Source organism: Campylobacter sp. RM16189 (genome assembly GCF_012978815.1).
Taxonomy (GTDB): Bacteria; Campylobacterota; Campylobacteria; order Campylobacterales; family Campylobacteraceae; genus Campylobacter_A.
This window is the reverse complement of the sequence record NZ_LIWR01000009.1, coordinates 1-41,046: the sequence shown is the minus strand read 5'-3', so window position 1 is coordinate 41,046 and position 41,046 is coordinate 1. Positions and strand designations below refer to the sequence as shown.

Below are 41,046 nucleotides of genomic sequence, written 5' to 3'. Positions count from 1 at the left end.
TAGTAAATTAAAAAACTTGCTTTCTATGAAGCGGAAATTGAAGTATATAGAAATGACGCTTAAACTAAGCTAAAAATTAGTCTAAGCGTATAAAATTTTAATCAAAATACTATTTTTGTCTAATATCCCTTTTTTTTGTAACTTTTTGTAGATACATCCAAATAGAAGCAAATAGAATAAACATTACTATAGGCATGATCCATCCATGAGAGCTAAAGTAAGAAATGGCATTTGTAAAAATTTCTCCCATATAAAAGCTTCCTACACCAAGAATAACAGCCCACACAATAGAGCTTATTACGTTTAAAATACTAAATTTGACAAAAGAATACTTTGTAAGTCCTATGGCGATAGGAACTAAGGTTTTTACACCATATATAAATTTTTGAATAAAAACTATCCTATCTCCATATTTTTTCATAAGTATATGAGAAAATGCTAATTTTCGCTTGTGGTTCTTTAAATAGGGCATTATCATATGTTTATTGTATCTGCTTAAATATATAAGCATAGTATCACCCAAAGCATTTGCTATGGATGCAACAATAATGCTTGTGGTCAAATCCATCTTGCCAGTATAGCTTAAAATTCCCGCAGCTATTATAGCCACCATTCCTCCGCCAAGAGAGTATAAAAATAAAATTGCATATCCATATGTGGATAGCGATGTAAACATTTCTTGCAAATTTTATCCTTAGAATTTAGAGAAAGAATTTAGTAGTGAAGAGTAGCCGTATGAATTTTTATTAAGTTCATTTGTATCGCTTTTTGATATCACGGCACCGCCAAAGCTAGCTCCTGCAAAAAATCCATCATTACTGGCATAAGCATATATACTGCTTGAAAATTTAAAATCACTAATTTTACCGTAGTTTTGACCTATCTCCCCAAATGCAAATGAAGCATCGGCTTTTAAAGTTATCTTGGCATCTTTAATATCAGAAACAATACTCTCTTTTAGTATAAAAATCACAAGCGAGCTATTTTCATATCCTATCTGAAGCCCTATACTTCCGCCACCTATACTAACAGACCAAATTTCACTAGGACTATATGGACTTCCAACAACCATAATACCATTGCCATGCATGCCCCCCAAAATCAATCCGACTTTAGTAACTTTAGGGAAGATAACCACGGCTTTTGCATTTTGCATTAACGCATTAATAGGTGCTCTATGATTTTTACGCATTGTTAGAGTAAATGAATTAGAAGCGTCAAGCACAAGCTCATCATTAGAAAACAATAATGAAATTCCAAAAATCAACATTAAAATTTTTTTCATCATATGACCTACTTCGCGAAATCTACAGCGCGAATCTCTCTAATAACATTTACTTTTATCTCGCCAGGATATTGTACTTTCTCTTCGATCTCTTGAGCTATCTCTTTAGCCACAAGCACCGCTTCATCATCGTTTATCAGCTTAGCATTGGCTATGACGCGTATCTCACGACCCGCATTTATAGCATAAGCTTGCTTTATACCGTTTTTACTCTTTGCTATCTCCTCTATCTCTTCAACGCGTTTTAAAAAGCTCTCAAGCACTTCGCGTCTAGCGCCAGGACGAGCTGCCGACAGAGTATCGGCCGCACACACAGCAGCACTCTCTACACTTGTAGCCTCTTCGTGCCCATGGTGAGCATATATGGCGTTTATTACGACCGGATGCTCTTTATAACGTTTGCAAATTTCAGCGCCAAGATCTACGTGACTTCCCTCATATTCATGTGTTAGTGCTTTGCCGATATCGTGAAGTATTCCAGCTCTTTTTGCGAGTTTCTCATCTCCACCTGTTTCAGCGGCGATAATTCCTGCAAGGTGAGCCACCTCAAGACTGTGAGCTAAAGCGTTTTGTCCGTAGCTTGCTCTAAATTTAAGCTTTCCTATAAGTTTAACAATCTCGGGATGCATCTTGCTAAGTCCTAGATCAATTACGATATTTTCACCTTCTTCTAAGATGCTAGCCTCAAATTCCTCGGTAACTTTTTTATGGATATCCTCTATCCTTGCCGGCTGGATTCTACCATCCTCAACCAAAAGCTCTATAACTCTTGTCGCAATCGCACGGCGATATAAATTAAAACTGCTTAAGATTATCGCATGCGGAGTGTCGTCTATAATGATATCTACGCCCAAAACCATCTCAAGGGTTTTTATATTACGCCCTTCTTTTCCGATGATTCTACCCTTTAGTTCGTCATTTTTAATATTTACGACATTTATTAGACGCTCGGCTGCAAATTCTCCGGCAAACCTCGATGTAGCCTGCGCAAGGATATAATTAACCCTCTTTTTAGCCTCTCTTTTAGCCTCTTCTTCATGTTTTCTAACTATATGAGCGATATCTGCGCGGCTCTTTTCCTCGACTTTCTTTAGCACCTCTTCCCTGGCCTCAGCCTCGGTAAGTCCTGCTGCATGTTCTAGCACCTTTAGCGCCTCTTGTAGTTTTACCTGATAGTTATTCTTTAGGCTTAAGCCCTCTTCGTATAAATTTTTAGCCTCCAGCTTAGATATATCAAGCTCGCTCTTGCTCTCTTTTAAAATTTCTTGTTCATTCAAAAGAGCCTGCTCTCTTTTGGTAAGTTCGTCAAATTTTTGGACATAATCTTTTTGAAGTTTTACCGTCTTATCGTCATACTTCTTTTTAGCTTCAAATTCAGCCTCTTGGACTGAAATTTTAGAATTTTTAAGCGTAAGCTCAGCTTCGTATTCTATCGCTTTTGCTTTTGCTTTTGCCTGCTCTAAAAATATATTGTAGTTAGCATCATTTATCTTTTTTGCTACAAGATACCCTGCGCCAGCGCCTACCGCACCAGCCCCCAATCCTACTAAAATCTCTATCATAGATTCCTCTTTTTATATAAATTTTTCTTGGGGTAATATAAAAATCACATTGAACATCGTGATCTTCAGTGATAATTTCATGTATAAAAGTATCTTTAATCTGAACAAATATCACAATAGGTCGGTAAGGCAAATCTCCAAAAAATCTATCATAAAAACCTTTACCATGCCCTATCCTAGCCATATTTCCGTCAACCCCAACGACAGGAATAATAGCTACGTCTATCCGTTTTTGGAAAAATTTGGTGCCAAGTGGCTCTTTTATGCCAAATTTAGAACACACTAACGGAAGTCTTGATTTTACCATTTTTAAGTTGAGATTTGACATAAATGGAATAAAAATTTCACCTTTCTTAACTAAAGTGCGCTTTAAAATATTCAAATTTGGTTCACTAGGAAGAGGACTAAAGATTAATACTCTTTTTGCATTAAATTTTTCAAGAAGTTTTAAAAGCGGCTTAAACATACCGTAATGCGAGCATCTGGCCCTAAATTTTAGCTCGGTTTTAAGCCTATTTTTAATATGTTTTCTAAAATTTTCTTTTTTCAAAATTTAACACTCATTTTATATACTTAAGATATAATTCAACCCAAATTTAAGACTTTAAGATAGGAATTATATGAAATTTAAACTCTCAATTATAGCACTTTTACTATTTTTTATAAGCGGATGCGAAAACGGTGAGAAAAAAAGCACACCATCATCTACCTCTGCTAAAACTGAAAATAACATAACCATAGTTACCAATACAACAGAAAGCAATAAAAACGATACAAAAGCTAAAGAAGTTAAGCAAGCAGAAGCACAAAAAGATACTATCAATAATGACCATATAGAGCTTACGCTTACAAACGAGCAAAAAATACAGCTTCAAAAATTTGAAAAAGGTTTAAAAGTCGAAAATAACAATCAGGCGATTTTGTTTAACTTTTTTGCCACATGGTGTCCTCCTTGCAAGGCGGAAATCCCTCATCTAAACAACCTTCAGGATAAATTTAGAGGCAAACTAAAAATCATAAGCGTCCTTATGGAGGATAAGACAAAAGAGGAGATAGAGGCCTTTATCAATAGATACAAAATCAAATTTGACGTAACATACGGCGAAAATAATTTTAACTTTGCAAAATCTCTTGGTGGGGTTATTGGCATACCTTATATGATTTTATATAGAGCCGATGGCACATACGCGACTCACTATGTTGGCTTGGTTCCAGAAGAGATGCTAGAAAATGATATATTAAAGGTAATAAACTGATGTTTGGATTTTTAAAAAGAGGTCTTGATAAGACATTAGAGGCTATAAGATCATCTAAGCCAGCCGATAAAAAAATATCAAAAAACGCACTTGAAGAAATTTTGCTAGAAGCGGATGTGGATTATGAGATAGTAGAGGAAATTTTATACTATCTGCCACCTCAAGACGAAGTAAAAAAAGATGATTTAAAAAGAATTTTAAACACATATTTTATATATGAAAATGCGGCTCAAATCAAACAAGATAAGCCATTCGTAGAAATTATTCTTGGCGTAAACGGAGCAGGCAAGACAACCACGATAGCAAAGCTTGCAAATTTATATAAAAATTCAAACAAAAGCGTTATTCTAGGCGCTTGTGATACATTTAGAGCAGGAGCCATAGAGCAGCTTAGACAGTGGTCGATTCGCCTAAATGTGCCTATAGTCGCCACACAGCAAGGGCATGATCCATCAGCAGTAGCTTTTGATACGATAAGCTCCGCAATAGCTAAAAACATAGATAATGTCATCCTAGATACTGCCGGACGCTTGCAGAATCAAACAAATTTAGCAAATGAGCTTAGCAAGATCGTAAGAATAAGCCAAAAAGCCTATGAAAATGCACCACACCGCAAAATTTTGATCTTAGACGGAACTCAAGGCAATGCCGGTCTAGCCCAAGCAAAAGCATTTAACGATATAGTAAAGCTTGATGGGGTTATAATAACCAAGCTTGATGGCACTCCAAAAGGAGGTGCTTTATTTGGTGTGGCAAGAGACTTAGAGCTTCCTATTTTATTTATAGGCGCAGGCGAAAAGATGGATGATCTGATAAAATTTGAACCTAAGGAATTTATAGATACTTTAGTAGATGAAATTTATAGTTAAAATTCGGCGAAAATATCGCCGAATTTACTCTTAATAGCTTCCTTCTCTCTTATGAAACATTAAATATGATATATAACTAAGCGCAAATACTACCAAGCTAGGCACTATCCAACCAAGCATAGAGTCATAAAACGGCATAGTCTTAACAAAAGGAGTCAAAAAAGGTATAGATATATTTATAATATCAAGTCCGTTTACTACTCCGATAATTACACAAGTATATACGCAGGATCTATAAACTATCTTGCTTGAGTCTATTATCGGATTTATTAGAGATAAAATTATTAAAATTATCGATACAGGATATATGGCCACAAGAACCGGAATGCTACCTTTTATAATGGTAGTAAGCCCGAAATTTGCCACCGCAAAACCGATTAAACACCATAAAATTACCCAAGTTTTATATTTTACCTTGCCTTTACTTAGCTCCTCAAAATACTCGCTAGCAGAAGTTATAAGCCCTAAAGTAGTTGTAAGACAAGCTAGCAAAAATGCGCTTCCTAGTATTACGACACCGATTTTACCGAAATAGTGATCACTTATTTTAGAGAGCAAAGCGGCTCCATTGATATCCGGAGTATCCTTAAAAAGCTCTCCTGATGTAGCACCCAAGTAACCAAGCATCAAATATATCACCATCAATATTATTCCCGCCATCATACCGGCTTTTATCGTAGATACAACTAGATGCCTCTCGTTTTTTACGCCTACATCCTTAATGGCATTTATAACTATAATTCCGAAAGCCAAAGACGCAAGAGCATCCATAGTCTGATAGCCCTCGACAAACCCTTTTGATGCCGAGTGATTTACATAATCTCCCATAGGAGCGGTAAATTCGCCTATCGGATATAAAAATCCCGCCCCAAAAAGCAAAAGTATCAGCAATAAAAGAAGCGGAGTGAGATATCTGCCAAGAAGCTTTACAAGAGCCGAAGGATTAAGACAGATATAGTAATTTAAAGCAAAATATACTGCCGAATATACAAACAACCAAATTTGCAAGCTACCATCAGGCACAAAAGGCTTGATAGCGATATCAAATGGCATATTTGCAGCTCTTGGTATCGCAAAAAGCGGTCCTATCGTAAGATATAAAAGCGCAGTAAATACAAAGGCAAATACAGGATCTATTCGCCTAACTAAATTTTGCAAGCCTTTAGCTCTAGCTATGCCTGCTACTCCAAGCACTGGAAGCAATACGGCTGTAGCACAAAAGAACATAATAGCCATATAAAAATTATCTCCGGCCTCTTTGCCTAAATTTGGAGGAAAGATAAAATTTCCCGCTCCAAAAAACATAGCAAAGAGTGTTAAAGATATAGCCATAAACTGTTTTTTACTTAAACCAGGTTTCATAAGACACTCCATTAAAACTTTTAATCATGAATTATATTTTTATTAAGTTTAAAAATTATTTATTATATTGATATTTCTTAAAAAATTTTAATTTATGTTTCATTTTGAAATTCAAATAGCTAATTTATTGATATTTAGATCAAATTTATACGCCATTTAAAGCAATAGTAAATTTTATAAATCTTAAGTATAATTTCAAAAAGGATAAAAATGGCGAAAGCAAAAACTATTTTTGAATGTCAAGCATGTGGGAATCAGCAGAGTAAATGGGTAGGCAAATGCCCAGAATGCGGCTCTTGGGATAGCTTTATGGAGCTTAATCAAACTCAGATAAAAGTGTTAAATGAGATCTCAAAAGCTTCAAGCTCACAAACTCTTGCAAAAGAGATAAAAGATATAAAGATCGAGCAAATTTCACGCATAAGTACACAGGATAAAGAGCTTGATTTGGTGCTTGGCGGAGGGATAGTGGAAGGCTCACTAGTATTAATCGGCGGAAGCCCGGGCATAGGCAAATCGACCTTGCTTCTAAAAATCGCTTCAAATTTAGCCTCGCAAGACAAAAAAACCCTTTATGTAAGCGGTGAAGAGAGCGCAAGCCAGATCAAAATCAGAGCCGATAGGCTAAATGCAGTGCAAGACGGACTTTTTCTACTCACTGAAATTTTACTTGAAAACATCATGGCTGAAGTTAGAAAAAATGATTATAAAGTACTTGTTATCGACTCCATCCAGACGCTTTATTCTGAAAAGATAGCTTCAGCTCCTGGCTCAGTATCGCAAGTGCGCGAGATAACTTTTGAGCTTATGCGCCTAGCCAAAAACGAAAATATCTGCGTTTTTATCATCGGACACATTACCAAAGACGGCTCTATCGCAGGGCCTAGGATACTTGAACACATGGTGGATGTGGTGCTTTACTTCGAAGGTGATGCAAGCCGCGAACTTAGGATGCTAAGAGGGTTTAAAAATCGCTTCGGCTCGACTAGTGAAGTTGGAATTTTTGAGATGACTCCTCAAGGACTCGTAAGCGCAAATGACGTCTCAAGCAAATTTTTTACACGTGGTAAGGCGGTTAGCGGCTCTGCGATCACTATCATAATGGAAGGCTCGCGCGCTTTAAGCGTTGAAATTCAAGCTTTGGTTTGCGAAAGCAGTTATCCGAAACGAAGCAGTACGGGATACGAGAAAAACCGCCTTGATATGCTGCTGGCGCTTCTTGAACGCAAGCTAGAAATTCCGCTTGGACACTATGATGTGTTTATAAACGTTTCAGGCGGAGTAAAAGTTAGCGAAACGGCGGCTGATTTAGCCGTAATGGCAGCTATCATAAGCAGCTTTAAAAATCGTCCAATCAGTAAAGAGAGTGTATTTATAGGTGAGCTTAGCCTAAATGGTGAGATAAGAGAAGTTTTTAACCTCGATCAGCGCCTTAAAGAAGCCAAAACACAGAAATTTAAAAATGCTATCATCCCTTCAAAACCACTTGACAGCCAAGGACTAAAGTGCTTCATCACAAGCGATATCACTCAAGTTTTAGAGTGGATGTAGGGATATAAATACAAGCATATAATATATTGCAAAAAACGGCATGTTTAGTTATAATCTCCAATTTATCTAAACCATTCAAAATATATAAACAAGGTTTATTATGCGAAGAAATTTTAGGCATTAAGAGATGCTATTTAATAGCTATGAATTTATATTTATATTTTTACCAATAACATTTTTTATATACTTCTTTTTGAACTCTAAAAGACTAACCAAAGCTTCAAAGATTTTTTTAATAGTCTCATCTCTGTTTTTCTATAGCTGGTGGAATATCATATATCTACCTCTTATAATCATCTCGGTATTATTTAATTATGCCATAGGCTTACTGCTTACTAAACACTCCAGATATACCAAAAGACAAAGAAAGCTGCTACTTACAACAGGAATAGTAGCAAATATAAGTTTACTAGGCTACTTTAAATACTCTGATTTTTTTATTTCTAACATAAATTTTTTATTTAGCAGCGACATTTCACTCCTAAATTTAACCTTGCCACTAGCGATATCATTCTTCTCTTTTCAGCAAATAGCTTATCTTATCGACTCATACAAAAACGAAACTAAAGAGTATAGCTTTATAAACTACTGCATATTTATTACCTTTTTTCCTCAGCTCATAGCAGGTCCGATAGTCCATCATAGAGAGATGATGCCTTATTTTGAAAGTGCAAAAACCAAAATAATAAACTATAAAAACATATCAAAAGGGATATATGTTTTTTCTATCGGGCTATTTAAAAAAGTGGTCATAGCCGACTCTTTTTCGATATGGGCCACTAATGGCTTTGACGTTGCACAGACACTATCTTTGCTAGAAGCTTGGGCTACTTCACTCTCATATACATTTCAGCTATATTTTGACTTTAGCGGATATTGCGATATGGCTATAGGAGCCGCTCTGCTTTTTAATATCAAACTTCCTGTTAATTTCAACTCACCCTACAAAGCGACGAACATCCAAGACTTCTGGAGACGCTGGCATATCACACTTTCTAAATTTTTAAGAGATTATATCTATATACCGCTTGGCGGGAATAGACAAGGTGAAGCAAAAACCTATGTAAACTTAATGGCTACATTTTTGATAGGAGGTATATGGCATGGCGCAGGTTGGACATTTATATTCTGGGGATTTTTACACGGTTTAGCCCTAGTGGTTTTTAGAATCTGGGGTAAGTATTCTATCAAACTAAATAAAATACTAGCTTGGATATTGACATTTAACTTTATAAATATCACTTGGGTATTTTTTAGAGCCAAAGAGTGGGGAGACGCCATAAAAGTTTTAAAAGGAATGTGTGGCTTTAGCTCCGTGACCCTGCCTAATTTCCTATCGGACCACCTGCACTGTTTATCGGCTTACGGTGTAAAATTCGCAAACACATTTCTAGCGATAGGAGGTGATAAAAATATGATAGCATATATAATCTTTGCTTTTATCTTAACTTTGACACAAAAAAATAGTATAGAAAAAACCAATAGCCTGATACTAAACTATAAGACATACACAGTTGCGGCTTTTATGTTCGTTTGTTCGATTATTCTCTTAAAACAAGAGTCTGAATTTTTGTATTTTAATTTTTAGGCGGATGCGGTGCAACCAAAGAGATGGATAAGAAATTTTACTATAGTTTCGATACTCTTTTTATTGTCATATCAACTATATGACATAGTAGTAAAAAATATGAAGATTCTAAGCGTAAAAAGTACGGATATAGTATATTTTTCAGATAGTGTTATGAGATCTCACGCGGCATGTGAAGCTAACAAAAGCGCTATAGATGACATCATAAGAGATAACGGGATAGACATCATAAATATAGACCACGGAGCATACTCGCCTATAATATATAAAAACTATATAAAAACCCTACCAAGCAATACTCGAGTCATTATACCTATAAATATAAGAAGCTTCTCGGAAGAGTGGTTTGATAGACCATCATATAAATTTTATAAAGAGAGAATCCGTCTAGCTATCCTAAGTCTTGATATAGTAGATATTGTATCTATACTAAAAGAGTATGTATCAAACGCTTTCATTGACTACGAAAAAATTATAGTAACAAGAAAAAATCAAAACTTAGGAAAAATCAAAGATATAGAGAAACTTACCAAGATAGAAAAAGATATATACTGCGATTCTAATAGCAGCTTTCTGCAAGACAATCTATACAAAGATAAATTATCAATCAAATACAAATACCACTATGCTTATAATCTTGCCAATACTCATAAAATGTTTCGCTATCTCGACGAGATAATAAACTATGCCGATAAGAAAAATATAAAAATACTATTTTATATAACACCTATAAATTTTGAACACTTAAATATTTTTTTAGAAAAAGAATTTCTAGAAATCATAGAAAACAATATCAATACTATTATAAACTACTTACAAACCAAAAATGCCACTTTTATAAATTTGTCAAAAGAGATAAACGGAAGCGACTTTATAGATAGGCAGCATGCATGCGAACATCTTAATTTTCGCGGAAGAAAATTTATAGCAGATACCATAAGCGAGCATAAATTTATCAAACCACAGCTGCCAACAAAAACAACACCGTAAAAATCAAAGCAAGACAAAGTCTATGCTTTGATAAAAGCTAAATTTTAGATAGTAAATTTGTAAGCAGGCTATTTTCTAGTTGATCTATCCTTGAGTTATCTCTACTAACAAGGGCATCCTGATAGCTGGCACTAAATTTATCTATCTCTTTAAATGTCTCATCTTTTAAATTTTGTTTAAATTCTCTATATTTAGCTTTAAGTTCAAGCTTTTCCATAGCATTATATCTACCACTGGTAAGATTATTTTTTAACTCTTGATATGCTTCTTTAAGCTTGAAGTTCATCTCATCTATCATAATTTTTTGTTTATAGTTAACTACATGAATCATAGTATGCATACTTGGAACTTCTTGTATATACAGCTCGTATTTTTTGGCTTCGTATACTTTTTGTAGTTCTTTTTGTTCTTTATAAAATTCGTTGGCTAATCTAGTTTGAATTTCTTGATTTGACTCGCTATTTGTTTTTTTTACATAGTTTGAAAAAAGCTCGTCATAACTTTTAGTATATGCTCTACCTAGAGCTGATATTTGTTTTTGTATATTTTGTATCTGCATCTTAATCTCCTTTTGCAGAGAAGAAGAAGCAAAAAATGTTCCATTTTTTATAAATAAATATAAATAAAAGCCCCTCCATTACCGGAGAGGCTTAAATTATCTATACCATTAGGTTTTTATTAACCTATAGCAATATAGTTAGCCGCACCGCCGCCGCCGACAGCCTCTAGTCCTTGTACGCCTGTTAGACCGGCTAGTTCAACTACAGTATCGGTTGTTCCGTCTTGGAATACGAAAGTAGACTGATCTTGAGTAGTTGTTAAATCACCGTCTTTGTCATACGCAAATGCAAGAGTGATACCTTTACCATTAAATTTATCAGCAAGCAATGCCAATACATTAGCAAGATGTGCTTCATCAACAACATTATAAGCTACAGCAGCTTTATTTTCTGTTTTTTCAAATGTAACAAGACCATGAGCATCAACAGTTAGACTTACTATATCTCCATGACCTACAACATCTTGCTTGCCTGCAGCACTCGCAATAGTAACTTCGGCAGCATTAAAAGCAAGAGCAAGGTCAAGAGAGTCTTTACCCGCAACACCGACTTTATTGCCTTCTGTTAAGGTATCACTTGCACCGGCTGAGGCGTCAAAAGCATAAATAACATCATACGCTTTAGCTGTTGACTCACCGTCGGCTATCTTGACTGTATCTTGTTTTCCGTCTAATACAAGTGTGCGGTTATTCATTACAAATACATCTGCACCTTGACCACCTTGGAAGAAGTCTGACTCCATGCCACCCACAGCAGCGTCATTTCCAGCACCACCAGTAAATGTAAGAGCTGCACCGTCGTTAGTAACGATAGCTACATCATTGCCTTTACCGCCATTAATAGTAAGAGAATTTGCAGTTGGAGTTACGCCTTTAATTAACCAGAAGTCATTATTGTCAGTAGGAGTTTGACCCGCTCCTAAGGTATCAATATCACCAATCTCTTTAGCTACTCTACCGTCAAGAACAGTAGCGTTAGATATATCATTAAGACCTTTCCATTGGAATTTGAGAGTAGAACCCTCTCCTACCGCTATCCATTGATCTATGTGGTTAGCTGCTCCCAGCGCTTCATCAATATCTTTTACAAAACTGTTATCAACCATAGGAGTTACAACTCCGCCAACTGCTGCTTGAGCTGCTGTAATAGCTGCGGTTAATAAAGTATCAAGCTCACCACCATCTACAAGATTATCACCATCAGTATCCGCAGCTACAAGAGCAGCCGTAGTAATTTTATTTATCTCATCTACGATTGTTTTTTTGGCGGCAGCAAGAATAGCTTGAACCTCAGTATCACTAATGCCAGCAAATCTAGCATCAGAAGATGTAAGAGCATTTTCAAGATTAGTTAAGGTATAATCTGCAACTTTTTGTTTAATCAAATCTAAAGCAGCAGCAGCAGCATGTGTATCATCAGCCCAACCAGCTTTTATAGCTGTAACAAAAGGACCACCTGCGGCAGTTTGAAAGTCAGAACCTGCAGCATTTGCAATGGCTGTTGCTACCGCTGTATTAACAGCAGTAATTTTACTTGGAAGCAATTGATTTGCTGTAGATAGCGCAAGACCGGCTGTCTCGTCATTTCCGTTAGGGAAAATTGTTATCTGAGCAGCGCCTGATGTCTTAGTAACAGTTGTAGTTGCATTTGGAACAGGTGCTCCGCCTCCATTTTTATTATCTGTAAATTTATCAAAACCTCCGCCTAAATCTACAGAGTCACTACCATCTCTAGTTATAACAATATCACCACCTTCGCCTAGTTTAATAATATTGTCACCTAGATCAGCATTAATGACGTTATTGCCGTCACCAGCTGTTATATAGTCTGATTGAGAAGAGCCAGTAATAGTGTTATTGCCGTTTCCTGCTGTAATATGAATTAATTTACCACCAGAACCCAACGCATCAAATGTATTATTTCCATCAGCCAAGATAACTTGAGCATTGTCTCCAAGGCTGTTTACCGTAGAGTTTAAGTTACCAACTACACCACTAGCATCAAATTTTGTAAGGACAGAGTTGATTCCATCTCCTGTAACGATACCTGTTGTTAAATTTCCTTTAGTAGAAAGTGTGATGGTTGATAAATCTTTGCCTGTAATTCCATCTATAGTTGTTTCTGTAGCGGTTACAGCAGCAGAAACTGGAGTTACAGCTTTCTCGGCTCTATCATTGGATACATTTAAGTTAAATGTTTTAGTTCCGTTAACATAAATTTGACCTACATTATAGTTGTTAGCGGAAATCATTTTAACATCATCAAGAGCTGCGTTGATATTAACATCAAGAGTTTCTGATGCATTCTTCTTCAGCCATACACCGTTAAATGTGTGATCTCTGTCTTCGTTGGCAGCTTTAAAATCTGTATCACTCTTGTATAGGTCACCGGAGAAGTTAAGCTCTGAAATATTAGATTCAGCTATAGTGACAAGATCGCTTGTATCAATCTTTGTAGATGCATCTGATAGGTGTTGCGCTACTTTATTTCCGAGTATCTTGTCGTTATGAGCAGTTGATTGTCCAGATATAAATACCAATTTACCAAAGTCTCCACCTGCTATATCAAGCTCAATACTGCTTGTAGAAGCTAAATGCAGAGTTTCCACTCCGGTTACATTAAGCGTAGTGTCTGCTGACAATACAGCTCTAAGAACATCATCACCTGCACCACCTACTACTTTGTCTTTGCTAGTTAAATAGCCTTCTCCTGTAAATGTTACAACATCGTTACCTTCACCAAGTGTGATAGACTGATCGGCATCTCCTTTGCCTACGCCCTTGCCTACAGCTTGAATTCTAAGGTCGCCTAGATATCCTGCCGCATTTACAGTAGGTGATACTACGTTATCTATAGTATATGTATTGCCACTTTTACCACCAGAAATCTCAAGAAGTTTTTCATTAGTCTCAAGAATAACTGTGTTATCCTCGCTGTCACTATCTACAAGATTTATGGTTTCTACACCTGCAGTTTTTATCTTATAATTAAATTCTGTTGTTCTATTTGGAGCATTTACAACTTCGATATTAAGCTTGTCGTCTTTAGCTGTAGGATCTTTTAGATTAATCTCTAATAGAACGTTATAAGCTTGATTTATTTTTGGTTCTGTAACAGAATGCTCAATAATAAATTTCTTATTATCGGCAAAATCTTTTGTTACGTTATTGAAAGTAAACGTAGATGCATTACCAAGAACTTCAGGTACTACCAAACCCTTGCCATCGATATGCTCAGGAACATATGTATTATTCTCATCGCGCACAATAACCTGATCTAAAGTATTATCAAATGCATCAAAGTCAACTTTTATTGCATCAGTACCTTGTGTTCTTAGTTCCAAAGATTCAATATTCGTAACTTTTGCGATTTTTTTATCGGCATTCTTGCCAATATCGCCTGAAACAACTACGAATTTATCTTTACCTTCACCACCATCTAATGTCAATCTACCGCCTATAGCTTTAGATGTATAGAAAGTATCGTCTTTAGCAGTTCCTATAATAGTTGTATCTTTTTTAGTCGCAGAATCAGCGGTATCTACCCAATCTTTAGCTATGCGAGAAATATCCACTGTCATCTTGCCATTAAGCTTAGATGCATCAAGTTTCTCGAAATAGTTTGTGTTATTGGCTTCAACACCACCATATTTAGAACTGAGAGCATTATATTCTTTTTCTTTATCGGATGTTAGCATTGCTATTTCCAAATTACCATCGCCGGAAATATTTAATACTCTTAAATCTGCAACAGACAGAGTATTGATATCCACACCACTCTTAGCCACTAGATCAAGAGTCTCATATCCTTCTCTCTCAGAATCATTTCCTCTAGAAGTTATAATAATACTATTGGCATTTACATCGGCAAGCTCTAGTAGACCTTTATCGTCTGTAGCATTCAATATGCCTTGTTTAAATTCAAACATAGCACTATCATTAGAGTCATCTAGGTTAGCTACTCTCATACCCTCAAGTTTTGAGCTGATATTATCAACAGTAAACATGGTGTCAGCGCCACCATCAGCATTATTTGTAAAGTGATGAAGATTAACTTTTGTTAAGCTATCGGCATAGCGTAAATCCAAATGATTTACATTACCTGTAAGTTTAGCATTAAGGTATTGAATATTTACAAGATTTGGTGTTCTAGCTGTTCCTGTGCCTTCATCGGCATTTTCTTGACCTAGAGTAGCGTTAAGGGTATTGTCTGATCTACCTACTATACCTATTAGCTTATCTTCGTCTTGAAGAGAAGGGATATAGTCTGTTCCGCCAGGGTTATAAACCATAGGAGCTTCAAAAACGTTAGCTACTTTTTCCTCTTGAAGAGCAGTTAAAGTCTCTACCTTGCCAGGATTAGTAGGAGTAGAAATCCAAGCATCCAAAGCTACACTATCTACGTAAGCTTTAGCAACATCTACACCTTCTTTAGCCGCTTTATCAAGAGCTTCTACATAAACAGAGCGATGTGTTCCCATCACAGCCTCGTCTTTATCAGCCAAATAATCAGATACAGCAACTTTTGCGTTGAATGTAGGCTCATTCTTTTCTGCAGCTTTTATCATCTCAGATACGATAAATCCGCGCGCATTACCTTTTTCCAAAGCAGAAACCCAGAAATTAAACCCTTCTGCTTCTGCCGCTCTACCGAAAACATTCTCATAGATATGATTAACGAATTTAGCATTAGTATCAATGCTGCTTCCGAAAAACGCTTTTGCTGACTCGTCATTTAACATGTTAGTAGCAGCTTCGGTCATATTTGGCTGAGTTTTCTGCCAAAATTTACTTCCTGAACTTTCAGATGCTCTTCCGAAAAGAGTAACGTAAAGTTGAGAAACCTGTGTTTTTGTTAAAGCCATAAGGACTCCTTATAAAATAAAATTTGGTAGTTGCAAAGGCTATCTCTAGTAGAACCAACCGAGATAAGGTAATCGCAGATGAGCCTACTAGATTTGCTCTCTGTGCTACCTACTATCGATAGTACTTTTACAAATACTTAAGAGGCTATTATAACATAAAAACTTACAAAATAGTTTAATTTTTGATTAAAAGTAGCGTAAATTCAATAGAAAGTATCAAAAATTTATTATATTTTTTTAATTAGTCTGGCACTTATTAATATAATTTTAAGAATAAAATATTAAAATTACGGTTTCAAATATATTTTAGAATATAACTCTATAACACAAAGGAAGATAAAAACGGTGGGTAGAAAGACCAGAGAAATAAGCAGTGGAATAGTCTTAATAAAACAAAATGGAGATTTTTGCAAAAATGACTATGAAATAGAAATATATAGAAATAAGCTTTTTGAGATAGCCAAACGTCAAAATGTTGATGTTTATGGATACTATATAGGTAAAAACAATATTATGCTTTATATACATAGTGAAGATATAGCAAAATTTATGCAAATTTTAAATAGCTCTTTTATAAGAGAGAGAAATAAAAAAAGAGAGAATAAAGATGAAAATGGAAAGATAGATAGATATATAGTAACATCTGTAGGCGATAACGAAAAGGATGATATAGCTAAATTTATAGAGCAAAGCGGTGGAGTTATATTCGTCAAAAGCAGTAAAAACATAAGTATAGAAAAAAAACATAATCTAAATAATATAAAAAAAAGGAAAAACATGAATATAGTGGCTTTAAACTCAGAGATACATAAAAACTTAAGATATACAGGAGGAAAAATACCGAATACTGCGATAGCTAAAATAACTGTTTCAGAGATGAAAAAGTGCGCGGAGAATTTTTGTATAGTATTTACAAATGATGTTGTGCCTACAATGGTGGTGCTTCTAGGTCAAACTGAAAATGTAATGATAGATGATGAATTTAGCGGCTACATACCTGCCAGTTTAAAAAACTATCCGTTTTTATTAGGAAATGCGGACGGAAAAAGAGTTCTATGCGTAGATATGGACTCGGATCACTTATCAGAAAACGATAAGGGAGAGAGACTTTTTGGAGATAATGAGAATAAAAGTGAATTTTTAGATAAAGTCATAGTGGCTCTAAAAAACTATGATTCGGATTTTAAGAGAACTCAGCTAATGATGGAAGAGTTAAAAAAATCAGGAATTTTAATAAACAAAGAACTGAATTTAAAAGTAGCCGATGAAAACTATGTGTTGATAAAGGGATTTTCAGTAGTAAGCAGAAGCAAGCTAAACGAGCTTGATGATAAAACTTTGGCTATGTTTGTAAGAAACGGATATATGGATCTTATAAATATTCACTTAAGTAGTCTTTCGAATTTTCAAACCCTAGCCTCAAGGATACTTGAAAAATGAGCATAGAAAAAAAAGAAAACGAATTAAAAAATATACTTAAAAAATCAAAAAAATGCCTGATATACGCAGGTGTTTTTAGTATGTTTATAAACCTCTTGATGCTCACATCTCCTCTTTATATGCTTCAACTATACGGAAGAGTAGTAACATCAAGGAGCCTTGATACTCTCACTATGCTTACTCTCATAGTAGTATTTTTATTTGTAATGATGGGTTTATTTGAGATACTAAGATCTAGAATACTTGTAGTATTTGCAAATCAAATAGACCAAAATTTATCTGGCAGAGTATATGATGCAATATTTAAATTAGCGTCCAAAAACCCATCTAAAACCACATCTCAAGCGATGAGCGATATAAATACGATAAAGCAATATCTAAGTGGCAACGGAGTTTTTGCATTCTTAGATGCACCTTGGATGCCGATATATATCGCAATACTTTTTATGTTTCATCCTATGTATGGATGGTTTAGCGTATTTGCCGCTATTTGTCTTTTTATACTCGCGCTTTTAAATGAAAAAGCCACTAAAGACGGTCTTAAAAACTCAAATGATAGCTATAGAAAAGAGATGAGACTTGTAGATCTTAACTTAAGAAATTCAGAAACCATACAAGCCATGGGAATGAATGGAAATCTAAAAAAAATATGGGAAAGCAAACATAACGAATTTCTAAGCTCTCACTCAGTTGCAAGCTCTATGGCCGGAATTTACTCTAATATAAGCAAGACAGCCCGTATTACGTTTCAATCCTTAATGCTCGGTCTGGGCGCTTATCTGGTTGTTAAAATGGAACTAACTCCCGGAATGATGATAGCGGGTTCAATCATCATGGGTAGAGCCTTGGCTCCACTTGATATACTTATAGCAAGCTGGAGAAACTACAAAGGAGCTAAAGAGAGTTATGAAAGACTTGATAGATTTTTATCAGAATTTCCAGAGGAAGACACTAGAACCAAGCTTCCCGATCCTATCGGAAAAATAGAGTGTCAAAGCATATCTGTATTACCTCCAAATTCTAAAAATTTATCACTAATGGACGTAACTTTCGGATTAAATGCCGGAGATATGTGTGCAATCATAGGTCCAAGCGCAGCCGGCAAAAGCTCTTTAGCAAGGGCTGTTTTAGGAGTATGGCCCTTATTTAAGGGAATAGTTAGGATAGATGGAGCCGACATAAATCACTACGATAGCGATCATCTGGGGCGGTTTGTGGGATACCTGCCACAAGATATAGAGCTTTTTGAAGGAACGGTGGCAGAAAATATATCAAGATTTGGAGAGCTTGACTCAGAAGAGATAGTAAAAGCGGCTAAACTAGCAAATGTTCACGAAATGATACTAAATTTACCTGAGGGATATGACACCAAGCTTGGAGCGGGAGGGTCTAGTTTAAGCGGTGGGCAAAGACAAAGGATCGCACTAGCAAGGGCATTTTACAAATCCCCTAAGATAATAGTTCTCGATGAACCAAACGCGAGTCTTGACGAGGCAGGAGAAAGAGCGTTACAGCAAGCTCTTTTAAATATTAAAGGTCAAGCCACGATAATACTTATAACACACAAGTTAAATATACTTGGTATAGTTGATAAGATAGCCGTTTTAGCCAATGGAAGACTAGCGTATTTTGGCGCAAGAGATGCCGTCTTAGCCGAACTTACTAAAACTCAAGCCAAGGTTGCAGGGCAGCAAGCAGCACAAAAAGCCATAGAGGAGAACGAATGATACTATCTAACGAAAAAGGAACTATTAGATTCGGTCTTTTTGCAATATTTTTATTAGTCGGAGTTTTTGGCGGATGGGCGGCAATAGCTCCTCTTAAAAATGCTGCCGTCGCCGTAGGAAAAGTAAGCGTAGTAAATGACAAAAAGGTTGTTCAACACTTAGAGGGCGGAGTAATAGATAAAATTTTAGTTAAAGATGGAGACAAGGTAAAAGCGGGCGATATAGTGCTGGAGATAAAAAACGCAAGACTTCAGGCAGAACTCGAGATGGCTCAGAGCGAATTTTTACAAAATAGCGTTATAGAGGCTAGACTTTTAGCTCAAAGAGACGATCTTGAACAAATAAATTTCAAAGACGAACTAAGAAATATCAAGGGTTTCGAAGAGGCTGCAAATGGTCAAATAAGCATATTTAAAGAACAAAAAAAATTACTTAATGACGAAAAAGAGATCCTAAATCAGAGAATCACCCAGCTTCAAAAGCAAATAGAAAGTCTAAAAGCTATAATAGAGTCAAGAAAACAAAAATCAGCATCACTGGATGAAGAGATAAAAGAGTGGGATAGGTTATACAAAGAACAGCTTAGCGACAAAATAAGACTTAGAGACTCTCAGCGCGAAAAGATAGCGGTAGATGGCGAAATAGCATCAAGCGTAGCCGATATAGCTAGACTTGAAGTACAAATAACAGAGACAAAATCTCAAATTATTTTAAGAGAAAGAACCTTCAAGGAAGAAGTACTAAAAAGGCTTGAAGACACAAAAAGAATGATAAATGACACAAAGTCAAAATACATAGCATTAAACGATCAGCTTGATAGAACTATGGTAAAAGCACCAGTGGATGGAACTATAGTGGGAATGATAGCTCATACTGTAGGCGGTGTAATAAGACCGGGCGAGGTTATAATGAGCATAGTGCCTAATAGTAGTGAATATGTAGTAGATGCTAAGATGAATTTAACCGATGTGGATAAGGTTCATATAGGCTTGATTGCGGATGTGAGATTTAGTGCGTTTGAACTACAGCAAGCTCACGTAGTAGAGGGCAAAGTAACTTATGTCTCGGCAGATAGCCTGCAAGATAATAACGGACATCAATTTTATGAGATAAAAATAGAGCTTACGGAAGACGGCATAAAAGAACTTGAGAGAAATAAATTCTTTTTACTACCGGGAATGCCAGCTGAAGTCATGGTAAGAACAGGAGATAGAACCGTGCTAAGCTATATTTTAAATCCTTTTACAAATATGTTTGAAAGGGCTTTTAATGAAGATTAAAAATTTCATTTTACTATTTGGGTTACCTTTATTTGTTTTGGCCAAAGGCATAAATCTATCCGAGGCTTACGAGATGGCTTTGCAAAACGACGATGAGCACAAATACTATATGTATAATAGTCTTGCGAGCGTAGAGAGATACAGTCAATCAAAATCACAACTATTCCCTACTATCACAGGAAATATCAGTTATCGCGGAGATAAATATGATAGACGCAACAAAAGAGTTAATGAGAGTATTAGAAGCTATGGCGTAACACTGAGACAGCAAATTTTCCAACCTTCTTTATACTATCAAAAGGCTCAAGAAGAGCTTAGAAAAGAGCAGAGCGGACTTGATTTAGAACTAAACAAACAAGAGCTCGCAAAAAAAGTAGCCAAAGCATATTTTGAGCTTGTATACGCAAGCGAAAATTTAAAATTGGCTCAAAGTTATAATAATGCAAACAAGGCTAGATACGACCAGATGAACAAATCTTTATCTTTAGGTCTTACAAACAAGATGGATATGCTGGAGTCAAAAGTCAGATATGATGAGTCTATAATGGGCGTAAGCAAGGCAAATAGAGAAATAGAGATAGCTAAAATTTCACTTTTTAGACTCGTTGGTCAAGATATAGAAGTAAAAAATTATTTTGAAAATTTAAATATAAATTTCTTTAAGGCTATCGATCTAAGAAAATATAACGATACAGATCTAAATATCCACTATAAGCAAAGTGAGCTTATGACAAAAATAGCAGAGAAAGAACACTCCAAAAGAAAGAGCGAACACTTACCTACGATTGATTTTTCTGTAAGTTATTCTAAAGATAACTATACGGATGATAGAGCTTTTACCGATAAAGATCGTAGAGTTGAGACTATGATAAGACTTAATCTACCTATATTCACAAGTTGGCACACAAGCTTTAGAATAGAAGAGGGAATGCTGCTTAGGCAGGCAAGTGCCGCAAGACAAAACGATGTTAAAAAAAGTGTAGACATATCTCAAAAACAGTCAATAGTGGATTTGCAAAACTATATACAAGAGTATGAAATCATAGTTCAGTCTCTGGAGAATGCAAAAATATACGAACTTTCAATCGAACGTGGATATAAAGAAGGATTAAGAAGCATAGTCGATCTTCTTGATGCCAAAACCAGGGTTCACAAAATAAGAAATGATGTGATAACTACAGCTTACAAAGTGGTATTGTCATACTTAGAGCTAGAAAGCTTGATTAACAATATCAACCAAGAGAGTATGAGCTATCTAGAAAAAGCTTTTATTGAGTAGCGAGTCTTAAAAATAGGTCGGAATGCTCTTTAGCGGATTTTGTCCAAGAGAAATTCTTACAGTAACAAAGTCCGCTTTTTGATAGCTTCTCTCTTAAGTCAATATCTGACAATAGGCTAAAAAGTTTCTCTTTTAAATCGTTTTCATTTATGGCATCAAAAAATATTACATTGTCTTTATAAATCTCTCTAAAAACCTCAATATCCGATAAAATTACAGGACATCCGCAAGCCATCGCTTCAAGCGGAGGGATACCAAAACCCTCGTACACGGAAGGATACACAAAGACAGTAGCGCTACTGTAAAGAACGGATAAATTATCATCATCTATATAGCCTAGAAATTTGATATTTTTATTTTGTTTTATAAGTCCATGAATATCGGAATTTTGCCAGCCTTTAGCGCCTACTATAACCAAATCAAACTTATCTTGCAGGCTTTTATCCAAAATATTATACGCCTTAATAAGTGTTTTTAAATTTTTTCTAGGCTCGATTGATCCGACAAAGAGTATAAAATTCTTTTTTAGCAAATACTTACTCTTTATACTCTCTTGATCATTTATGTTTTTAGGATAGAAAATTTTATCGTCATAACCGTTATATATAACTTCTATCTTATCCTCATCTATCTTTAGCTCCTCCATAATCTCTTTTTTAACGGTATTTGAAACGGTAATAATTTTTGATGCTTTTACAATATCTTTAAAAAATACTTTTTCAAAAAAATCCATTCTGTCTTTTGGATGAAAGTCTTTAAATTTTATAAATGATAGGTCGTGTACGCAGGATACATAAAAAGTCGCATTAGCATCTAGCGGGATAAAATTGGGCTGAAAGTATATATCAAAATTCAACTCTTTATTTTTAGTAGTATTACTATTTATTAAAAAATCTCTAATTTTGGTTTTAAAAGTTGTAGGTAAAAAGCTGAAAAAATACTTCATAATTTTGAAAACACTGCTTTTAATTCTATCCAAAAAAGATACTTCTTTTTTATTACTTGGTAAAATGATATCTTGAGAAATAAATCCATAGTCAAAAAATGGATCAAATTTTTCTCTATCAAGTCCTTTAAATACTTCATAAGAGTATCTTCCTATACCTGTCAAATTACCCAACAAAGGTCTAGCATTTAATAAAATTTTAATTCTCATACATCCACCTTAAAATATTTTTTATGTCTGTTTTGCAAAAATACAAACCACAATCTTTCAGTCTTGAAGTATTTGATATTAGTATCTCGGCTTCATCTTTCCTTATAAAATTTGGATTTTGAACGATATTTATACTATTTCCTGAAATTTCTTGCATAAACTTTACTATGTCGCCCACGCCATATCCGACTCCAGAACCTATGTTAAAAATTTTATGCTCGCTTTTTGCATGAAGCAGTTTTTCATAAATTTTAACCACATCCAAAACGCTATTATACTCACGCTTGGGAGTTAAATTTCCTAGTTCGATAGTAGATTTTTTTTCTTTAAAATGAGATACTATTTTAGGTATCAAAAAGCTTATAGCTTGCCCTACTCCCGTATAGTTAAATGGACGGGCGATAATGATATCAAGGCTACTTTTTAGAGCCGTTTGCTCCATTTTAAATTTACTCTTTGCATAAGAAGAGATTGGATTTGGCTCTAAATTTTCGGCTAAAATTTCACTATTTTGCGCCCCATAAACAGAAGCAGAACTTGCCAAGATCACTCTTTTTGGTTTTTTTTCAAGCATCTCTAAACACTCAAGCAAATTCTCGCTTCCGCCAATATTAACTTTATCTATAAGATTAGGATCGCTTGGAGCAAAGGATATTGCGGCAAGATGTATAACAAATTCAGGATTTACATGATTAAGAGCTATCTTTACGCTCTCTTTATCACATATATCACAATACACAAAACCTTCTTTTTGTTTTTTTATTGAGGCTTTAATGACTTCATATCCTGATTTTTCCAGATAGTGTGATAAATAAAAACCTGTAAAACCATCGGCTCCCGTAATAAAAACTTTAGAACTCAAAACCGCTCTCGATCTTTTTAATATCCGCTTTTACCATCATTTTGCAAAGCTCTTCAAGTGAAGTTTGCGCCTCCCATCCAAGCTCATTTTTAGCCTTTGTTGCATCGCCTATTAGAAGATCAACTTCAGCAGGTCTATAAAATTCAGGGTTTACTTTTACCAGCACGTTGCCGCTCTTGTCAAGCCCAACTTCACTCTCGCCCTCACCTTCAAATTTAAGCTCTATGTCAAGTGCTTTAAATGCAAGCGATACAAAGTCCCTTACAGTAGTAGTCTTGCCTGTTGCAAGCACAAAAGTATCAGGCGTATGATGCTGTAAAATTTTATACATTCCTTGAACATATTCATAAGCATATCCCCAGTCGCGCTTGGCATCAAGATTTCCAAGCTCTAATACATTAGCCTTTTTTAACGCTATTTTAGCGACAGTGTTTGTAATCTTTCTTGTTACAAATTCAAGTCCTCTAAGAGGGCTTTCGTGGTTAAATAAAATTCCACTGCTTCCAAATATACCGTAGCTTTCCCTATAATTTACCGTTATAAAATGTCCGTAAAGTTTGGCAACTCCATAAGGAGATCTCGGATAAAACGGAGTATTCTCTCTTTGTGGAACCTCTTGAACCAAACCAAACATTTCAGATGTGCTTGCTTGGTAAAATTTGATATCTTTATCCACTATTCTTATAGCCTCAAGTAAATTTAATACTCCAAGAGCAGTTACATTTGCCGTATGAAACGGCTCTTTAAAGCTTACGCCGACAAAGCTTTGAGCGGCTAGATTATAAATTTCATGAGGACGAATTTCTGAAACTACGCTTATAATATTAAACGCATCAGTTAAATCCATCTCAACAATTTTTAAATTTTTATTTTCAAGCACTCCAAGCTCTTCAAGTCTCCACAAATTTAAACTAGCCGTTCTCCTACATGTACCATAAACCAAGTATCCAAGCTCTAGCAGATACTTTGCAAGATACGCACCGTCTTGCCCGGTTACACCCGTAATCAAAGCTCTTTTCATTAAAAATCTCCTGTTAAAATTTTATATGCCTGCATCGCGCTGTCTCTCCATGAAACAATCTCCACACCATCAGGTTTAATATGCTTTAAAGCTTTGAAATCATCAAGCCATTTGGATATAACATCAGCCAAATCCTCGTCTCTTTTAAAAAAAGTTGCCGAATCATTAGAAACCTCTCTAAATACTTCCAAATCCCTTGCAATAATAGGTATTTTATGAACAGCGGCCTCAACTATCGGGAGTCCAAATCCCTCTGCTCTACTTGCAGCTATCAAACAGCTTGAGCTTTTATAAATTTCTTCAAGCGTCTCATCGCTTACAAAATTTAGATATATAAGTCTTTTGCCTCTTTCACTATGACTGTCTACTGTTTTAAAAAGATCATTAACCATCCAACCCATTTTGCCGACAATAACTAAATTTATATCAAGACCTCTTTGCCAAAGCGCATCAAAAGCAGCTATGGCGGCATCATGACCTTTTCTTGGCTCAACAGTTCCCACCATAATAAAAGTAGGTTTTTCGATAATTTTTTTTAATACTTTCCTAGAGTCATCATCTATTCCCAAAATTGGATTAGAAGATCTGATATCGTGTCCAAGCTTCATACTTTCAATAACAGCAGGTGCTTTTAAACTATTATCAAGTATATATTTTTTTAGATCATTAACCACAGAGTCTGATATGCAAATAAAACCATCTGCGCAATTTATTGCACATTTCAACCATCTTTCATGGTTAATATGAACTTCTGGCGGGAAAAAATGAGGATGAGACAGAGGAATATTATCATATAGAACAAAAAATAGCTTTACACCTTTTGCTCTAAATTGATTATATACACCTTTTTGATATGCACGAACAAAATTAACAGGCATATAGTCAATACCGTAAAAAATATCTCCTTCATGAATATCCACAATCTCATTTGACGTATTCCACTCGTCAAGTTTATATAGTTTTTTCATAAAATCTCTAGCGTAAAAATACGAAGATTTTGAATCGTTATAGTAAACAGGTTCGATTCTATACTCTTTGCAAATAGTTATTAGCATTAAAAGCTGAGCCTTAACAACTCTTTGAATGCCTGTTTTTAAATCGTTTATATAGACCTCTGTAATATCTATAAAAATAGTTTTTTGTCTAAAAATCGGTTTCTTGATTGACGATATGGCTTTTGAAAGCATTATTAAATCGCTTTTAAAACTCTTAAATTCTTCTACAATCTCTTTTAAAACAGGCTTTTTTGCATAGGTTTTCTCTATAAATTCAAAATATTTTTTTGCACAAACACTAGGATTATGATTTTTATCAAGATGTTCTTTTGCGTTTTTTGAGATATTTTCTCTTAAATTATAATCTTTACATATCCTTTCTATGGCACTAGCAAGCTCTCTTGTACTAAATTTTTCATCTATAAAATAGGCACAATCTCTTGGTAAGTCCTTCATAGAGCCGTGATTGTTTATTATAGTTGCAAGCGAATAATTAAAGCAGTCAAGGACAGCCGCTGAAGTCTCTCCTCTAGAATCAATCCTTAGCTGAATTGCAACATCAGATGCGCTAAGGTATTCTCGATACTCTTCATCACTTGTCCAGCCTATAAATTTAACACTACCGTCCAATAAGTTATCTTTTATAGCTCTATTAATCAAATTCATATAGTGTTCGCTCGTACCCTCTCCGACCAATAGCAAAATTGAATTTTCTCTAGTGTAAAGAGTTGTTTTGGCAAAAGCCTCAACCGCTTCAAGAGTTAATTTTGTAGAGCCAATATAGCCAAAAGTGGATATTATAAATTTATTTTCAGGTAAATTTAGCCTTTTTCTGCTTTCGCTTTTAGGTGAAATTTTAGCGGGCTTTCTAAGCAGGGGGATATTTTCAAATATATCATTATTTCCGCCATAAAGCGAGTCAAATATCCTTTTTGGCTCATTAGAATGAGTAATGATACCAAGCGAATAATCTATTAAAGATAGATTGGCAGGATAATTTAATATAGTCTTAGCCAAACCATGCTCTTTTAAAAAATCAAAAACATGATATCCGTGAGAATAATAAAGCTCATCGTAAAATATATCGGTATAACGTAAATCTTTGTGATAAAATAGTTGAGACATATAAAAGTCGTGAAATACGACTATGCCTTCAAATTTTTTCATAATATCGTACATGTAAAGATGATAAGATGAGCCGCCCATTTGATATACAATTCTATCAAATGAATCCGCATTTTTGAAAAAATAATCAACCTCTTTTATATCATATTTTTTTTTAAGATCGTCTCTTACATTTTTCAAATTTTCAACTATAACTGTTAATTTGTAATAATCATTAAGCCTTTCTAAAAGCTCCTCACTATATAAACTTACTCCTGTTTTTTCGTTTGGAATTGGCGAAAAGAATGCCAATTTAGGTTTAATATCCTTATTTATTGTATGGCTTTTTTTTCTTATTTCTTCAAGTTTTTCCTTAATCTTTTTAGGTTCAAATTCATCGTATGATATTAAAAAGCTTGAATTTGTGTTTTTTAAAAAATAGTTTTTAAGTTTTCTTATCTCATCTTCGTCATTTATATACAAAGTCGGCTCAAATATATATAATTTAAAATTTTTAATCTTTTTACGAAGAGCTCTGGTGTCTATATCCTTGTTTGCACATATCAAAAATTCTATTTCATCATTTGAAAACTCTTTAAAATCCGATATATCGACATCTATTTTAAATCCCAAATCAACTAAAACAGCAGGCATATCAATCCTTTTTTCTTAATTTTTTGTAAATTTCCAACTCTTTTTTGGTCAAAACATTGGATTGATTAGAACTAAATATAGAACTTAAATTTATTTTTTTGATAATAGACATACCTTTATCTAAATAAGCCTTAAATTGAGCCTTTATATCTCTTGCTAAACCTACAGCCTCCCTTAAAGGCTTTGTTATGCGCCATGATCTACTATTTTTAATTCCTTCTATCTCTTCCTTAAGAGATAATATATTTTGATCAATACGTTCATTCATATTTTTATTATGCATCCTTAATATATGTGAATACATATGTGAAATTTGATCTAAATTTATACCATAGCCCTCGGAAAAAGCAGGATCAAAAATACCGATATTGCTACCGTCCTTTTGAGACACTATAGAGTAATCGGGACTAACTTTTTCAAAAACATCAAAAAGATCCATATCATATCCTGATAGATTCAACTCTTTTTCGTTCAAACGTATTATAAAATTTCTTTTAAATCCGCAATACTCCGTAGCAAAAGCGAGTAGATCGCAAGGGATTGGTTTTTTATGTGTTATATCAAGATAAAACCAATGAGTAGAAACCATAATGTTTTCAGGATTCGGCGTCTCAAGAATTAAAATTCCGCATGGAGTTAAGACTCTCATAGCCTCTTTGCAAATATCTAGAACATCATCAAAATCAATATGTTCTACAACTTGAAAAGCGGAAATTATATCGACACTATTATCTTCAAGACTTTTTAGCTCAGAAAGCGCATCGTTTTTTTTAGTATTAAACCCTTTTTTTAAGCATAGCTCTACCATATCATCGTCTATGTCTATTCCTCTTGCTAAAAATCCGTTTTCATTGAGCAAGGAGAGCCATTCTCCGCGTCCGCAACCTATGTCAAGAGCACTTACATGATCTTTGATATCCTTTAACGGATTTATAAATTTAAGATACTTTTTTTGCCTCTCCTTAACAAGCTCTTCGCTACCTCTAAATCTATTTTCAAGAGCTACATAAAAACCTTTATCCATTAATTTCCTTTATATCAATCACTGAATTCAATCTACAAATTCCTATAAAATCTATTTTTTCAGGGTTTATAACCTCAAATCTCAACGCATTATCCATCCAGTGGTAACAATCGTCTACGTGGGTATCTTTTGAATGCAAAGCTAAAGTAACAGTATAAAATCCAACTCCAATATCAAGCTTTAGATATAAATTTATCACGTATCTTTTATTCTGCTTTAAATCTAAATCAATACCAAGCAAATTAGTATTTGTGCCATATATATCTTGTCCGAATTTATCCTTAATCAAGAACCCTAAAGAGAGATCTTTTAGATCTTTATTGGAATGAATCTCTATTTCAAAATTCACACTATCGCCACAACATGTTACAGAGACATCACTACTATCTTTTTTCATACTAATGTTTGTTATGATCGCTTCCTTGCTACCATAATCGCTGTTTAGCTCTTTTAAATTTTCATCAATTTTACCAATTTCAGTTATTAAATAGTTATAGGTATCTAAAACATCCTGAGGATCACCTTCTTGCACAACCTTACCCGATCTTAGAAGTATAATTCGATCGCAAAGAAGCTTCAATGAGTTTAAATCATGAGATACAAATATAATGCTCTTTCCCTCGGACTTTATATCTTTGAGTTTCTTTATACATTTTTGAGAAAAGTGAGCATCTCCTACAGATAGAGCCTCATCTATTATAAAAATTTGAGCGTTTGAAAATATGGCTATAGAAAACGCAAGACGCACCGCCATTCCTGAAGAATAAGTACCAATAGGCATTTTTATAAACTCATTAAGCTCGCTAAAATCTATAATGTTTTGCAAATTTTCATCTATATAAGCCTTGCTCATTCCAAGCAGATAGCCGTTAAAATAAATATTTTCAACTCCGCTTAGATCGTAATTAAACCCTGTTCCAAGCTCTAGTATGGCAGCTACCGAGCCGTCCGCTTCTATACTTCCCGAAGTTTGCATTAAAACACCGCTTATTATCTTTAAAAGCGTAGATTTACCCGCCCCATTTAAGCCCACTATACCAAGGCTTTCGCCACTATGTAAGTCAAAGCTTATATCGCGATTTGCGAAGAATTTTTTATGCAGAGGTTTTTTTTGAAAAATCTCTTTAAGTCTATCTCTTTGGCGCTCATAAACTCTAAATTCTTTTGTAATATTCTTAACTCTTAAAACTACACTCATAAGTTATCTCTTACCGCCCCCACAAGCTTCTTGTAAAAAAATATACCGACAACAAGAGATGTAGCGGACAGAATTGCTGGGGCTATAAAATCATTTAGTTTTACAGAACCCAATAAAAAAATATCCTGATATGGTCTGACAAAGTAATAAAACGGATTTATATACAGTAAAATTTTTGCCTTTTGTTCGATTATATAGGCCGGATATACGATAGGAGTAGCCCAAAATAAAAGCTGAAGGACAATAGGTATTATCTCTTTAATATCTCTAAAAAATACTGCAAAAACCGATAAAAAAAGCCCTAAACCAAATACAAAAAGAGTCTGCAATATCATCATCGGAATTATAAAAAGTATATTAAAGCTTACATCTTTTACTGCAACAAGAAACAAAACTCCTATAAACATGGAAAAAATAAATATCAAAAATTGAATTATTAAAGGGCTAAGCTCAAAAATATAGATAGGGGTGTTGATTTTCTTTAAAATTCCAGCCTTTGCAAATGGAACCTCCATCATTAAGGTAAGGGTGTTGCTAAATGCAGAGTATGCAAAAAGTCCTGGTATCAAATATATGCTATATGCGTATGGCTGATCGCTTATACCAAGCCTTGCACTCATAAAATCTGAAAATATAACCGTATAGATAAAAAGCATTATAATAGGAGATATAAGATACCAAATTTGACCTAGGCTAGTCTTGGCGTATCTGCTTTTAAAATCGAATTTTACAAGTTGATAAGTATTAATAATATTTTTTTTTAGCAATATATATTGACCGTAATTAAAATTTTAATGATTATATCTAAAAGAGATTAAACATAGATTATTTGGTGTCTATTACTGGTTTTTAAAAACTATTTTTATGGTTTTAATAAGTATTAAAATATCGCCTAAAATCGAGATATTATCTACATACCTACAGTCTAGATCAACCCTATCGTGAAATGATAATTTATTTCCGCCACTTACTTGCCAAAGACCTGTAAGTCCAGGTCTAACGCTTGTTATTTTTTTAATATTTGCTCCGATTTTTTTCTTTTCGGCTATCATATATGGTCTTGGTCCTACTAAGCTCATCTCCAGCTTTAATACATTAAAAAGCTGAGGCAACTCATCCAAAGATGTTTTTCTGATAAAATGCCCAATCTTTGTTATCCTAGGATCGTTTCTATACTTATGATACCTCTTGTAGTGCTCGACTTCATCTGGATTTTCCTTAAGATATTGGATCAAAATTTCATGTCCGTTTTTATACATCGATCTAAATTTATAGCAGTCAAACGCTTTATTAAAGTGCCCAATCCTCTTTTGCTTAAAAAATATGCTCTCGCTAGGCTGTAAAATTTTCATACCAATAGCAATAAAAGCCATAACAAATAACCATATCGGCATACTTATTATCACTAAAATATAATCTATCATAGCTTTTAATAAAATTTTATTTTCTAAGCGCATCTATACCGCCAAAGCGAAATTTATCATAACTGTCCTCCACAAATTCCTTTATCTCGGACTCAAATCTCTCTTTAGAAAACCTTCCTGCATGAGCTTTTATAATATTTGAATCAAATTTATCCAAATTTTTCTCAAACTTATCTACCGCTTCAACTATACTCTGGACATTTTGATCCGCAAAATAAACCCCGCTTACTCCATCTATCACGCTCTCTCTCGCCCCACCTTTATCTAGGCATATTACAGGCGTTCCGCAAGCTTGCGCCTCAACAGGGGTTATTCCAAAGTCCTCAATTGCAGCAAAAACAAAGGCTTTAGCCTTACTCATCATATCGGCGGATATTTTGCTATCCTGAAAACCCAATATCTCTATATTACTCCTTGCTATGCTCTTTATCCTTGTCATCTCATTACCATCTCCTATCACTACCAGCTTTTTGCCATTCTCATTAAATGCTCTTACTATCAAATCAACTTTTTTATAGGCGACCAGCCTTGAGACTGTGATGTAAAAATCATCTTTTTTAGAATTTATTTTAAATTTATTAGTATCTACAGGAGGATAGATGACTTTTGAATCTTTACGGTAAATTTTTCTTATCCTATTTGATACAAAATTTGAATTTGCAATATAAAGATCGACTCTATTTGCACAAGCTATGTCCCAAAGACGAATTTTATGCAAAAAATATCTTGCCAGAAGAGACTTAAATCCGCTTTGCAGAGAATTTTGTTCAAGGTAGTTAAGATACATGTCCCAAGCATAACGAATCGGAGTATGAATATAACTGATATGTAGCTGATCGTGTCTTGTTAAAACACCTTTAGCAACCGCATGAGAGCTTGATAGGACAAGATCGTATTCGCGTAGATCAAGCTGCTCTATAGCAAAAGGAAATAGCGGAAGGTAGTTTCTAAATTTATTCTTTGAAAGTGGTAAATTTTGTATAAAGCTGGTTTGTGAAATCTTGCCTTTAAGGATTATCTCTCTATCTTTCGGGTCTAAAAAATCAACAAGAGAGAATATATCAAAATCATCCCAGATATTTGTAAAGCTCTCTACGCATCGCTCCGCACCCGCATATACACTAAACCAATCATGCACTAAAGCCTTTTTCATCAAATTCCTATTAAGATCTATTGTAATCGTCGTTTAGTCTAATAATATCATCTTCACCCAAATAGTCACCAGTTTGAACCTCTATGATTATTAAATTTGAGCTCTCTTGATTTTCTAATCTATGAATTTGCCCGCTTTTTATATAAGTAGATTCATTTTGATTGAGATAAAATTCCCTATCATCAATAGTTACGAAGGCTCTACCCTTAACAACCACCCAGTGCTCGTTTCTCCTTAGATGTTTTTGCAGACTCAGTCTCTTTCCTGGTCTAACTATTATCTTTTTTATCTTATAGCCGTCACTACTCTCTAAGACTTCGTAACTTCCCCACGGGCGAAAAACTCTAGAGTGTGCTTCACAAAGATCAGGAAAGAAATTCTGAAAATGTTTTTGAGCATCTTTTACTTTTTGACTAGACCCTCTTTTAGTAATCAAAAGAGCATCTTTTGTATTCACTATTATGAGATCATTTGCATCTATAAGAGCTGTTGGCTTTTCGCTAATCACAAAGTTGTTTTTAGAGTCTATCTCGTAAATCTCTTTGCTGTTTTCGATCTTTCTACTAAGCTCATCAAAGCTTCCCACATCGCTCCATCCGGCATCAAGACCAACCATCTTTATCTTCATACTCTTTTGCATCAATGCGTAATCAATACTTATATCCTCAATAGAATCCATATATTTTGGATTTATTTTTAAGACATTTGCCTCTAGGTGAGAATTTTCTATCGCCAAACGAACGTTTTTTACTATACTTGGAGAAAATTTCATCATCTCTTCCAAAAAGACTCCCGCTTTAAAGCAGAACATTCCGCTATTAAAGTAATACCCGCCATCTTTTATAAATTTAACCGCATTTTCAAGGTTAGGCTTTTCGATAAATCTCTCCACATCGCCATTTTTTTCAGCTTTCATATATCCATATCCGGTATTTGGCTCAGTAGGCTTAATGCCAAAAGTAACTAAAAACCCGTCCTTGGCATACTCCTTTGCCGTCATAAGTGATTTTTTATAAGCATCCTCATCCTCTATCATATGATCGCTTGGAGTTACTAATAAAATTTCATCGCTTTTTGCACCCAAAGCTGCAAAGGTTATAGCTGCGGCCGTATTTTTACCAAAAGGTTCTAAAATAAATCTCTCTATCTCTTTATTGTTGCACTCATCAAGAGCTAGAAAATAGTGCTCTTCATTACAAACAATAATACTCTTTTCAAATTCAAAATTTCTCTTAAGAGTAAGACTAAAAAGGGATTCGTCATTAAAAATTTTAACAAACTGCTTTGGCATGAGAGTTCTTGAAAGCGGCCAAAGTCTAGTGCCCGAGCCTCCGCAAAGTATTACATTTACCATAATTTTACACCCTACTCTTTAAATTTTCGACCAAATTTAAAAAGATTTCACTAAGTTTTTTAAGCAAAACCTCACTCCTAGCCTCAAACCTAGTTACTATGACAGGAGTTGTGTTTGAGGCCCTTACAAGTGCCCAACCATCTTCAAATCTTACTCTAACGCCGTCTATATCAATGATCTCTTTTACTTCCGGAAGCTCTTTTACCCCTTTTGCAAGTTCAAGCTTTAAAGCCTCGATTATCTTAAATTTCTTACTTTCGCTAGTTTCTACCTTGATCTCATCAGTACTAAAAACTTTTGGAAGTTTCTCAAGCTCGGCATCTAAATTTATACCCTTTTGAACGAGCTCAAGCACCCTAAACATCGCATACAAGGCGTCATCAAAGCCAAAATATCGCTCTTTAAAAAATATATGACCGCTAACTTCCGCCGCCATATCGATATTTAGCTCTTTCATGGCTTTTTTGATATTACTATGACCGGTTTTACCCATGAAGCTCTTGCCGCCATTTTTATCGATCTCGTCATACATATTTTGCGAGCATTTGACCTCTCCTAAAACTCGCGGATTTTTCATCACAAGAGAGTATAAGTAGGCTAGCTCATCGCCTTTGATGTTGCGATTTTTAGTAAGAACCGCAATACGATCGCCGTCTCCGTCAAAGCCAAATCCTATCTCAAATTCGCCCTTTAAGGCCTCTTTTATATCTTTTAAATTTTTCTCTTCGCTTGGATCGGGATGGTGGTTTGGAAAATTTCCGTCAGGGTTTGGATACAAAATTTCAGCGTCTAAATTTAAGCTCTTGCAAATTTCAGGAAGCACGGCTCCCACGGCTCCGTTTGCGCAGTCCATTACTATTTTTAGTTTCATGTTTTTAAGATGCGCAAACTGATCTATGATAAATTTTTTATACTCGCTTGCGATATCAAATTTAACAGCTCTAAAATCATCTTTTATCTGCGTTTTAGCCTTGATAGTGGAGATAACCTCATCTTTTAGCTTTTGAAGATCAGCACCAAAGTAGCTATCTTTAAAAATCGTAATCTTAAATCCGTTGTATTCTTTTGGATTATGAGAGCCGGTTATCATGATGTTTGCGTCAAATTTGTCGTTAAAAACGCTAAAATATCCAACCGGTGTAGGAAGCAATCCAATATCAAAGACCTCTGTGCCTGCAGCGTTTAGCCCGCTAACAAGCCAGCCAAAAATATCTTCTGCACTAAGCCTCGCATCATATCCCACACTTACGTTTTTAGCTCCGCGCTTTAACATCTCGCGACCCAAATTTAAGCCTATAGCCTTTACGCTTGTTTCATTTAGATCTCTCTCGTAAATTCCGCGTATATCATACTCTCTAAAAATTTCTTCCAGCATAAATTTTAAACCTTAAATTAAATCTGCCAATTTTATCATCACTACAATTAACATTGACTAAATTAAATCTCCCGTCTTAGCATTGATAGCATTTATCAATTTTAATGGATTTATTTTTATCTGCTTACCTCTAACGCCAGCACTTATATAGATAAAATCCTGATTTAAAACTCTGTTATCAAAAAATGTATCAAAACTCTTTTTCATAGATATAGGAGAGCAGCCCCCTCTAATATAGCCTGTTACTTTTTCAAGATCTCTTAAATTTAAAAGTTCACATCTTTTATGACCACTAAGCTTTGCTAAAGCTTTTAAATTTAAGCTCAAATCCCCCTGAATGCAAGCTACTACAAATCCTTTTGGCTCACATTCGCACACTATAGTCTTATAAATTTTTTCGATATCAATATTGCATTTACTGGCGACATTTACGGCACTGAGATCACTTTCATCGACATCATATTCAATTAATTCATACTCTATTTTTTTACTATCTAGGAATCTGGCGGCATTAGTTTTATGTATCATCTTTCTCTTTTTCTTAAAATTAATGTATAATTATAACCAAAATTTAAAGGAGTTTTAATGGCCCAAGAGGTTGAAGAGAAGCAAGGCAAGAAAGGAAATAGCCTTTTACTTATAATAATCATTATTGTTTTAGTGCTACTTTTAGCTATCGGTGGTTTGATAGCATTTTTGGTTTTAGGAGGTAGCGATAATCAGCAAATAAACGCACAAGATATGCAAACCATGCAACAGCCTCAACAAACCGCAAGAAACAATAGTCCAAAAAGATCAAATGACTATATAAATATGGGCCCTATATATCCTATGGATCAATTTATAGTAAATTTATTAAGTGAAAGTGGCTCAAGATTTCTTAAAACTAAGGTTGATTTGGAGCTAAACAATGAAGCCTTAACTCCTGAAATAGATAAGAAAAAATCCCTAATTCGCGATATTATCATTAGAACTCTATCGTCTAAAACATTTGAAGAAGTTAGCACAATAAAGGGCAAAGATCGCCTAAAAGACGAAATAGTAGATAGACTTAACGAGGTCTTGGCTGACGGACATATCAAAAACATATACTTTACTGATTTTGTTGTTCAATGATAGGGATAGATATAGTCGTAATCTCTAGAATTTCAAAGCTTAAAGAGCGTTACGGTGAGAGTTTCGCCGAACGCTTTTTAAATAAAAACGAGATAAATTTAGCAAAGACAGACTCGACTCTAGCAGGGTTTTATGCCGTTAAAGAGGCTGTTAGTAAGGCTTTGGGTTGTGGTATAAGTAGTGAATGTTCGTTTTTTGATATAGAAATTTATAAAACCGAAAAAAACGCACCAAAGATAAAACTTTCAGACAAACTAAAACAAAATTTCAAAATCTCACAAGCGGACGTAAGCATAAGCCACGACGGCGGTTTTGCTATCGCAGCGGTTATATTAAGATGAGTATGGAAGACAGCTCAAAGCTTTTATACAGACTTGATAGCAGAAACAAGATAACTCTACTGATAAGTTGCGCGCCGATACTTTTGCTTCTTGTATTTCCGACCTCTTTTATGCTTTTTGACGGCGGAGCAAAGCTTGCGATGGGCGCAGTACTAGCCGCTATCTTACTTTATAATTTATTTGAGAAGTTAAATTTTAGATACATTGAAATTTATGAGGATAAAATCATAATCGCAAAGCTTTTTACCAAGATAAAAATAGCAAAAGATGACGTTGCCTCATGCCACTTCAAAAGCTTTCCTTTCATGCCATATAAAGTCGATATCATCACTAAAAAGGAAGGACATAAGCGCAAATTTTACTCTATAGACGGGTTAAATTTTAACGAAAGCAAGCGTATATGCTGGTTTGTTTTATTATCAGATAGTGAACATAAATTTTAGATAGTTTATCATCTTATAAAATTTTCAAGCACTCCGATATTTTCTATCTCGCAACGCACCACATCGCCACTCTTTAGAAATTTAGGCGGCTCAAGCCCCATACCAACTCCACTTGGCGTGCCAAGAGAGATGATGGTGCCAGCTTTTAGCGTCATCGCTTGGCTTAACTCGGCGATCACATACCTTTCATCAAAGATCATTTTTGAGGTATTTGAGTTCTGTCTGAGTTCATTGTTTACGTAGCATTTGATAGCTAAATTTGCACTATCAAGCTCATCAGGTGTCACCACCACAGGACCCATCGAGCAGTGAGTTTCAAGTGACTTGCCGAAGTAAAACTGCTTATGGCGAATTTGCAAATCACGCGCGCTAAAATCATTTAGTATCGTGTATCCAAGGATATATTCGCCCGCTTCTTCTTCTTTTACATTTTTAGCGTCTTTTTTTATGATGAGTGCAAGCTCCACCTCATAATCAAGCTTTTGCGTAACATCTTCATGAGCTAAAATTTCGCCCTTGTGCCCGACTACCTCATTAACTCGTTTTGAAAAATAGACCGGATATTCACGTGTGCCGTCAAATTTCTCGCCTTTAAATTTGGCCGACTCCTTAGCATGCTCCATGTAGTTTATGCCAAGACAGATGATATCTTGACGCGGAGTTACGATAGGTGCAAGCAGCTTTGCTTCGCTAAATTTAAGCTTACTCGTATGGCTTTCAAATTCTTTTAAATGCTCATAGTCTTGCTTGCCGGCTCGTAAGATAAAATCATTTAAATCACTAAAATCAAGCCCCATTTCGCTAAAGCTGATAATGGAGCCATCAAAGCTTACTATGCCACTTTTTACACAGCCGTCAAAAAATGTTACAAATTTCATCATATCTCCTTATCAAACTCTATCATTTTAAACCTCTCGCCCAAAAACTCAGGGCTAGTTAGGAACTTAAACTGCTTTAAAAAGCTTTTGTAAGCGCTCTCGCCACCGTTTTTAAGCACGTATTCAAGCACTTCTGCACCGCCAAATTCCACTATCGCTACGGACTGCTTTTTAAAGCTTTTAAATTTAAACCCGCAGTTTTCAAACTCCTCTTTAACCTGCGCAAAATTCACATCATAAGTTATATCGCTTATGCCAAAATACTCTTTTAAATTTGTAAGCTCAAAAGGGCTAAAAACCTTATGGCCTTTGTAAATTCTAAGCGTTATGTCATCTCGCCTGATTATATCTCCGTAGTCAAAAGTAATGAATTTAAGCCTCTTTGCGCAGTTTTTGACACTCTTTGCAAACTCCTTAAGTCCAAGCATAACTTCGCCTTTATTAACGCCAAATTTTTTGCAAGTTGCTAAAGTATAGCTATTTATGCCATCCCAAAAAAGCTCATCATCTTTCACATAAAGCATTTTGCCATCATCCACCACCTCACAAGCAAAGCAGTCAAGAAGCTCGTTTGAGATAAAAAAAGCCTCGTTAAACTCACACTCTTTCAGGCTATTAAAGTGCTTTACGCATACCTCATTACTAAATTTTTGCTTGAAATTTTTAGCCTGGATCTCTTTTAAATTTTCATGCGGTTCGATGATATTAAATTTTAGCGTTTTTAAAATTTCAGGCCCAAAAGTAAAAATTCCGCTTATAAAATCACACATCATAGCGCCGTCATTTGCACCTATCTCAACGATATTTGCGTACGGTGAAAACTCACCTTTTTCAACCAAATTTAAAAAATGATAAGCAAGCGTGACACCAAAAAGCGGCCCCACACTAACAGAAGTATAAAAATCCCCGCTTTTACCTACTCTAGCGGGGTCTTTGTAGTAATTTTCATTTAGCCACTCGTTAAAATACGAGCTAAATTTTATACTCACTAAGCGCCTTTTGAAGTCTTTTAAAGCCCTCTTTTATCTCGCTTTTTTTCATATTTAAAGGCGGTAAAAATCTAAGCGTACTTGTGCCTGATTTAAGCACCAAAACGCGGTTTTTAGCGGCTAGCTTTATGATATCGGCTAAATTTACGCCTTCATGAAGCACTAGGCCTAGCATGAGTCCAAGTCCTTCTTTTTGCTTGATTATTTTTGGAAATTTGGTGCAGAGCTCGTCTAAATTTTCATTAAAAATTTCTATCTGCTTATCTATCTTGCCGCTTTTTTTAAGCTTTTTAAGCTCATCTAGCGCGGTTAGCGCAGTTGCAGTTGCCAAGAAATTTCCACCAAAAGTTGAGCCGTGATCGCCAGGCTCAAATATCTCTTTTTTGCTTACGCAAGCACCTATCGGCACGCCCGCGCCAAGCCCCTTGGCAAAGGTAATGATATCAGGCTTTATACCATAAAGCTTAGATGTAACAAACTCGCCCGTTCTAAATACTCCGCACTGCACCTCATCGGTTATAAGAAGCAAGTCTTTCTCCTTTAAAACCTTTGCGAGGCGTTTTGCTTCGCTCTTATCAAGTGCGTTTATACCGCCCTCGCCTTGAACAAGCTCTATCATAACGGCAACGGTTTTTTCGCTTATATTTTCAATTATCTCGCTGATACTGCCGTAAAATTTAAAGCCATCGATATAAGGAGCGTAAATTTCGGGATGAAATTTATCTTGACCGGTTAGCTTTAAGGTCGCAAGAGTTCTGCCATGAAAGGAGTTTGCAAGGCTTATGATCTCAAATTTCTTCTCTTTAAAATTTGTCGCACCATACTTTCTGGCTAGCTTTATGGCGCACTCGTTTGCCTCTGCACCGGAATTGCAAAAGAAGCTAAAGGTTTTAAAGCCGAGCATTTTTGAAATCTGCTTTGCAAGCTTTTCTTGCGGTTTTATGCGGTATATGTTTGAGCTGTGAAGTATCTTGTCCGCTTGTTCGCTTATGGTTTTTACAACTCTTTTATGAGCGTATCCGAGCGAATTTACGCCGATACCCGAGGCAAAATCGATATAATCTCTGCCCTTTGCGTCAAAAAGCACAGAGTCCTCGCCCCTTTCAAATCCAAAATCAAATCTCGCATAAGTGTTTAAAAGATACATATTTACTCCTTTTAATCAAGCCTTGGCAGATGCCAGCCTCTATAATAAGCCAAAAGTCTAAAAACCACTCCGAAAGTAAAAAGCAACATCACCCAATATATATTTGTAAATCCAAAGTAGTCCATAAAATAATATACCGTGCCTACACTCAAACAAACTGTAGCGTAAAGTCCCGTCTTTAAAAACCAAGGAACCTCGTTTAGCAAGATATCGCGTAGTATGCCTCCGCCAACTCCGTTACAAAGCGCAAGCATAGTTACGCCAAAAAAGTTGAAGTTATACTCAAGTGCTACGATGGCTCCGACTATAGAAAAGCTCACAATACCGAAAGCATCAGTCGTGATAAATAAAAATTTAGTCTCCAAATCCTCGCGCTTATGTAGCTTAAGAAGCGCCGCAGCTATTAAGATAACGACCACAATGAGCCCGGGCAAGTAGTTTGTAAACGAATAAGGAGGGCGCGAAACTATCGCGTCACGCATAAGTCCGCCGCCAAGAGCGGTCAAAAATCCCGCCACAAAGATACCAAGCCAGTCGCAATTTTTTCTGATAGCGAAGTAAAATCCGCTAAGTGCAGCCGAAGCTATGCCAACAACTTCAACAATAAGGAAAACATCCATAAGTCACCGCTTTTTGTAAAAATCTAGACGATATTTTACATCTTGAAGCTATAAATTTGGTTGAAATTCCAAAATTCGCCAAGCGTTTTTAGGCGTGAATTTAAAAAGTCACTTTAAACTCGGTTATACCGCCGCTACTCTTGCAGTTTACCTTAAATTTGAGCTCGTCGCAAAATTTCTTAACGATATTAAGCCCTATGCCAAATCCTCCGTTTGCCTCGTCAAATCTCGTGTAAAGATCAAATATATGAGGCAAATTCTCTTTTGATATCCCCTGTCCGCTATTTGTGACAACAAGAGCTTTTTTATCAAGCTTCACGCTTACATCTCCGCCTTCGTTTGAGTATTTCACGGCGTTGCTTAAGAGGTTATCAACTATCTTTCGCACCTTAAATTTTGAAGTTACAAGCGTGACATCCTTGATATCGGCGGTTAAATTTATGCCTTTTTGCTTTAAATTTAGTGAGAAAAACTCAAGCCTCTCGCTTACGACATGAGATAAATTTACCTCTTCATTCTCTTCGTATTTTTTATTTAATCTTAAGATCGTAAGGTCTTCGTATAAATTTGATCTCGTAT

36 protein-coding genes are annotated in these 41,046 nt (G+C 35.3%); 12 read left to right on the top strand and 24 right to left on the bottom strand.

The genetic code is table 11. The features are described from left to right. Positions 1-109: 109 nt before the first annotated feature. Genes CDOM16189_RS07370 through CDOM16189_RS07355 form a run of 4 tightly spaced genes read right to left on the bottom strand, consistent with a single transcriptional unit; the run spans position 110 to position 3,397 of the window. On the bottom strand, positions 110-685 hold the full coding sequence (locus CDOM16189_RS07370) for a DedA family protein (RefSeq protein ID WP_170000919.1): 576 nt from the start codon (positions 683-685) through the stop codon (positions 110-112). Positions 686-694: 9 nt separating this feature from the next. Continuing rightward, complete coding sequence (locus CDOM16189_RS07365) at positions 695-1,285, bottom strand: lipid-binding SYLF domain-containing protein (RefSeq protein ID WP_170000918.1); 591 nt, start codon at positions 1,283-1,285, stop codon at positions 695-697. A gap of 8 nt (positions 1,286-1,293) precedes the next feature. Beyond that, positions 1,294-2,847 (bottom strand): ribonuclease Y, encoded by a 1,554-nt coding sequence (gene rny, locus CDOM16189_RS07360; protein WP_169975093.1) that lies wholly within the window; start codon positions 2,845-2,847, stop codon positions 1,294-1,296. Beyond that, positions 2,768-3,397 carry a 5-formyltetrahydrofolate cyclo-ligase gene (locus CDOM16189_RS07355; protein WP_211436611.1) on the bottom strand — a complete coding sequence of 210 codons (630 nt, stop codon included), beginning with the start codon at positions 3,395-3,397 and terminating at the stop codon, positions 2,768-2,770. Before CDOM16189_RS07355 ends, rny begins: the two co-directional genes overlap by 80 nt. Positions 3,398-3,467: 70 nt before the next feature. Here CDOM16189_RS07355 and CDOM16189_RS07350 point away from each other — a divergent pair, with 70 nt between their 5' ends. Both CDOM16189_RS07350 and ftsY read left to right on the top strand, forming a co-directional pair. Continuing rightward, positions 3,468-4,103: a TlpA family protein disulfide reductase gene (locus CDOM16189_RS07350; RefSeq protein ID WP_169975091.1), complete on the top strand. Its 636-nt coding sequence runs from the start codon at positions 3,468-3,470 to the stop codon at positions 4,101-4,103. Then, entirely contained in the window at positions 4,103-4,972 is an 870-nt protein-coding gene (gene ftsY / locus CDOM16189_RS07345; protein ID WP_169975090.1) for a signal recognition particle-docking protein FtsY, read from the top strand. The genes CDOM16189_RS07350 and ftsY overlap by 1 nt, the downstream gene beginning before the upstream one ends. 30 nt (positions 4,973-5,002) lie before the next feature. Here the strand turns inward: ftsY and brnQ are convergent, their stop codons facing one another. After that, entirely contained in the window at positions 5,003-6,334 is a 1,332-nt protein-coding gene (brnQ, locus tag CDOM16189_RS07340; RefSeq protein WP_169975088.1) for a branched-chain amino acid transport system II carrier protein, read from the bottom strand. A 210-nt stretch (positions 6,335-6,544) separates the two neighbouring features. Here brnQ and radA point away from each other — a divergent pair, with 210 nt between their 5' ends. From radA to CDOM16189_RS07325, 3 genes are all read left to right on the top strand, one after another. Next, on the top strand, positions 6,545-7,885 hold the full coding sequence (gene radA, locus CDOM16189_RS07335; protein WP_169975086.1) for a DNA repair protein RadA: 1,341 nt from the start codon (positions 6,545-6,547) through the stop codon (positions 7,883-7,885). Positions 7,886-8,012: 127 nt separating this feature from the next. Then, positions 8,013-9,473, top strand: coding sequence for an MBOAT family O-acyltransferase (locus CDOM16189_RS07330; protein ID WP_169975084.1), 1,461 nt, complete (start codon positions 8,013-8,015; stop codon positions 9,471-9,473). Positions 9,474-9,482: 9 nt separating this feature from the next. Beyond that, the gene (locus CDOM16189_RS07325) at positions 9,483-10,463 is read left to right on the top strand and encodes a hypothetical protein (protein ID WP_169975082.1); all 981 of its coding nucleotides are present in this window, start codon (positions 9,483-9,485) and stop codon (positions 10,461-10,463) included. Between the two features lie 37 nt (positions 10,464-10,500). Here the strand turns inward: CDOM16189_RS07325 and CDOM16189_RS07320 are convergent, their stop codons facing one another. Together CDOM16189_RS07320 and CDOM16189_RS07315 are read right to left on the bottom strand one after the other, a co-directional pair. Continuing rightward, positions 10,501-11,022: a hypothetical protein gene (locus CDOM16189_RS07320; RefSeq protein ID WP_169975080.1), complete on the bottom strand. Its 522-nt coding sequence runs from the start codon at positions 11,020-11,022 to the stop codon at positions 10,501-10,503. 119 nt (positions 11,023-11,141) lie between these two features. Beyond that, complete coding sequence (locus CDOM16189_RS07315; RefSeq protein WP_170000917.1) at positions 11,142-15,887, bottom strand: DUF4214 domain-containing protein; 4,746 nt, start codon at positions 15,885-15,887, stop codon at positions 11,142-11,144. 345 nt (positions 15,888-16,232) lie between these two features. On the opposite strand from CDOM16189_RS07315, the gene CDOM16189_RS10035 reads away from it, so the two are divergent. From CDOM16189_RS10035 to CDOM16189_RS07295, 4 genes are read left to right on the top strand one after another with little or no spacing between them, the layout of a single operon-like run. After that, complete coding sequence (locus CDOM16189_RS10035) at positions 16,233-17,327, top strand: SapC family protein (RefSeq protein ID WP_169975076.1); 1,095 nt, start codon at positions 16,233-16,235, stop codon at positions 17,325-17,327. Then, positions 17,324-19,054 carry a type I secretion system permease/ATPase gene (locus CDOM16189_RS07305; protein ID WP_169975074.1) on the top strand — a complete coding sequence of 577 codons (1,731 nt, stop codon included), beginning with the start codon at positions 17,324-17,326 and terminating at the stop codon, positions 19,052-19,054. Before CDOM16189_RS10035 ends, CDOM16189_RS07305 begins: the two co-directional genes overlap by 4 nt. After that, positions 19,051-20,334, top strand: a complete 1,284-nt coding sequence (locus CDOM16189_RS07300; protein WP_169975072.1) for an HlyD family type I secretion periplasmic adaptor subunit — start codon at positions 19,051-19,053, stop codon at positions 20,332-20,334. Before CDOM16189_RS07305 ends, CDOM16189_RS07300 begins: the two co-directional genes overlap by 4 nt. Beyond that, a complete protein-coding gene (locus CDOM16189_RS07295; protein ID WP_169975070.1) occupies positions 20,324-21,613 on the top strand; it encodes a TolC family protein in 1,290 nt (429 codons plus the stop codon). The genes CDOM16189_RS07300 and CDOM16189_RS07295 overlap by 11 nt, the downstream gene beginning before the upstream one ends. On the opposite strand, the gene CDOM16189_RS07290 is transcribed toward CDOM16189_RS07295, so the two are convergent. The 12 genes from CDOM16189_RS07290 to ybaK form a co-directional block, all read right to left on the bottom strand. Beyond that, entirely contained in the window at positions 21,603-22,769 is a 1,167-nt protein-coding gene (locus CDOM16189_RS07290) for a glycosyltransferase family 4 protein (RefSeq protein ID WP_169975068.1), read from the bottom strand. The two genes, CDOM16189_RS07295 and CDOM16189_RS07290, sit on opposite strands and share 11 nt — an antisense overlap. Next, positions 22,759-23,631 carry an NAD-dependent epimerase/dehydratase family protein gene (locus tag CDOM16189_RS07285; RefSeq protein ID WP_170000916.1) on the bottom strand — a complete coding sequence of 291 codons (873 nt, stop codon included), beginning with the start codon at positions 23,629-23,631 and terminating at the stop codon, positions 22,759-22,761. The genes CDOM16189_RS07290 and CDOM16189_RS07285 overlap by 11 nt, the downstream gene beginning before the upstream one ends. Continuing rightward, positions 23,621-24,652 carry a GDP-mannose 4,6-dehydratase gene (gene gmd, locus CDOM16189_RS07280; RefSeq protein ID WP_170000915.1) on the bottom strand — a complete coding sequence of 344 codons (1,032 nt, stop codon included), beginning with the start codon at positions 24,650-24,652 and terminating at the stop codon, positions 23,621-23,623. The genes CDOM16189_RS07285 and gmd overlap by 11 nt, the downstream gene beginning before the upstream one ends. Beyond that, positions 24,652-27,405, bottom strand: a complete 2,754-nt coding sequence (locus CDOM16189_RS07275) for a glycosyltransferase (protein ID WP_170000914.1) — start codon at positions 27,403-27,405, stop codon at positions 24,652-24,654. The genes gmd and CDOM16189_RS07275 overlap by 1 nt, the downstream gene beginning before the upstream one ends. Position 27,406: 1 nt before the next feature. Beyond that, positions 27,407-28,429, bottom strand: coding sequence for a class I SAM-dependent methyltransferase (locus CDOM16189_RS07270; RefSeq protein WP_170000913.1), 1,023 nt, complete (start codon positions 28,427-28,429; stop codon positions 27,407-27,409). Next, a complete protein-coding gene (locus CDOM16189_RS07265) occupies positions 28,422-29,627 on the bottom strand; it encodes an ABC transporter ATP-binding protein (protein WP_169975058.1) in 1,206 nt (401 codons plus the stop codon). Before CDOM16189_RS07265 ends, CDOM16189_RS07270 begins: the two co-directional genes overlap by 8 nt. After that, positions 29,624-30,394, bottom strand: a complete 771-nt coding sequence (locus CDOM16189_RS07260; RefSeq protein WP_169975056.1) for an ABC transporter permease — start codon at positions 30,392-30,394, stop codon at positions 29,624-29,626. Before CDOM16189_RS07260 ends, CDOM16189_RS07265 begins: the two co-directional genes overlap by 4 nt. Positions 30,395-30,466: 72 nt before the next feature. Next, positions 30,467-31,084, bottom strand: a complete 618-nt coding sequence (locus CDOM16189_RS07255; protein ID WP_169975054.1) for a sugar transferase — start codon at positions 31,082-31,084, stop codon at positions 30,467-30,469. After that, on the bottom strand, positions 31,068-32,204 hold the full coding sequence (locus tag CDOM16189_RS07250; protein ID WP_169975052.1) for a glycosyltransferase family 4 protein: 1,137 nt from the start codon (positions 32,202-32,204) through the stop codon (positions 31,068-31,070). The genes CDOM16189_RS07255 and CDOM16189_RS07250 overlap by 17 nt, the downstream gene beginning before the upstream one ends. 10 nt (positions 32,205-32,214) lie before the next feature. Next, positions 32,215-33,558 (bottom strand): mannose-1-phosphate guanylyltransferase/mannose-6-phosphate isomerase, encoded by a 1,344-nt coding sequence (locus CDOM16189_RS07245; RefSeq protein ID WP_169975050.1) that lies wholly within the window; start codon positions 33,556-33,558, stop codon positions 32,215-32,217. A gap of 4 nt (positions 33,559-33,562) precedes the next feature. Further along, a complete protein-coding gene (locus CDOM16189_RS07240; protein WP_169975048.1) occupies positions 33,563-34,933 on the bottom strand; it encodes a phosphomannomutase/phosphoglucomutase in 1,371 nt (456 codons plus the stop codon). A 57-nt stretch (positions 34,934-34,990) separates the two neighbouring features. Continuing rightward, entirely contained in the window at positions 34,991-35,461 is a 471-nt protein-coding gene (gene ybaK, locus CDOM16189_RS07235; protein ID WP_169975046.1) for a Cys-tRNA(Pro) deacylase, read from the bottom strand. A 57-nt stretch (positions 35,462-35,518) separates the two neighbouring features. On the opposite strand from ybaK, the gene fliL reads away from it, so the two are divergent. Genes fliL through CDOM16189_RS07220 form a run of 3 tightly spaced genes read left to right on the top strand, consistent with a single transcriptional unit; the run spans position 35,519 to position 36,833 of the window. Beyond that, positions 35,519-36,049, top strand: coding sequence for a flagellar basal body-associated protein FliL (fliL, locus tag CDOM16189_RS07230; RefSeq protein ID WP_169975043.1), 531 nt, complete (start codon positions 35,519-35,521; stop codon positions 36,047-36,049). Continuing rightward, positions 36,046-36,390, top strand: coding sequence for a holo-ACP synthase (acpS, locus tag CDOM16189_RS07225; protein ID WP_169975041.1), 345 nt, complete (start codon positions 36,046-36,048; stop codon positions 36,388-36,390). Before fliL ends, acpS begins: the two co-directional genes overlap by 4 nt. A 2-nt stretch (positions 36,391-36,392) precedes the next feature. Further along, positions 36,393-36,833: a hypothetical protein gene (locus tag CDOM16189_RS07220; protein ID WP_170000912.1), complete on the top strand. Its 441-nt coding sequence runs from the start codon at positions 36,393-36,395 to the stop codon at positions 36,831-36,833. Between the two features lie 8 nt (positions 36,834-36,841). Here CDOM16189_RS07220 and CDOM16189_RS07215 read toward each other — a convergent pair whose 3' ends face one another. The 5 genes from CDOM16189_RS07215 to CDOM16189_RS07195 all read right to left on the bottom strand — a co-directional run. Beyond that, on the bottom strand, positions 36,842-37,711 hold the full coding sequence (locus tag CDOM16189_RS07215; protein ID WP_169975037.1) for a fumarylacetoacetate hydrolase family protein: 870 nt from the start codon (positions 37,709-37,711) through the stop codon (positions 36,842-36,844). Next, positions 37,711-38,700 carry an SAM-dependent methyltransferase gene (locus CDOM16189_RS07210; RefSeq protein WP_349304345.1) on the bottom strand — a complete coding sequence of 330 codons (990 nt, stop codon included), beginning with the start codon at positions 38,698-38,700 and terminating at the stop codon, positions 37,711-37,713. The genes CDOM16189_RS07215 and CDOM16189_RS07210 overlap by 1 nt, the downstream gene beginning before the upstream one ends. Continuing rightward, positions 38,684-39,847 (bottom strand): acetylornithine transaminase, encoded by a 1,164-nt coding sequence (locus tag CDOM16189_RS07205; protein WP_169975035.1) that lies wholly within the window; start codon positions 39,845-39,847, stop codon positions 38,684-38,686. The genes CDOM16189_RS07210 and CDOM16189_RS07205 overlap by 17 nt, the downstream gene beginning before the upstream one ends. 11 nt (positions 39,848-39,858) lie before the next feature. Further along, positions 39,859-40,467 carry a trimeric intracellular cation channel family protein gene (locus tag CDOM16189_RS07200; protein ID WP_169975033.1) on the bottom strand — a complete coding sequence of 203 codons (609 nt, stop codon included), beginning with the start codon at positions 40,465-40,467 and terminating at the stop codon, positions 39,859-39,861. 100 nt (positions 40,468-40,567) lie between these two features. After that, positions 40,568-41,046: sensor histidine kinase (locus CDOM16189_RS07195; protein WP_170000911.1), on the bottom strand; the 479-nt coding region annotated here is incomplete at its 5' end.

Coding starts and splice junctions, on each gene's coding strand:
- CDOM16189_RS07290 (WP_169975068.1), bottom strand. CDS start 22,769: ATGAGAATTAAAATTTTATTAAATGCTAGACCTTTGTTGGGTAATTTG.
- CDOM16189_RS07315 (WP_170000917.1), bottom strand. CDS start 15,887: ATGGCTTTAACAAAAACACAGGTTTCTCAACTTTACGTTACTCTTTTC.
- gmd (WP_170000915.1), bottom strand. CDS start 24,652: ATGAAAAGAGCTTTGATTACGGGTGTAACCGGGCAAGACGGTGCGTAT.
- CDOM16189_RS07365 (WP_170000918.1), bottom strand. CDS start 1,285: ATGAAAAAAATTTTAATGTTGATTTTTGGAATTTCATTATTGTTTTCT.
- radA (WP_169975086.1), top strand. CDS start 6,545: ATGGCGAAAGCAAAAACTATTTTTGAATGTCAAGCATGTGGGAATCAG.
- CDOM16189_RS07295 (WP_169975070.1), top strand. CDS start 20,324: ATGAAGATTAAAAATTTCATTTTACTATTTGGGTTACCTTTATTTGTT.
- CDOM16189_RS07220 (WP_170000912.1), top strand. CDS start 36,393: ATGGAAGACAGCTCAAAGCTTTTATACAGACTTGATAGCAGAAACAAG.
- CDOM16189_RS07255 (WP_169975054.1), bottom strand. CDS start 31,084: ATGCGCTTAGAAAATAAAATTTTATTAAAAGCTATGATAGATTATATT.
- ftsY (WP_169975090.1), top strand. CDS start 4,103: ATGTTTGGATTTTTAAAAAGAGGTCTTGATAAGACATTAGAGGCTATA.
- ybaK (WP_169975046.1), bottom strand. CDS start 35,461: ATGATACATAAAACTAATGCCGCCAGATTCCTAGATAGTAAAAAAATA.
- CDOM16189_RS07215 (WP_169975037.1), bottom strand. CDS start 37,711: ATGAAATTTGTAACATTTTTTGACGGCTGTGTAAAAAGTGGCATAGTA.
- CDOM16189_RS07300 (WP_169975072.1), top strand. CDS start 19,051: ATGATACTATCTAACGAAAAAGGAACTATTAGATTCGGTCTTTTTGCA.
- acpS (WP_169975041.1), top strand. CDS start 36,046: ATGATAGGGATAGATATAGTCGTAATCTCTAGAATTTCAAAGCTTAAA.
- fliL (WP_169975043.1), top strand. CDS start 35,519: ATGGCCCAAGAGGTTGAAGAGAAGCAAGGCAAGAAAGGAAATAGCCTT.
- CDOM16189_RS07350 (WP_169975091.1), top strand. CDS start 3,468: ATGAAATTTAAACTCTCAATTATAGCACTTTTACTATTTTTTATAAGC.
- CDOM16189_RS07200 (WP_169975033.1), bottom strand. CDS start 40,467: ATGGATGTTTTCCTTATTGTTGAAGTTGTTGGCATAGCTTCGGCTGCA.
- rny (WP_169975093.1), bottom strand. CDS start 2,847: ATGATAGAGATTTTAGTAGGATTGGGGGCTGGTGCGGTAGGCGCTGGC.
- CDOM16189_RS07330 (WP_169975084.1), top strand. CDS start 8,013: ATGCTATTTAATAGCTATGAATTTATATTTATATTTTTACCAATAACA.
- CDOM16189_RS07205 (WP_169975035.1), bottom strand. CDS start 39,847: ATGTATCTTTTAAACACTTATGCGAGATTTGATTTTGGATTTGAAAGG.
- brnQ (WP_169975088.1), bottom strand. CDS start 6,334: ATGAAACCTGGTTTAAGTAAAAAACAGTTTATGGCTATATCTTTAACA.
- CDOM16189_RS07265 (WP_169975058.1), bottom strand. CDS start 29,627: ATGAGTGTAGTTTTAAGAGTTAAGAATATTACAAAAGAATTTAGAGTT.
- CDOM16189_RS07305 (WP_169975074.1), top strand. CDS start 17,324: ATGAGCATAGAAAAAAAAGAAAACGAATTAAAAAATATACTTAAAAAA.
- CDOM16189_RS07245 (WP_169975050.1), bottom strand. CDS start 33,558: ATGGTAAATGTAATACTTTGCGGAGGCTCGGGCACTAGACTTTGGCCG.
- CDOM16189_RS07250 (WP_169975052.1), bottom strand. CDS start 32,204: ATGAAAAAGGCTTTAGTGCATGATTGGTTTAGTGTATATGCGGGTGCG.
- CDOM16189_RS07240 (WP_169975048.1), bottom strand. CDS start 34,933: ATGCTGGAAGAAATTTTTAGAGAGTATGATATACGCGGAATTTACGAG.
- CDOM16189_RS07275 (WP_170000914.1), bottom strand. CDS start 27,405: ATGCCTGCTGTTTTAGTTGATTTGGGATTTAAAATAGATGTCGATATA.
- CDOM16189_RS07320 (WP_169975080.1), bottom strand. CDS start 11,022: ATGCAGATACAAAATATACAAAAACAAATATCAGCTCTAGGTAGAGCA.
- CDOM16189_RS07270 (WP_170000913.1), bottom strand. CDS start 28,429: ATGGATAAAGGTTTTTATGTAGCTCTTGAAAATAGATTTAGAGGTAGC.